We start from the raw sequence: 57,671 nt of genomic DNA, 5'->3' as shown, positions 1-57,671 counted from the left end.
TAGGCCGCGACGCCGTTGTTCTTGATGCCGCTGCGGCCGAAGGTGGCCTTGTAGAAGTCCCAGGTCTCCTGCGCGCCGTAGGCGGCGTCGACGGCCGCGGTCTGGTCGGTGCTGGAGCTGGAGGCGGCGCCGGTGCCCCAGGTGTCGTCGGCGTCCGTGAACAGGGTGCCCGCCGAGGAGCTGGTGCCGTGGGACTTGTTGTACGTCTTGTGGCCGCCGCGCGTGGTGTCGTACAGCTGGTACGTCGAGCCCGACTTGTAGGTGTTCAGGCTGACCGTGCCGGAGTACAGGCTCTTGCCGGTGCCGGTCTCGATGCCCTGGTACGCGTAGAGCTTCTTGCCGGTGGCCGCGTCGGTGATGACGTGCAGCTGGTTCGGGGTGCCGTCGTCCTGGAGGCCGCCGACGATGGTCTCGTAGGCGAGGACGGGCTTGCCGGAGCCGGCCCAGATCACCTTGCGGGCGCCGTCGGCGGAGGTCTTCGCGGAGCCCAGGGCCTTGGCGGCGGTCAGCGCCTGCTTCTCCGCCTTGGACGCGGCGATCTGCGGCTTGAGCGAGGCCACCTTGACGGCCGACTTGGTCGCTCTGGTGACGCCCTCGGTCCTGCCCGCCTTGGTGGTGTGGACGACCAGGTCGCCGCCGAGGACGGGCAGGCCGGCGTAGGTGCGCTCGTAGCGGGTGTGGACCGTGCCGTCGGCGTCCTTGACGACGTCCTTGACGACCAGCTTCTCCTTGCTGCCGAGGCCTATGTTCCGGGCGGTCTCGGTGGCGTCGGCCTGGGCCTTCTGGATCAGGGTGGTGCGGGCGGCGGCGGACAGCGGGGTCGGGGCGGCGGCCGGCGGCTTGGCGGCGGCGGACCCGGTCGGGGTCTGCGCGGACGCGCTGGTGGTCAGCCCGGTGGTGAGCAGTGCTCCGGCGGCGACAGCGGTGGCGATGGCCAGAGTGGTGCGCTTGTGACGCGCGTAGACGGGGCTCACTCAAGCTCCTTCTTCGTGGGGGAGTCCGGGCAGCGTGGGGTTACTGGCCGGAGTGTGTTGTGAAGTTGCTGTGCTGCTGCGGCGGGTGAAGGAAGGGTGGCACCGGGGGCGCGTACATGTCAGGACCCCGAAGTGATGTTGGCTGAAAATCGACCGCCCGGTAAACATTTCGGGAATGTGAACGGGCGCCGCCCCGGGGAGTCGAACCGCCGGGACGGCGCCCTCGCGCGGCGCCGTACGCTGCGGTTACGGGAACGTCAGCTTCCAGCTGTTGACCGTTCCGACGTCCTGCGCGGCCTGGTCCTGGACCTTCAACTTCCAGGCACCATTGGCCGATTCGGAGGAGGCGTTGACCGTGTACGTTTCGTTCACATTGTCCGCCGAGTCGGACGAGCTGAAGTTCTTCAGCCGGTAGGCCGTGCCCGAGGGACCGACCAGATCGATCACCAGGTCACCACGCCAGGTGTGCGTGATGTCGACGCTCACCTGAAGGTTGCTCGGCGCGTTTCCGCTCCTGCCCGAGACGGTGATCGCCGAGGTGACCGCGGGCCCGTTGTCCGGGATGGACACCGGTGCGGTGTTCTCGTACGAGGTACCGCCACCGCCGCCGCCACCCGAGCGCGAACCGACCGCGATGGCCGCCCAGGCGTCCTGCACCGCCTTGTACTCGGCGCTCGAGGTGCCGTACAGCTCACCCGCCGCCGCGAGCGTGCCGGTGCGGGCGCCCGCGTAGTTGGTGGTGGAGGTGAACTTGGTGGTCAGCGCGCGGTACCAGATCTGCAGCGCCTTGTCCCGGCCGATGCCGGTGACCGGAAGCCCGTCCGCCGTGGGCGAGTTGTAGCTGACGCCGTTGACGACCTTGGCGCCGCTGCCCTCGCTCAGCAGGTAGAAGAAGTGGTTCGCCGGGCCCGACGAGTAGTGGACGTCGACCCCGCCGATCCCCGAGTACCAGCTGTCCTTGGACGCGCCGTCCTTGCTGGGCTTGTCCATGTAGCGCAGCGGGGTGCCGTCGCCGTTGATGTCGATCCTCTCGCCGACGAGGTAGTCGCCGACGTCGGAGGAGTTGTTCGCGTAGAACTCCACACCGGCGGCGAAGATGTCGGAGGTCGCCTCGTTGAGACCGCCGGACTCGCCGCTGTAGTTCAGGTTGGCGGTGGCGGAGGTGACACCGTGGCTCATCTCGTGCCCGGCCACGTCGATGGACGTCAGCGGGTGGGTGTTGCCCGACCCGTCGCCGTAGGTCATGCAGAAGCAGCTGTCGTCCCAGAACGCGTTGACGTACGAGTTGCCGTAGTGGACCCGCGAGTACGCCCCCACGCCGTTGTTCTTGATGCCACTGCGGTTGAAGGCCGACTTGTAGAAGTCCCAGGTGAGCGCGGCGCCGTAGTGTGCGTCCGCACCCGCGGTGGCGGCGTTGGACGCGCTGCCGTTGCCCCAGGTGTCGCTGGTCTGCGAGAACAGCGTGCCGGTGCCGGAGCTGCCGTGGTTGAGGTTGTACGTCTTGTGGCCGCCGCGTGCCCCGTCGGTGAGGGTGTAGTTCGACCCCGACTGGGTGGTGGTCAGCGTGACCTGGCCGCTGTACTGGGTGTTGCCGGTGCCGGTCTCGATGCCCTGGTACTCGTAGAGCTTCTTGCCCGTGGTCGCGTCGGTGATGACGTGCAGCTGGTTCGGGGTGCCGTCGTCCTGGAGGCCGCCGACGACCGTCTCGTACGCCAGGACGGGCTTGCCGCTCGCCGCCCAGATCACCTTGCGCGGGGCGCCGGCGGCGGCCGGCTTGGTGGCGCCGAGGGCCTTGGCACGCCGGACGGCCTGCTGCTCGGCGCTCTTCGTGCTCACGGCCGGGGTGAGGCCGGCGACCTTGATCGGGGCGTTCGTCGCCTTGATGACGCGCTCGGTGGCACCCGACTTGGCGGTGTCGACGACCAGGTCACCGCCGAGCACGGGCAGGCCGGCGTAGGTGCGCTCGTAGCGGGTGTGCAGCGTGCCGTCGGCGTCCTTGACGACGTCCTTGACGGCCAGCTTCTCCTGGGCGCCGAGGCCTATCGCCTTGGCCGTGCCGGCCTTGGCGGCACCGGCGTCGCGGATCAGCTCGGCACGCTGCGAGGGGGTGAGCCGGACCGCCACGTGGGCCGGGTCGACCTTGCCCGAGGGGGTCTTGGCGGGGGCGGCGCCGGCGGCGCCGGACTGGACGGCCGCGGCGATCAGCGCGGTGACGCCGACCAGGGCGACGGCGGCGGCGCGGTGTGCGGTGGTGTGGGAGGGGGTGTGGGAGGTGCGTCTGCGCGAGGAATTGCTTCTCAACACGGACTCCTTCTGCGTGGCCGCGGGCGTGCGGCCAGGGGAGATCACAGCGGTGAAACTGTGGGGTTGCTGTGAAGCGACTGTGGGAAGGGTCGCAGCGGCGCGCGCATCTGTCAGGAGCGCGTCAGGAATTTGGCCGGAAACAGTTCGTTGACCGGATGTTCGCGTTCGATATACGGACGCTCTAGTCCTGGCCCCCATGCCACGTCCGCCACAGCGCCGCGTACGCTCCGTCGGCCGCCACCAGCTCCTCGTGCGTGCCGAGTTCGGTGAGGCGGCCGTCCTCCATCACCGCCACCCGGTCGGCGTCGTGCGCGGTGTGCAGGCGGTGGGCGATGGCGATGACGGTACGGCCCTCCAGCACGGCGGCCAGGGCGCGCTCGGTGTGCCGGGCGGTCGCCGGGTCCAGCAGGGCGGTCGCCTCGTCCAGGATCAGCGTGTGCGGGTCGGCCAGGACGACCCGGGCGAGCGCGAGTTGCTGCGCCTGCGAGCCGTCCGTGGCGCAGCCGCCCGTGCCCAGGCGGGTGTCCAGGCCGTCCGGCAGCTCGCGCACCCAGCCGTCGGCGCCGACCGCGGTGAGCGCGGCCCACAACGTCTCGTCGCCGGCGGACGGTTCGGCGATGAGCAGGTTCTCCCGGACCGTGCCGAGGAAGACATGGTGTTCCTGGGTGACCAGCACCACCTGGCGGCGCAGCCGCTCCGGCTCAAGACCGGCGATCGGCACCCCGCCCACCGTCACCGTGCCCGTCCCCGGCGCGTCGACGCCCGCGAGCAGCCTGCTCAGCGTCGTCTTGCCCGCACCGGACGGGCCGACCACCGCCAGCCGCTCCCCGGGCCGCACGGTCAGGTCGACCCCGCGCAGCACCTCGCCGCCGCGCTCGTAGGCGTACCGCACCCCGCGCACGTCGATCCGGTCGTCCGCCGGAGCCGGCGCACCGCTCTCCCCCTGGCCCCGCGGGGCCAGGGCGAGCCCCTCCACGCGGGCGAACGAGGCGCCGCTGCTCTGCAGTTGTTCCACCCGCATCAGGATCTGGTCCAGCGGATCGGTGAACTGCCGCAGGTACAGCGCGGCCGCCACCACCGCGCCCAGCCCCACCATCCCGTGCGCGTGCAGCACCCCGCCGATCAGCAGGATGCCCGCCACCGGGATGGTGTACGACACCTCGACCGCCGGGAAGAACACCGTCCGCAGGTACAGCGTGTACAGCCGGGTCCGCCGGGAGGTCTCCAGGGCGTCCCGGCTCGCCGCGATCCGCCGGTCCTGGAGCTGGAACGCCTCCACCGTCCGCGCCCCGGACGCGGTCGCCGCGAGGATCTCGGCGACCTCTGAGGTGGCCGCGCCCTCGGCGAGGTAGCCGTCCCGGGCCCGGCGCAGATACCAGCGCAGGGCCAGCCAGATCGGGGTCAGCCCGAGCACCCCGAACAGCCCCAGCAGCGGGTCGAGGACGAAGACCGCGCAGAGCGTGAACAGCGCCTGCACGGTGCAGACCAGCAGCTCCGGCCCGACGTCCCGCAGCGTGGTCCCGACCACGCCCACGTCGGCGGTGCCGCGCGCGGTCAGGTCACCGGTGCCGGCCCGCTCCACCACGGACGCGGGCAGCGCCAGCGCCCGGTCGACGAACTCCTCGCGGACCCGGGCCAGCGTGCGCTCGCCGAACCGGTGCCCGACGTACCGCGCCCAGCGCGCCAGCAGCAGCTGGGCCAGCGCACACACCAGGATCCCGAGCGCCAACCGGTCCACCGCCCCGGCCCCGCGCCCGGCCCGCACCTCGTCGACGATCCGGCCGAGCAGCCACGGCCCGGCGAGCCCGGCCCCGGCGGCCAGCGCGTTCAGCGCCAGCACGGCGGCGAAGGCCCGCCCGTCGGCCCGCACCAGCCGCACGGCGGACCGGCGGACCTCCGCCCGTTCCGCCACGGGCAGCTGACTCGCGGCCGGTGTCACCGTACGGCCTCCTCGACGTCCGTGTCCCGGGCCACCAGGGCCCGGTAGCCGGGCTCCTCCTCCAGGAGTCGGCGGTGGGCGCCGGTGGCGGAAACCTTGCCGTCGACCAGGTAGTGGACGGTGTCCGCACGGTCCAGGACCAGCGGGGAGGACGTCGTCACCACCGTCGTACGGCCCTCGCGTGCCACGCGCAGCCGGTGGGCGACCGTGGCCTCCGTATGGGCGTCCAGCGCCGACGTCGGCTCGATGGCGAGCAGCACCTCGGGATCGGCCAGCAGCGCCCGGACCAGCCGGACCCGCTGCCGCTGGCCGCCGGAGAGGCTGCGGCCCTGCGCCGCCACCGCCGAGTCCAGGCCGTCCGGCAGGCCCTGCACGATGTCGTCGGCCGCCGCCGCGCGCACCGCCCGTGCGATGACCGCCTCATCGCGTTCCAGGCGCCCGGAGACCACCTCCCGCAGCGGCCCGGCGAACAGGTCGGCCTCGTTGTCGGCGACCAGGATCCGCGCCCGCACCTCGGCCAGCGGCACGGCGTCCAGCCGTACCCCGCCCCAGGTGACGTCCGACGGGACGTACCGCCCCAGGCGGTCCATCACGGCGGCGGTCTCCGCGGGCCGCGCGCCGACCAACGCCGTCAGCCGCCCGGGCGGCACCCGCACCCCGGACTCCGAGTCGTGCAGCGCGGCCGGTTCGGCGGGCGGGGACAACGTGCCGTCGTCCGGCTCCGGCTCCAGCCGCAGCAGCCGTACGACCCGGCGAGCGGCCACCACGCCCCGGCTGAGGTCGTGGCCCATCTGGACGAAGAACGCCACCGGCCCCACCAGGACCGCCACATAGCCGTACACCGACACCAACTCGCCTACTGTGATGTCACCCTGAGCCGCCGTCCGGGCCCCGAGCCAGGTGACCACCGCCAGGAACAGCGTCGGCAGGCCCACCCCGAGCGCCTGCATCCAGCTGGCCACCGCGCCCACCCGGTAGCCCTGCTCCCGCAGCCGCCCCGAGTCCCGCCGGAAGGCATCCGCGAAGAGCTCCTTGCCGCCGAGTCCGTTGAGGACGCGCAGCCCTCCCGCGAGGTCGCCGATGCGCGCGGTCAGCACGCCCTGCCGCTCCCGGTACTCGGTCTCCGCACCCTGCAGCCGCACCGTCAGCGGCCCGACGAGCAGCACGAACAGCGGCACCCCGAGCAGCACCGCGGCCGCCAGCGGCACCGATATCGACAGCAGCAGCCCGGCCACCACCCCGTACACCACCACGGCACCCACCCCGGGCCCGACCACGGTCAGCGCCTGCGCGATGGTCTGCACGTCCCCCACGCCGATCGTGACGACCTCCCCGGCCCCCGCCCGGCGCGGCAGCGCGGCCCCCAGCCGGACCGCGTGCCCCACGACGACCTTGACCGTGCGGAAGTTGGCGTCCATCCGCACCCGCGTCATCGTGCGGTGCCGCACGATGCTCAGCCAGGAGTTGAACGCCCCCACGACGAACAGCGCCACCGTCCACCAGGACAGCGCGCCCAGGTCACCCGGCACCAGCCCGTCGTCGATCGCCCGGGACATCAGGTACGGCGCCGCGGCCATCAGCGTCATCCACACGCTGCCGAGCAGCGCACCGGCGAGCGACCGGCCCGGCTGGCACCTCACCAGCCACCACAGGTACCGCCAGCCGCCGCGGCAGTCGGGCGTCCCGGGATCCTCGTACGCGTCGATCATGTGTCCCCCGTCTCCGTCGGCCCCGTCATCGGCTTCCCGTCACGCCAGGCTGTCCCGCCACGCCCGGTGCAGGTCGGCGAACCTCCCCGTACCGGCGATCAGTCCGGCCGGTTCGCCGTCCTCGACGATCCGGCCGTGCTCCATCACCAGGACGCGGTCGGCGATCTCCACCGTGGACAGCCGGTGCGCGATCACCACCGCCGTACGGCCCCGCAGCACCGTCGACATGGCCCGCTGCACCGCCCGTTCGCCCGGGACGTCCAGGGAACTGGTCGCCTCGTCCAGGATCAGTACCGCCGGATCGGCGAGCAACGCGCGTGCGAAGGCGACCAGTTGGCGCTGCCCGGCCGAAATGCGGCCGCCCCGCTTGCGGACGTCCGTGTCGTACCCGTCGGGCAGCGCGCTGATGAACTCGTGCGCGCCGATCGCCTTCGCCGCCCGCTCGATCTCCTCCCGGCCGGCGTCCGGCCGCCCGATCGCGATGTTCTCGGCGACCGTGCCGGAGAAGAGGAACGCCTCCTGGGTCACCATGACGACCCCGCGCCGCAGTTCGGGCACGGCCAGCTCGCGCAGGTCCACGCCGTCCAGCAGGACCCGCCCGTCGGAGGGGTCGTAGAACCGGGCCAGCAGCTTGGCCAGCGTCGACTTGCCCGCGCCCGTGGAGCCCACGACCGCGACCGTCTGCCCGGCCGGGATGGTGAGGTCGAAGCGGGGCAGCACCTCACCGCCGGTGCGGTAGGCGAACCGGACCCCCTCGAAGACGACCTCACGGCCGGGATGTTCACCCGCCAGCGGCGGAAGTTCCCCCGGCTTCGACGGCTCCGGCACGGACGGCGTCTGCGCCAGCAGCCCGGCGATCTTCTCCAGGGAGGCGGCCGCCGACTGGTAGGAGTTGAGGAACATGCCCAGGCGGTCGATGGGGTCGTACAGCCGCCGCAGGTACAGCACCGCCGCCGCCAGCACGCCAAGTGCCAGCGAGCCGGACGCCACCCGGTAGGCGCCCCACAGCACGATCAGCGCGACGGCCGTGTTGGCCACCAGCCGGGAGCAGACCACATAGCGGGCCATCTCCAGCAGGGCGTCGCCGTTGGTCCGCTCGTGCCGCCGGTTCAGCACCCGGAAGCCGGCGTCGTTGACGGCCTCGCGGCGGAAGGCGCGCACCGGCCGGATGCCGTTCATCGTCTCCACGAACTTCACGATCACCGCCGCGATCGCCGTGGACCGGGCCCGGAACACCCGCCCCGCGCGCCGCTGGTACATCCGGATCAGCAGGTACAGCGGCACGAAGGAGGCCACCGCCACCGCGCCGAGTCCCAGGTCCAGCCAGAGCAGCATCGCCGCGATGTACACGAACGACAGGATCACCGTGACGAGTTCCTGCAGCCCCTCGCTGAGCAGCTCCCGCAGCGACTCGACGTCCGTCGTGGACCGGGAGATGAGCCGGCCCGAGGTGTACCGCTCGTGGAAGTCGATGCTCAGCGCCTGCGCGTGCCGGAAGATACGGCCGCGCAGGTCGAGGAGCACGTCCTGGTTGACCCGGGCGGAGGCCTCGATGAAGGTGTACTGCAGCGCGCCGGAGACCAACGCGCACAGCAGACAGCCCACGCCGACCGCGATCAGCGGCCCGTGGTCACCGTGCTCGCGCAGCGCCGGTACGGCCTTGTCGAGGGCGTACGCCACCAGCAGCGGGCCCGCCTGCACGGCCGCCTGCTGGAGCAGCAGCAGGAGCGTGGTGACCGCGACCCGGGCCCGCATCGGGGCGAGCAGCGACCGCAGCAGGGCGGCCGTGGCCCCGGGCGGGGTGGGCAGGACGTCCCGGTCGAAGGGGTCTGCGGCGGCGGGTGGGCGGGGGAGTTCCTCCTCCTCGCCGGTGGTGGGGACCGGCGTGGTGGGGGCCGCGGTCATCGTTCGTCCTCCTCTTTCCCGGACGCATTCCCGGACGCTTTCCCGGACGTCCTTGCGGACTCTTCCCCGGACATCAGGTGGGCGTACTCGGAGTTGCCGCGCAGGAGTTCCTGGTGGGTGCCGACGGCGGCGACCCGGCCGCCCGAGAGCAGGGCGACGCGGTCGGCGAGCAGCACGGTGGAGGGGCGGTGGGCCACGATGAGCGCGGTGGTGTCCGCGAGGACCCGGCGCAGAGCGGCCTCCACGGCGGCCTCGGTGTGCACGTCGAGCGCGGACAGCGGGTCGTCCAGGACGAGGAAGCGGGGTCTGCCGACCACGGCCCGGGCCAGCGCCAGCCGTTGCCGCTGGCCGCCGGACAGGCTCAGGCCCTGCTCGCCGACCCGGGTGTCCGTGCCCTGCGGCAGCGCGTGCGCGAACTCGGCCTGTGCGACGGCGAGCGCCCGCTCCAGCTCCGGAGTACCGGCGTCGTCGTCCGCTCCCATGAGGACGTTGTCGCCGACGCTCGCCGAGAAGAGGGTGGGTTCCTCGAAGGCGACGGCGACCTTCGAACGCAGCTGCGCGCGGGACATCGCGGTGATGTCCTCGCCGTCCAGCGTGATCCGGCCGGAGGTGACCTCGTGCAGGCGGGGGATCAGCGCGGTGAGGGTGGTCTTCCCGCTGCCGGTGGCTCCGACCAGGGCCATGGACTCGCCGGGGCGGATGTGGAGGTCGACGCGGTCGAGGACGGGCGGGGAGTCCGGCGGGGCGTCGGGGTAGCGGAAGCGGACGTTGTGGAACCGGATGCCCTTGTCCGCGCCGGCTTCCGCGGTGACGTCGGCCGCGTCGGACTCCGGCTCCTCGTCCATCACCTCGAAGTACCGCTCCGTGGCCGTCGCCGCCTCCTGACTCATCGCCAACAGGAACCCGATGGAGTCGACCGGCCACCGCAGAGCGAGTGCCGTACTCAGGAACGCCACCAGCGTCCCGGGCGACAGGTCACCGTCCGCCACCCGGACGGCCCCCCACACCAGCGCCACCCCGACCGCCACCTCCGGCAGCGTCACGACGACGGACCAGATCGTCGCCAGCAGCCGGGCCTTGCGCAGCTCCGTCCCCCGCAGCGTCCCCGACAGCTCCCTGAACGCCCGCGCCTGGCTGCGGTGCCGCCCGAAGCCCTTGATGATCCGGATCCCGAGGACGCTCTCCTCGACGACCGTCGTCAGGTCCCCGACCTGGTCCTGGGCGAGCCGCGCCACGTGGGCGTACCGCCGTTCGAAGACGAAGCACGTCACCATCACGGGCACGGCGGGCCCCAGGATGACCAGCCCCAGCACCCAGTCCTGCGTCAGCATGATGCCCACGCCGACGAGGATCGTCACCGCGTTGACCAGCAGGAAGGTCAGCGGAAACACCAGGAACTGGCGCAGCAGCATCAGGTCGGTCGTGGCCCGCGAGAGCAACTGGCCGGAGCCCCACCGGTCGTGGAAGGCCACCGGCAGGCGTTGCAGATGCCGGTAGAGGCCGGCCCGCATCTCCGCCTCGACGTGCGACAACGGCCGCGCCACCAGCCACCGCCGCAGCCCGAACAGCACCGCCTCCGCGATCCCGAGCAGCAGCAGGTACAGCGCGCCCAGCCACACCCCGCCCGGATCCCGGCCGGCCACCGGCCCGTCCACCATCCACTTCAGGACGAGCGGGATCACCAGCCCCGAACAGGAGGCGACGACCGCGACGAACCCGGCGGTGAACAGCCGTATCCGCACGGGCCGCACGTACGGCCACAGGCGCAGGAGGGTACGGACGGCGGAACGGTCCTCGGCGGTGGTTGCACGTGTCGTGGGCATCACCGCGAGCCTACGGACCGGCACTGACAACGCCCACCGAGTTTTGGCCGGACCGGGCTCGGTCGTCGGTCCTCCGACCAGCGTGTACCGGGCTCTGTCCAGGGCCGTACGGCCGCGTCAACCGATCGGCCGACGCCCCGTCCAGCGCGACGGCCGATGGGCCGAACCCCGGCAGGACCACCACCGTGGAGTGCGTCGAGGGACCGGGCGTCCCGGCGCCGGCCGGTTCACGGTGCCGACCGGGGGCCTGAGCAGACCGACGGGAGGGCGCTCAGCCCACCCTCAGCAACAGCACCGTCCGCCCCGGCACCGTGATCTCCGTCCCCGCCTCGTGCACCACCGCCGGCGCCTCCTCCTGCTCCTCCCGCGAGGTGTCGACGACGACCTCGTACCGCTCCGCCCACGGCGGGCCGGGCAGCACGAACCGGGCCGGGGCCTCGCCCGCGTGCAGGATCGCGAGGAAGCTGTCGTCGAGGATCGGGGCGCCCCGCTCGTCCCGGCCGGGTATGTCCCGACCCGAGAGGTACATGCCGAGGGTGGCGGCGGGCGCGTACCAGTCGCCCTCCGTCATCTCCGTGCCCCGGGAGGTGAACCAGGCCAGGTCCCGCAGGCCGTCCGCCGAGTGGGCGCGGCCGGAGAAGAAGGCGCGGCGGCGCAGCACCGGGTGGCGGTGGCGCAGGGCGATCAGCCGGGAGGTCAGGTCGCACAGGGGGCGCCAGTCCGGGTCGTCCAGGAGGCTCCAGTCCAGCCAGCCGATCTCGTTGTCCTGGCAGTAGGCGTTGTTGTTGCCGCGCTGGGTGCGGCCCAGTTCGTCGCCGGCCACGAACATGGGGACGCCCGTGGACAGCAGGAGGGTGGTGAGGAGGTTGCGCAGCTGGCGCCGGCGCAGGGCCCGTATGTTCTCGTCGTCCGTCTCGCCCTCCGCCCCGCAGTTCCAGGAGCGGTTGTCGTCCGAGCCGTCCCGGTTGTCCTCGCCGTTCGCCTCGTTGTGCTTGCGCTCGTAGGACACCAGGTCGCGCAGGGTGAAACCGTCGTGCGCGGTGACGAAGTTGACGGAGGCATAGGGGCGCCGGCCGCCCCAGGCGTACAGGTCGCTGGAGCCCGACAGGCGGTAGCCGAGGTCGCGTACGTCGGGCAGTGCGCCGCGCCAGAAGTCGCGTACGGCGCCCCGGTAGCGGTCGTTCCACTCCGTCCACAGAGGGGGGAAGGCGCCCACCTGGTAGCCCCCGGATCCGATGTCCCAGGGTTCGGCGATCAGCTTCACCCGGCGCAGCACCGGGTCCTGGGCGATCACCGCGAGGAACGGGGAGAGCATGTCGACGTCGTGCATCGAGCGGGCCAGCGCGGCGGCCAGGTCGAAGCGGAAGCCGTCCACGCCCATCTCCGTCACCCAGTAGCGCAGCGAGTCCGTGATGAGCCGCAGGACCTGCGGCTGGACCACGTGCAGTGTGTTGCCGCAGCCGGTGTAGTCGGCGTAGCGGCGGGCGTCGTCCTGCAGGCGGTAGTAGCCGCGGTTGTCTATGCCCTTCAGGGAGAGGGTGGGCCCCAGCTCGCCCGCCTCCGCCGTGTGGTTGTAGACCACGTCGAGGATGACCTCGATGCCGGCCGCATGCAGCGCGCGGACCATGCGCTTGAACTCGCCGACCTGCTCACCCGTCGTCCCGGAGGCCGCGTAGGCCGCGTGCGGGGCGAAGTAGCCGATGGAGTTGTAGCCCCAGTAGTTCTTCAGGCCGCGGCGCAGCAGGTGGTCCTCGTGCGCGAACTGGTGGACGGGCAGCAGCTCGACGGCCGTGACGCCCAGTTTCACCAGGTGCTCGATGGCGGCGGGGTGCGCGAGACCGGCGTATGTGCCGCGCAGTTCCTCCGGGATGCCCGGGTGCAGCTGGGTGAAGCCCCGGACGTGCAGCTCGTAGATGACCGAGTCCGCCCAGGGTGTCTTGGGGCGGCGGTCGTCGGCCCAGTCGTCGTCATCGTGGACCACGACGCCCTTGGGCACGTGCGGCGCCGAGTCCCGGTCGTCGCGCACGGTGTCCGCGACGTGCTGGTCCGGCCAGTCCCGGACGTGCCCGTACACCTCGGGCGGCAGACCGAACGCGCCGTCCACCGCACGCGCGTACGGGTCGAGGAGCAGCTTCGCCGGGTTCCAGCGGGCGCCGGTCCACGGGTCCCAGCGGCCGTCCACCCGGTAGCCGTACCGCTGGCCGGGCATCACACCGGGCACGAAGCCGTGCCAGATCTCGTGCGTCAGTTCGGTCAGCCGCACCCGCGTCTCCCGGCCGCCCTCGTCGAACAGACACAGCTGGACCGCCTCCGCGCCGGCCGCCCACAGCGCGAAGTTGGTGCCCGCCACGCCGTCCGGGCCGACCCGGAAGCGCGCGCCCAGCGGGGTGGGCGCGCCCGGCCAGGCCGGCACGGTGGGCGGCGCGGCGTGCCGGGTGCCGTTCACCACTGCGGCGCGCTGTTCCGCCACTACCTGCTGCTCGGCCGAGCTGGTCACGTGGTCAGCCTCCCGCGGCTCGTGGAACGGCGTGGAACCGGGCACGCGGGGTCCCGCCGTGTGCCCCGTCGCGTCGTCCTCCCCACTGTTCTGCCCAGCCCTGGCGTCGCACTCACGTTTCCCCAGGGCGGGGCGGTCGTTGAGTCCCTCGTGAGGCATGCACAAGGGCGCGCACGGCGCGCGGGCGTCGCGCTGGCCGCGGTACTGACATGGGCGGGACTGCTGGCCGGGGCCACCGGCTGCGGTCCGGACGTCACGGACGACATCGGCATCGACCGGGTCCTGGGCAAACCCCCGGCCCCCGAGGACACCATCCGCGTCTGGCCGGACGACGGCAGCAAGGACGTACGGCCGGACGGGCGGCTGCGGGTACGGGTGTCCAGCGGGCGCCTGGAGTCGGTGACCGTGGTCCGGTCCCAGGACGCCCAGGACACCCCGGTGCCCGGTCACCTCACCGAGGACGGCACGACCTGGGAGCCCGACGGGCGCAGGCTGGCGCTGGCCGCCAAGTACACCGTGAACGCGGTGGCGCGGGACGGCGACGGGCATCGCTCGGCGCGGCACACCACCTTCACGACGTACGTCCCCGAGGAGCGGTTCATCGGATACGTCACCCCCGAGAACCGCGCCACCGTCGGCACCGGGATGATCGTCTCCCTGGACTTCAGCCGGGAGATCGAGAACCGGGCCGCCGTCGAGCGGGCCGTCCGCGTCACCGCGCAGCCCCCCGTGGAGATCCGCCCGCACTGGTTCGGCAAGAGCCGCCTGGACTTCCGCCCCGAGCACTACTGGAAGCCCGGCACCCAGGTCACCGTCGACCTGCGGCTGCGCGACGTCGAGGCGGCGCCCGGCGTCTACGGGCTGCAGTACAAGACGTTCGCCTTCACCGTCGGCCGCAGCCAGGTCTCGCTGGTGGACGCGGCCGAGCACACCATGGAGGTGCGCCGGGACGGCGAACTGCTCGCCACCGTGCCCATCACCGCGGGCGCCCCCAAGACCACCACCTACAACGGGAAGATGGTGGTGATGGACATGCTCGAGGTCACCCGCATGAACAGCCAGACGGTCGGCTTCGGCGGCGAGTACGACATCCCCGACGTCCCGCACGCCATGAAGCTCACCAGCTCCGGCACCTTCCTGCACGGCAACTACTGGGCCCCGGACGCCCCCGGGCACGTCAACGTCAGCCACGGCTGCGTGGGCCTCAGGGACGTCAAGGGCGGCAGTTCGGACACGCCCGCGGGCTGGTTCTTCGACCGCAGCCTCGTCGGGGACGTCATCGAGGTCGTGCACAGCAATGACAAAAAGGTCGCTCCCGACAATGGCCTCGGCGGGTGGAACATGGGGTGGAAGGAGTGGAAGGCGGGCAGCGCGGTCAAGTGACCCGGCGGACGGCGCCGGTGGCAGTGGTTGATGTTGCGACGGAACGGTGACCATTGCCTGACACGATCCCCAAAACCTTGCGGTTAATATGCGCCGATGCGTGCGTGGGGCGCGCCGGGGCGCGGGTCTGACCAGGCCCGCGGAGGGGAGAAGTCTTGAACGTGCGGCCGATATCGGGGGCGTCGGGTGGGGGCCGGCGGCGGGGCCGGAAGGGCTGGCCGGTGCTCATAGCCGGCGCGCTGCTGATGGCCGTCACCGCGTGCGGTGGGGGCGACTCGGACTCGGGGTCCGGTTCCGGCGACGGGAAGGGCGAGGACGCGCGGAGCAAGCAGTCCGACGCCGTGGTCACCATCTCGCCGAAGTCGGGCGCCACCGAGGTCGACACCAGCGGCGCCCTCAAGGTCACCGCCGGCAAGGGCAAGCTGACCGAGGTCGAGGTCAAGGACGACAAGGGCACCACGATCACCGGCACGATCACCGGCGGGGGCGCCGGCTGGACGCCCTCGACCCATCTGGCCGCCGCCACCAAGTACACCGTGCACGCGGTCGCCGAGGACTCCGAGGGCCGTAAGACGGCCCAGGACTCCAGCTTCACCACGCTGACCCCGAAGAACACCTTCGCCGGCTACTTCACCCCCGAGGACGGTTCCACGGTCGGCGTCGGCATGCCGTTCTCCATCCGCTTCACCCGGGGCATCACGCATCCGCAGGACGTGGAGAAGGCCGTCCAGATCAAGACCGAGCCGGCCGTCGACGTCGAGGGCCACTGGTTCGGCAACGACCGCCTCGACTTCCGGCCCGAGAAGTACTGGAAGTCCGGCACCAAGGTCACCGTGATGCTGAACCTCGACGGCGTCGAGGGCCGCGACGGCGTCTACGGCAAGCAGGCCAAGACGGTGAAGTTCACCATCGGCCGCAACCAGGTCTCCGTCGTGGACGCCAAGAAGCACACGATGAAGGTCACCCAGGACGGCAAGACCATCAAGACCATCCCCGTCACCACCGGCAAGCCCGGCTACGACACCTGGAACGGCCAGATGGTCATGAGCGAGAAGCTCACCGAGACCCGCATGAACGGTGAGACCGTCGGCTACGGCGGCGAGTACGACATCAAGGACGTCCCGCACGCCATCCGCCTGACCACCTCCGGCACCTTCATCCACGGCAACTACTGGGGCGGCGGCGCCTTCGGCAACTACAACGCCAGCCACGGCTGCGTGGGCCTGCGCGACGTCAAGGGCGGTTACGACAGCGGGGTGCCGGCGGCCTGGTTCTTCAACCACTCCATGATCGGTGACGTGGTGGTCGTCAAGAACTCCCACGACCGGACCGTGGACCCGGACAACGGGCTCAACGGCTGGAACATGCCGTGGGACAAGTGGAAGGCGTGAGCCCGCGCTGACGCACGGGCCCGGTGCTGTGACGGACGGCACCGGGCCCACTGCCGTTAATGGCCGTTAACCTGCTGCCCATGACCGTGAATCTCGAAGTCGCCGAAGGCGTCGGCACCCTCCGCCTCGACCGCCCCCCGATGAACGCCCTGGACGTCGCCACGCAGGACCGGCTCAAGGAACTCGCCGAGGAGGCCACGCGCCGCGACGACGTGCGCGCCGTGGTGATCTACGGCGGCGAGAAGGTGTTCGCGGCGGGCGCGGACATCAAGGAGATGCAGGCCATGGACCACACCGCGATGGTCCTGCGCGCCCGCGCCCTGCAGGACTCCTTCACCGCCGTGGCCCGCATCCCCAAGCCGGTGGTCGCCGCCGTCACGGGGTACGCGCTGGGCGGCGGCTGCGAACTGGCCCTGTGTGCCGACTACCGCATCGCCGCCGACAACGCCAAGCTCGGCCAGCCGGAGATCCTGCTCGGCCTGATCCCGGGCGCGGGCGGCACCCAGCGGCTGCCCCGGCTGGTCGGCCCCTCCAAGGCCAAGGACCTCATCTTCACCGGCCGCATGGTGAAGGCCGAGGAGGCGCTGGCGATCGGCCTGGTGGACCGGGTGGTCCCGGCCGCCGAGGTGTACGCCGAGGCGCACGCCTGGGCCGCCAGGCTCGCGCAGGGACCGGCGATCGCGCTGCGCGCGGCGAAGGAGTCCGTCGACACCGGTGTGGAGACCGACCTGGAGACCGGGCTCGCGGTCGAACGGAACTGGTTCGCGGGGCTGTTCGCCACCGAGGACCGGGAGCGCGGCATGCGCAGCTTCGTGGAGGAGGGGCCCGGCAAGGCCAAGTTCCTCTGAACCTCCCGCCGAATACCGGCAATTGACGCGGCGTCCGGTCGGGTCCCTCGTTGGGGCGGTTTATGGCAGCCTTATGACAGCCTTAACCCTGCCTTGTCGCAGGTGCCCGTCGCTTGCCCGGGAGCGAGCCGTCACCGCAGGCCGGACGGGGTGCCGATGCCTCCAAAGTGCCATCGGCATATGCCGGAGAGGGCTTGCGAAACGGTAGCGTCCGGGGGGCGTATTCCTCGGGAACGGCCCCCGGGGGGTGCTCCGGGCGGCCATGATGGGGGCATGGCGGGGCTGGAGGGCATCGAACAGCCGCGGGGACACGGCCGTGCGACCGCGGCGCGCTGGTCGCCTGCGGTCGAGGACGAACGGGCGCTCAAGGCGCTCGAGTTGTTCGGCAATCCGACGGAGGCCGAGGTTCCGCTGCCGTCCCGCCCGGAGTCGGCCGCCACCGCCCGCAGGCTCGCCCAGGTCGTCGTCCTGCGTCAGTGGGAGCTCACCCCGAAGATGACGGAGGACGTCGTCCTGCTCGTCTCCGAACTCGTCGGCAACGCCGTACGGCACACCGGCGCCCGCGTCTTCGGCCTCCGTATGCGCCGCCGCCGCGGCTGGCTGCGCGTCGAGGTCCGCGACCCCTCCCGCGGGCTGCCCTGCCTGATGCCGGTTCAGGAGACGGACATCAGCGGCCGGGGCCTGTTCCTGGTGGACAAGCTGTCCGACCGCTGGGGCGTGGACCTGCTGCCGCGCGGCAAGACGACCTGGTTCGAGATGCGGGTCGCCGACCGCTAGGTCCTGGGGCGGGCCGATTCCGGGTGCGACCGCGTGAGGGGTGTCTCGTCCCCGGACGCCGGGCAGGCCGAGTGTGCGCACCGCGACCCGAAATCGTCCCCTGGTCGGGCTAATGGGGGGTTTTCTTGCCTGGCGCCCCTTAAATGGTGCGGGTGACCACGACCAACCGACGCGGAGTGCTCCGCGCGGGCGCCGGGCTCGCCGCCGGGGGCGCGCTCGCCGCCGGATGCGCGGAGACCGGCGCTTCCGTGCGCCCCGCCGCGTCCGCAGCGCAGGCCCCCGTATCCGGCCGCCCGGCGGCCACACCCCGGACGGCCCCCGCGCCCCGCACCTTCCCCCGGCACCCCGTCCAGATCACCCACGGCCCGCGCACCCGCCTCCGCGTCGCCCTCACCTTCCACGGCCAGGGCGATCCCGCACTCGCCCGCCACCTGCTCGGCGAGGCCGAGAAACATGGGGCCCGGATCACCGTGCTCGCCGTCGGCGGCTGGCTCGACGAGCACCCCGGCCTGGCCCGCCGGATCCTGGACGGCGGTCACGACCTGGGCAACCACACCCAGCGCCACCTCGCGATCAACGCCATGTCCGAGACCGACGCCCGCGCCGAGATCACCGCCTGCGCGGACCGCCTCAAGCGGCTCACCGGCTCGATCGGCACCTGGTTCCGGCCCTCCCGCGCCCCGACCGCCTCCTCGCTGGTCACCCGGCTGGCCCGGGAGGCGGGTTACCCGCACGTGCTGTCGTACGACGTCGACTCGCTCGACTACACCCGGCCCGGCGCCCCCGCCATCACCCGCACGGTCCTGGACCGGGCGCGCGCCGGATCCGTGGTGAGCCTGCACTTCGGTTACCCGGACACGGTCGCCGCCCTCCCCGCCGTACTCCACGAACTCGGCCGCCGCGGACTGCGCGCGGTCACCACCACGGAGCTGCTGAGCTGATGCATCCCACCCACGCCCGCGCCCTGGTCGCCGGTGCCGCCCTCGCCGCCCTGACGCTGCTGTCCGCGTGCGGCGGCGGTACCCGGCACGTCAAGGACGAGGCCCTCGTCAGCAAGCCGCCCGTTCCGCCCCGGGTGAAGAAGGCGCGGGTCGACGGGTTGCCCGGGATGCCTCCCGTGCTCGACCCGAGCGACGTGTACGCCGCGGACCGCCCCAACCGCCTCTCCCCGGTGGTGAAGGACTTCCCGTCCCGGGTCTACGTCCCCAACACCGACTCCGACACGGTCTCCGTGATCGACCCGAAGACGTACGAGGTCATCGACACGATCCCGGTGGGCCGGCAGCCCCAGCACGTGGTGCCCTCCTGGGACCTGAAGACCCTCTGGGTCAACGACGACAAGGGCAACACCCTCACACCCATCGACCCGAGGACGGGAAAGGCCGGCCGGCAGGTCGACGTCCACGACCCCTACAACCTGTACTTCACGCCGCACGGCAGGTACGCCGTCGTGATGGCCTCCCTCGACCGCGAACTCGTCTTCCGTGACGCGCACACCATGAAGACGGTCAAGACCGTCCCGGTCAGCTGCGCCGGCGTCAACCACGCCGACTTCTCCCTCGACGGCCGGTACTTCATCGTCTCCTGCGAGTTCAGCGGCGAACTCCTCAAGGTCGACACCGAGCAGATGAAGGTGATCGACCAGCAGAAGCTGCCCCTCGACGGCGCCATGCCGCAGGACGTCAAGGTCTCGCCCGACGGCAGGCGGTTCTACGTCGCCGACATGATGGCGAACGGCCTGTGGATCCTCAACGGCGACACCTTCGACAGGCCCAGGTTCCTGTACACCGGCGCGGGTGCCCACGGGTTGTACATCAGCCGGGACTCGCGCGAGATGTACATCTCCAACCGGGGCGAGGGCAGCATCTCCGTCTTCGACTTCAGCCAGCGCGGGCTGACCAAGAAGTGGCACCTGCCCGACGGCGGCAGCCCCGACATGGGCGGGGTCTCGGCGGACGGCAAGGTGCTGTGGCTGTCCGGCCGTTACGACTCCGAGGTGTACGCCATCGACACCCGCACCGGTGCCCAGCTGGCCCGCATCCCGGTCGGCAGCGGCCCGCACGGCCTGGCCGTCTACCCCCAGCCGGGCCGCTACTCGCTCGGCCACACGGGCATCTTCCGCTAGAGGGCCTGTCGTGAGCCGCCACCGGGCTCCTTGAGTCTCCACCCACTGGAAGGTCCGCACTCGCCGGTGTGAACGCAGACGGCACCCCCCTCTTCACCATCGGCGAGCCGGCCCGGGCCACCGGACTGACCGTGCGGACCATCCACTACTGGTCCGACGAGGGCACCCTTCCCCCGGTGGCCCGCTCCTCGGGCGGACACCGGCTGTACGACGCCGGGTCCGTCGCCCGCCCGGAACTGATCCGCACCCTGCGCGAGCTCGGTCTCGGCCTGGCTCACGTGCGCGGGTGCCGGCCGGTGAGACGACGGTCGCGGAGGTGGCGGCCGCGCACCGTGACCGCCCTCGACGCGCAGATCCGCTCCCTGGAAGTGGACCCGGGCGGTGCCGTCCACGGTGGCGCGACGCGGTTCGAGTGCGGAGGAGACGGCGCTGACGAACAGACTGGCACGGCCGCCGGCCGCCGAGCACAGGCGGATCCCGGAGGAGTTCGTGGAGGAGATGCCCGACGGACTCGGCACCTTCGACCCTGAGATCCGGCAGCGGATGTGGCGTCCGGCCGTGGGCCTGCCGGACGACCCGACGCACGACCAGGTCGACGCCTGGGTGGAGCTGGCCGAGATGATCCAGGATCCCGGGTGCCGGGCGCGGATGCGCAGGTCGACCGAGTTCAACGCGGCCGACCGCGGGCCGGACGTGCCCGCCGGTGCCTCACTCCGGTTCGCCAAGCGCCTCGTCGAGCTGGCGGGGGACGCGCGCGAGTGGGGGATCACCGAGCGCCTGAGCCCCTGCCGGCGCACCGGGAGGAGTTCGCCTGGGTGGTCGCCGCACTGGACGCGCACGGGGCCGGTTAATCTGACCAGCGGCAGTGAGCCAGCAAGACCAGAGAAACGCGACAAAGAGGGGCGGATCGGTGGCGGACATCGAGGAAGCACGCAAGCAGTTCCAGCGGATCGATGCGGACGGTGACGGTTTCATCACCGCCGCCGAGCTCAAGTCCGCCCTGGCCCAGGGGGGCGACTGGAACGTCACCGACTCGGTGGCCGAAGCCGTCATCAGGACCCGCGACCTCAACGGCGACAAGGTCCTGACGTTCGACGAGTTCTGGGCGTACCTGAGCAAGTGACGCGAGGGCCCGAGGACAAGGGGGGCGTCCGGAAGGGCGCCCCCCTTCCTCATGCGCCACCGCCTGATGGAGTCGAACCGGCACACCGGCAAGACCGCCGTACGGGTCCGAAGTCCGGGCGAGCCGGAATAGCGCGCCCTGTCCCGTGGTTGGTGGTGACCTGTACAGGCAGGCCAAGGCTGTTCACCGACCCCCCGGAAGGGCGAGACGAGTCATGAAGATCGGCATCATCGGCGCGGGCAACATCGGCGGCAACCTCACCCGGCGGCTCACTGCCCTCGGTCACGACGTCTCCGTCGCCAACTCGCGCGGTCCGCACACGCTCACCGAACTGGCCGAGGAGACGGGCGCGACCCCCGTCCCGGTGGAGCAGGCGGCACGCGGCGCGGAGGTCGTCGTGGTCACCGTCCCCCTGAAGGCGGTCCCGGACCTGCCGTCCGGCCTGCTGGACGGTGCGGCGGAAGGGGTCGCCGTGATCGACACCGGCAACTACTACCCCCAGCAGCGGGACGGCCGTATCGCGGCAATCGAGGACGATGGCCTCACCGAGAGCCGCTGGACCGAACGCCAGATCGGCCACCCCGTGATCAAGGCCTTCAACGGCACCTACGCCCAGGACATCCTGGAGCGCCCGCGCCCGGCCGGCGCCCCCGACCGCATGGCCCTGCCGGTGGCCGGCGACGACGAGGCCGCCAAGCGCGTGGTCCGCGGCCTGGTCGACGAACTCGGCTTCGACACGGTCGACGCGGGCGGCATCGACGACTCCTGGCGCCAGCAGCCCGGCACCCCGGTGTACGGCCTGCGGGCAGGAGTGGAGGCCGTGCAGAAGGCCTTGGCGGAGGCGTCCCCGGAGCGCCCGGCGGACTTCAGGGGGTAGCCACCGGGCCCGCCCGGCCTACTGACCCACCACCCGCGCCACGAACGCGTCCAGCACCCCGGTCCCCACCTCCACCGCCAGGGTCCGGCCCTTCCAGTCCACGGTCGTGTGGGAGCGGGCGGCCGTCCGCAGGGACCGCACCCGGGACCTGGACCCCTTGCCGTCGCGTACGTCGAGCGCGGCCAGGGCGGCCCGGGCCCAGTCCCTGGCGCACGCCAGCCACGGGGCGGCCGAGCCGCGCAGTGATGCCGGTACCGCGTCCGGGGCCGACGCGAGGACGGTGAGCCGCTCGCGCAGGGCGGTCCCGGCCTTCGCGTCACCCCGCCAGTACGCCGCCGTGAGCGCCGCCAGTCGCGGCGCCTGCACGGTGTCGAGGCGCGAGGCCCGGTTGACGTCGGCGAAGGCGCGCAGCGCGGTCAGGGCGGGCTCGTCGCCGTCGGCCAGCACCGCCAGGCCCGCGTCGAGCGCCTCGGCGGGCCGGTATGCCGTGGGGTTCCAGGCGTACGCGGCCATCGAGAACAGCGCCGGATCGGAGGCGGCGGCCTGGGGCATCGGGTTGGCCAGGACGCCCGCCACGGCTCCGGGCAGGCCCTCGTCACGACCGGTGTACGGGCCCAGCAGCAGGTGCCGCGCGGTGTAGTCGTTGACCGGGTAGTTGTCCCACAGCAGCACCGGATGCCCGTACCGCTCCGCCGCCGCGCGGGCCTGGCCGGCGCGGATGCCGGGCGAGACGATCTGCGGGCCGGTCCACATCACGGTGACGTCCCGGTCCAGCCCGGCCGCCAGCGCGCTCTTGTACGCGCTCGCGGTCGACCCGTCGTACTCGGTGGGCACGGTGAGCAGCGGGGCGGCGCCGGGGCGTGCGTCGAGGAACTCGTGCCGCACCTTGTTCAGCAGGGCCGCCTGGGCCCGTCCGACGGCGCCCCGCCCGCTGCCGTACACGGCCGCGTCGCGCGCGCAGTTCCAGCGGTCGATGTCGATGTCGTCCAGGGGGACGGCGAAGGCCCGTACGCCGGCGTCGTCCCACAGCTGCCGGAACTTGGCGATCAGCGCGGCGGTGTCCGTGGCGGAGGAGTAGCAGATCGACGGGCCGGGGGAGAGGGCGTACACGAAGGAGACGTGGTCGGCGTCCGCCCGCCGGGCCACGGTGCGCAGCTCGCCGAGCTGTGCCTCGGGGTAGGGCTCGCGCCAGCGGGAGCGCAGGTACGGGTCGTCCTTGGGGCTGTAGAGGTAGGTGTCGAGCTTGAAGCGGGCGGCGAAGTCCAACTGGTCCAGGCGCTCCTGCCGGGTCCAGGGCTTTCCGTAGAAGCCCTCGACGATCCCGCGGGCCGCGGTGGCGGGCCAGTCGCGGACGCGCACGGCGGGCAGCTCGGTGCGGGCCGCCGTCGAGCCGACCGGGCGGACCAGCTGGGCGAAGGTCTGGGCGGCGTGGAAGGCGCCGGCCGCGTCCGCGCCGGCGAGGACCGCGCGGGGCCGGCCGTGGTCCCTGCCGACGGCGAGCACGTATCCGCCGGCGGCGAGGGCGGTGGGCCCCTGCACCCGCAGCGCCGACAACTCGGCCGGCATACCGCCCGAGGCCACCGTGACCAGCAGCTCGCCGGACCTGGGCGCGTCCCCGAGGCGGACCTCCCGCGCACCGCCCGCGCGCAGCGCACGGGTGACGGCGTCCAGCGTGGCCGCGTCGGTCCCGGCGTCGGAGCGCACCGCCACACTGCGGCCGATCCGCACCGAACCGGCGTCACGGCGCACGCTCCGCGGCGCGGGCCACAGCGCGGGCAGGCCCGAAGGGGCGCCGCCCGCGCGTGTCACCGGCGATCCGCCGCCGGCCGAAGGAGCCGAAGCCGCCGCCGGGCTGCCTCCCGGGCCGGCCTCGCCGCCGCAGGAGCGGGCGAACACCACGACCACCAGGCCGAGCAGGAACCCCAGCAGCAATTGCGGCGGGACGCGGAACTGGCGCACCCGGGCCCCCTCCACCGTCTTTCTGCGCTTTGCCATTGACAGCGAACTACCATCCAGGACACGGATTATGACGGAACGACAGTTTCCGTTCGGGGGGTTTCATGAACGCCGATGAGGCATCGTACGCGTACGTGTGACGTTGTGCCGGAAAGCTCGGCGAACACGTTGGCAAGAGGGCATTGTGCGCCAGATGGCGTAGACACTGCCGACAGCAGGTCCTATCCAGAGATGCGCGGGGCGCACGCGCGCCCTGCTCCGGCACGGGAGGTCGCACATGCTGGTTCCGGACGATCCGCTCAGCCACTGGATCGTGCTCCTCGACATCGAGGACTTCAGTCTGCGCCCGGAGACCACGCAGGCGACACTTCACCAGAGCATGCACCAGGTCGTCGCGTTCGCGCTGCGGCGCGCGGGGCTCGACCTGGACCAGTGCCCCTGGCAGGACCGCGGGGACGGAATGCTGCTGCTGATCCCGATCGGCACCAGCCCCACCAGGCTGCTGCGCGAGCTGGTGCGCGGCCTGGAGGACGCCCTGGTCGCACACCGGGGGCAGTACAACCACGACCACCGGATGCGGCTGCGGGTCGGGCTCAACCAGGGGCTGGTCATCCAGCAGGGCCAGTTATGGACCGGCAACGCCATCAACGACCTGGCCCGGCTGGTGGACGCGGGCCCCGTCAAGCAGGTGCTCGCCCGGGCCGGCCGGGCCCATCTGGTGGTGGTCGTCTCCGAGGACATCCACCGGAAGGTGGTGCTGGGCGGCTACCCGGGCATCGATCCGGCGGCCTACCTGCCCGCCGACTTCGTCACCAAGCACGGCGAGCCGCGCCGGGGCTGGGTCACCGTACCCGGCTACCCGGCGCCGCCCGGACTTCCCGCGGACTCGGGGGAGCCGCCACGTGACAGCAGACCCGGGGGCAGCCCCGGCACGGGCGGCCACGCGGGAGCGGCAGGCGGCGGGACCGGACCGGGGAGCACGGTCCCGCCGCCCGCGTCGTACATCAGCGGTGTGACGAACAGCCAGATCGCCGTCGGGGACGGCGCGGTGGCCGTCAACGGTCCGTACGTCCAGGGTGACTACGTGAACGGCAACAAGACCGAGTACCACTACGGGCACCCGGTCCCGCCCCACCGCACCACCCCCGCGGACGGCTCATGAGCACCCCCGCCGCCCCGCAGCCCACCACCGCACAGCCCACGACGGCCGCACCCGCCGCGAGCCCCGGGGCCCCGCAGGGACAGCCCGGAAGCGCGCCTCCACCGGGTGCCGGCGGCCAGGGCGGCGGCGCATCCCCGTCCGGCCCGGGCGCCGGCGGCGACGGCGGCGCCCCCCAGCAGGGCGGCGGTGGTCAGCAGGGCGACGCCCAGCAGCCCGCACCCCCCGACAGCACCGTCGGTACGAACGACACCGCCCGCCAGGCCACCGCCCGCGCCGGTCAGGGCAGCCTGCGCGCCGGGCTGCTGCGCACCGCCTGGACGCACATCGGCGGCGACCGGGTCGAGGGCGACAAGATCGTCATCCATGCCGGCGGGGAACGCGGCGTCGTCCTGCGCGCCCTGGCCGCCGGCATCGTGGACACCGTCCGGCACACCTTCCAGGCGCCGCCCCGCTGGGACGACGTCGTCGCCGACGCCTGGCAGCGCCGCTCGGTCGTGCTGCGCGGCCCCGGCGGCGCGGGCAAGACCGCCGCGGCCGTACGGCTGCTGATCTCCGCGCACGCCACGTCCTTCTACCTGCTGGACTCGGTCGCCGAACTGACCCGGCTGACCGAGCTCAAGCAGCTCGGCAGCGGCGCGGGCCTGCTGCTGGACCGGCCCGCCGACCTCGGCGAGCTGCGCGGCCCCCAGCTGGCCGGCCTGGAGGACCTGCTGCTGCAGGCCGAGGCCCGCCTGGTGCTGATCGCCGGCCCGGAGGCCGAACTCGGCCGCGGCGTCGGTGAGTACGTCCAGCGCATCGCCCGCCCCGACGTCCTGCACGACGTCCTCCTGGCCCACCTCGCGCACCGGCTCGGCGAGGAGGACGCCGAACGCGCACTCGCTGCGGCGGGCGTGAGGGACCTGTGCGAGGAACTGCTCGACCTGGGCGCCGCCTGCCGCGACGCCGCCCGCCTCGCCGAGGTCATCGGGCACGAGCACGGTACCGGCACCGTCGACCCGGAGCGGGTCCGGGCCCGGATGGACCAGACCGGCGGCGAGGGCCCCGAGGAATGGTTCGAGTGCCTCGGTGACACCGGCCTGCGCACCCACGCCGTCGCCCTCGCCGTCCTCGGCGGCCTGCCTCAGGAGTACGTCGCCATGGCCGCGAGCACCCTCCTGGACCGCTTCCGCAGCGACCGGGGCGTGCTGACCGCCAGCGTCGAGCACGGTCCCGTACCGCTGCGCCAGGACCCCTTCAGCCAGTCCCGCCGGATGCTCGACGAGAAGCTGCGCGCCCGCACCGTCACCGCGGTCACCCGGGGCGACAACGGCTGGCTGCCCTGCACCGTCGCCGAGTACCGCAACCCCGACTACCCGGCGCGGATCATCCGGCACGCCTGGTCGCAGTACACCATCCAGGGTGAACTCCTCGACTGGCTCGCCGAGTTGGTCGACAAGCCCTCGCAGCAGGTGCGCAGCTTCGCCGGGACCGCACTCGGCCTGGTCGCCACCGAGTCCTTCGACGCCATCAGCACCCTCGTCTTCCCCGAGTGGATCCGCGACAAGGACACCGGCTACTGGCGCCGCGAGGCCATCGCCTACGCCCTGCGCGTCTGCGCCCGCGACCCCGCGCTGCGGCCCGGCGTGCGCACCCTCGTCGAGGGCTGGTACCTCGGCGGGCCCTGGCAGTTCCAGGCCGCCGCCGCCCGCGCCTACGGCCTGTGCCTGGGCGGCGCCGACCTGCCCACCGCCGTCCAGGCCCTCACCCGGCTCGGCACCGTCGACCACATCCAGGTCGCCATCGAGATCGGCGACGCGGTCGCCGACCTGATGGAGGACGACGTCCGGGCGAACGCCCCGGCGGTGCTGCGCGCCCTCGCCGAGATGGCGCACGAACCGGCAAGCCGCCCCACCGGGCACCTGGCCTTCCTGATCCTCGCCAACGCCCTGATCACCGACGAACCCCCGGCCGGCGGCCTGCCCGGCCGCAGCCGCCCCACCCTGCTCAGCCTGGCCGCCGACAGCCCGCCCGGCGGTGAACTGCGCCGGCTGATCGGCTACCTGTGGGCCGAGGCGATCAGCGGCGAGGTCTTCTCCGACCAGGCCGGGACCGTGCTGGAGGCCTGGGCCACCCAGGCCGAGGCCGACCCCCAGCTCCTGGACGACCTCGTCCGCATCCTCGTCGACGACGTCGCCGCCCGCAGCCCCCGGGCCGGCCTGCTCCTGCGGCGCTACGCCGCCCACTGGACCGACCGCGACCGCTTCCGTCCCCTGCCCCGCTCGTCGGCCGTCCTCGGCGCCGCCCTGCGGACCGCACAGCCCGCTCGCCCCACTCAGCCAGGAGGTGGCCGGTGAACGACCCGGTCTCGCTGATAGCCAACCGGACGCCGGTACCCCGCATGGCGCTGGGCCCCACCAAGGCGACCGAACCACATCTGGCGGTCGTCTACGCCACCGCGTCCGGCGAGGTGGAGTGCTTCGACGGCCGCCCCATGACGCCCTCGCAGCAGGTCTTCTCCAAGTACCGCATGCGCTACGAGGTCGATCTGCGCCCCCGGCAGCGCAGTGCCGTCCTCGGCCGCAACCCGCTGGTCTCCCGGGACGGCGTGCACGCCTTCGAGGTCAAGGTCGACTTCGCCTTCCGTGTCGACGGCTGGGAGGGCGCCAAGGCCGTGGTGCGCTCCGGCATCGACAACCCGCTGCCCCTGGTGCACAACTACCTGACCAGCCTCTTCCACGGCGCCGGACAGCGTTTCGCCATCGAGGACTCCTTCGGCCTCCAGCACTACCTGAACCAGAAGTGCGCCCAGCAGGTCACCCTCGCCGAGGGCCTGATCGTGTACGGCTGCCAGGTGACCGTACGGCCCGACGACAAGTCCAGGGCCTACCTGGAGTCCCTGATCGACGCCGGGCGGCGCGAGACCCTCGGCCAGGCCGAGCACGTGCCCAACATGGGCGACGTCCTGCGCCAGGGCCAGCTCGACTCCAAGAAGCAGGAGCTGGAGATAGAGGCCACGGCCCGACAGGCGGCGGCGCTGAAGGACACCCTCACCACCAGCGAGGGCCTGATCCGGCACTACCTGATCACCCATCCGGAGGACGCCGCCGGCGCCTTCGAGATGATGCGCAAACTGGAGGAAGCCCGCTTCGCCACCGCCGAGCTGCAGAACCAGCGCGCCCTCGGCCTGTTCCAGGCGATGGCGGAGAAGAACCTGGTGCAGGCCGGCGACCTGGAGGTGATGCGGTCGCTGCTGACCGACGCGGTCGGCCGCGCCACCGGCGGCGAGGCACAGCTCCCGGCCGCCGGCACCCCGCAGCTGACCGGCGCCCGCCCCTGGGACGCCCCGCCGGCCCAGCTCGCGACGGCGCCCGCCGCCGCGTCCACCGCCGGACCGGCCCAGGCGCCGCCCTCGTACACTCCGACGCAGACCCAGCCCGCCTACACCCCACCCCGGGCCGGCGACCACACCGGCCCCTACGGCCCCGGCACCACCGTCGTCGGCGACCCCGTCCCGCCCTACACCGGCCGCCCCACCACCCCCGCCTACACCGCCCTGATCTACCTGGTGCTCGACGAGTCCCTCGGCCGCGACTGCCTCGAGGAACTCAACCGGGGCCTGAACGACCTGCACTCCGCGCTCTCCTCCACCCCCGAGCTCTCCTCGGCGCTGCGGCTGTCCGTCCTCGGCATGGCCGCCACCACGGAACCCCGGCTCCAGCTGGAGACGGTCACGCCCGGCACGCGCACGCCCATCCTCACCGGGCGGCCGGGGCTGTCGTACGGGCACGCCTTCCAGCTGCTGAAGACCGTCGTCGGGCAGGACGTCGGCGTGGTCAAGGGCGAGGGGGCGCAGGTGCTGCGGCCGATCGTGCACTTCCTCACCGGCGGCGCGCCCGAGGAGGGCAACGGCTGGCGGGACGCCCACCGCCTGCTGACCGACACCGCCGGCAACCCGGCCGCGCCGCACCTCATCGCGCTGGGCCTGGACCGGGCCGACACGTTCGCGATCCGCGGTGTGGCCACCCGGCCGGAGTTCGCCTTCATGGCGCCGCCCAACCAGGACGCCGTGTCGGCCGCGCACAGCTGCGCCGCCTTCCTGCGCGACAGCGTCGTCGGCTACGCCCGCCGGATCGCCTCCGGCGACCCCCAGTTCGCGGTCAGCCCGCCCGACGGCTTCCGGAGGGCCGAGGACGCGTTCTGACATGCCCGCATGCCCACACCACCCACGCAGTCACCACCACGCAAGAACGGAAAGACGATGATGGAAAGCAACCGGGGGCACTTGCTCCCCATCTACGTCCTCGCCGACGAGTCGGGCTCGATGGCCGAGCACATAGACGACCTCAACGACGGCCTGCGCTCGCTGCACCAGGCGCTGCTCGGCGAGCCGATGGCCGCCGCCAAGGTGCGCTTCTCGGTGCTGGGCTTCTCGGACGACGTGGTCGAGCGGGTCCACCTGGTCGACCTGCGCGGCGCCAACGAGTTCCCGCGGTTGCGCACCCGCGGCATGACCAGCTACCTCGCCGCCTTCGAGGACCTGATGGTGCGCATCCCGAACGACGTGAACGCCCTCAAGCGCGAGGGCTACCAGGTGCACCGGCCCGCCGTGTTCTTCCTCAGCGACGGACTGCCCAACCACGGCGAGGACTGGCAGGACGCGCACCGCCGCCTCACCGACCGCAACACCACCCTCGGCGCACCGAACATCATCGCGTGCGGGATCGTGGACGCGGACGCGCTCACCATCAACCAGGTCGCCACCCAGCCGCAGTTCGGCTTCATCGTCAACAAGGGCGTCGACGTCGGCAGCGCCATCGCCAAGTTCTGCACGGCCCTCACCCAGAGCGTGATCCGCTCCGGGCGGTCACTGGGCTCGCCGTCCCCGGAACTGGTGGTGGACAAGCCGGAAGGCTTCACCGTCGCGATCGATGTGATCTGACGTGGCCCTGTTCCCGCACCGACGATCCGACGACGACCGGGGTGAGCGGCGGCGTGTTCCGCCGCCGGGCCCCGCCCCGGACCTGTACCCGAAGGAACCGGCCGAACCCGGTCCCGCCCCGGAGCCCGGCGGGGCCTACCCGGCCCCGGGCGAGCCCTACGTCCACCAGCAGGGCACGCAGAACTGGCCGCCCGGCGTGCTGTCGGTCCGCACACAGGCGCCCGCGCCCCCGCGGGGAGAGCTCGCCGACGCCTGGCGGCCCATCTCCGTGGACGGCGCCGTCCCCGACTTCGACCCGCGACCGCCGACCGGCGGGCTGTCGTACCGCCCCGACACCATCTGCGACGGCTGGTCGACCAGCGCGCTCGACCTGCGGCTGGCCTCGGTGCGCGGCTATGCCCACCGGGCCGAGGGCCGCCCGCGCGAGGACGACGCGGCGGCGGCCTGGGACGAGCTCACCGGCACCGTCGTGTTCGCCGTCGCCGACGGTGTGTCCGACGCGCGCGAGCCGCACATCGGCTCCCAGCTCGCCTGCCGCAGCGCGGTCGACGAACTGCTCTCCCAGGTGCGCGCGGGCGGCGGCTTCGTCACCGACTGGCACAAACTGCTGAGCACGGTCCACTGGCAGCTGGTCGAGCAGGCCCGCCGGATCCTGCGCGTGCAGGACACCCCGAGCGTGGACGACACGGCCGCCCTGCTGGCCACCACCCTGGTCGCCGGGGCGGCCACCCCCACCTCGCAGGGCGTGCACGTCGCCCTCGTGTCGGTGGGCGACTCCGGGGTCTGGGCGATCAAGAACCATGAGGTCTATCCGCTCAAGGGCGGAAAGTCGTTCGGCGCCGACGGGCTGCTCTCCCCGGCCGTCCGGCCCATGCCCTACGTGCCCGCCGACATCGCCCCCTTCGAGTACGTCCCCGATCCGGACAGCGTCCTGCTGGTCGGCACGGACGGCTTCGGCGATCCCGTCGGTGACGGGCGGGGTGCCGTGGCCCGGCTGTGCGCCCAGGAACTCGCCCGTCCGCTGCCGCCGTTGGCCTTCGCCTACACGCTCGACTTCTACCGCGAGACCTTCGACGACGACCGCACCCTGCTGGCCCTGTGGCCGCGCCGAGGAGCGCCGGGAGCGGCGCGATGAGTGACGTGAGGGTGCCCTGGACGTCGGCCTCGGAACTGGGTGACTACCCGGCGCACCGCCTGGGCGGCGGCGGCCAGGGCATCGTGTACGGGGTGCCGGACCCCCTCGGGAAGTTCCCCGGCCGGTCGCTGGTCTACAAGGAGTACCTGCCCGACGTCCCGTACGACGCCGATGTCCTGTACGACATGGTCTGCTTCCGCCAGCTGCTCGACCCGGTCGGCCGCGCCTTCCTGGACGACCGGCTGGTCTGGCCGACGGTGCTGGTGTACCGGGGGGAGACACCCACGCACCCGCGGCCGTCGCGGAACCCGCGGACCACGGTGACCGGCTTTCTCATGCGGCGCGTGGGCCCGGAACACGAACTGCGCAGCCCGGTCCTGAACGGGGTCAAGCTGCAGGCCACGGAGTACCTGCTCAACGAGGACTCCTACGGGGCCCACATCGGTCTGCCCGTCGACGACGCGCAGCGCCTGGAGCTGCTGCTCGACCTGGCCCGTACCGTCGACTGGCTGCACGGGCACGGCGTGGCGGTGGGCGACCTGTCACCGAAGAACGTCCTGTTCACCTTGCGGGGGCAGACCCGCTGCCTGCTCATCGACTGCGACTCCATGCGGTACCGGGGCAAGGACGTGCTGGCGCAGGTGGACACCCCCGACTACGAGGTGCCCGCGCCGGAGAAGGCCACGGCCACGGTCGCCACGGACTCCTACAAGTTCGGGCTGCTGGCCGCGCGGTTCTTCAACCGCAGCCAGGACAGCAGGGAGCTCGGCCCGCTCAGGGCCGTCTCCACCCAGCTGGCGAATCTGGCGTCGCGCGCCCAGAACCAGGACCAGCAGCGGCGGCCCGGACTCGCCGAGTGGATACCCGTGCTGGAACTGGAACACAGCCGCGTGAAGCGCGCCGTGCCGCCCACCACCGCCCCGGACCCGGACCCGGGCGGCCTCCCGTGGGAGCCCCCGATCCAGCCGGACCCGTACGGTTCGCCCCGGCAGACCACCTCGACGGGCAGCCGCTGGTTCGGCTGGCTGCTCGCCGCGGCGCTGGTCGGCGTGGTCGGCGGCTACGCGGCGACCCACATGGACGACTCGGCCGGCTCCCCGTCCCCGCCGACGTCCGTGACGCCCACCGTGGACACGTTCGCCGACGACGGCTCGGGTACCGACCAGGCCTCCCCGGACCCCACCGACGAGACCACCTCGTCCGGCGAGGTGGTGACCTCCGGCGCCACCGTCGACTACTCCCAGGTCGCCGACGACCCCGACGCCGAGGACGTCGCCCGCACGTTCGCCGAGTTCTTCGGCGCGATCAACGAACACCGCTACGACACGGCGCTGAAGTACTACGACCCGAGCACCGAGGTGATCAACCTCGGCTCCGAGTCCAGCCGCAGCAAGTGGAAGGAGGTCATGTCCACCACCAAGGACAGCGACTTCGTCCTCGGCGACCTGACCTCCGACGGCGACTACACCCTGGCCACCCTCAACTTCACCAGCCACCAGGACCCGGGTTACGGCCCCGCCGGCAGCCCCGACGACACCTGCGACCAGTGGACGGTGACGTACCAGCTGACGGACTCGGACGGCTACCGGATCTACAAGGCGCCGAAGGACGGGGTGAGTTACACGACCTGCTGAGGGGGCCGGTGCTCAGCGCACCGGTTCACCCCCCGAACGCCTGCCGTTTCAACTGGTCCACCGACCGCACCAGCAGCGCCTGCCGCCCCGTCATGACCCACCCGCGGGCCCGCCACTGCTCCAGTACGCGGCTCACCGTGCGCCGGGAGGTCAGCAGCAGGCCGGCCAGGTCGTCCTGGGAGAGGGCCAGGCCGATGCGGTGGCCAGTGCCGTCGGGGTCCGGGTGGCCGCAGCGTTCCACCAGGTCCAGCAGGAGGACGGCGAGCCGGGCGGGCACCGGCTCGGTGATGCCGGCGCGCTGCAGGTCGGCCTCGCGCAGGCGCTGCGAGAGGGTCTGTTCCAGGGCCGCGGCGACGCCCGGGCGGGCCCGGGCGAGCACCTGGAAGCGGGTGGCGGGCAGGTTCAGCAGGTCGGCCGTGGTGGCCGTGAGCAGGGAGGCCGAGCGGCGCCGGCGCTCCACCGCGGCCTGCTCGCCGAGGAGTTCACCGGGGCCGCGCAGCGCGAGCAGGGCGCGGTAGCCGGCGTGCGACTGGGCGACCACCTTGACCCAGCCGTGCAGCAGGACCACCAGGTGGTCGGAGTCCTCGCCCTGGGTCAGGAACTGCCGGTCCGCGGGCAGCGACATCCGGGTCGCCGCCCGCAGCAGCGCGGCCCGGTCCCCGGGGTCGAGGGCCTCCCAGAAGGGAGCGGGACGGATCGTCACCGCGCTTTGCCTCCCGTCGCGGTCAGTCGTTCTTGGCCCATGCCCGCAGGGCGGTCTTGTTGGCGAAGGCGGCCACGTCCTTGTCATGGGGTTCGCTGCTGTACTGGTGGAAGCGCCACTTCGCCTTGATACGGGGCTTGCCCGCGCTGACGTAGTCGGCGATCCAGAGTCCGTCGCCGGCGTACGAGGTGACGTCCACGTTCAGCCAGTAGTGCCGGTTCGCGTACAGCACGACCCGGTGGTGCGGCCGCAGTTCCTTCAGCTTCCGTATGAACAGGTCCTTCTCCGCGTTGCTGGCGTGCGTCCCGGCGCTGGTCGTCTCCCAGTCGACGGCGAGGATGTCGCCGGCCTTCTCGGGGGTGTGCCTGAGGAAGAACTCGGCCTGTGCGGTGAGGTTGCCGGGCCACAGGAAGTGGTAGAAGCCGACGACCAGGCCGGCGTCCCGAGCGGTCTTGGTCTGGGCGGAGAGTCTGGGGTTGACGTACGAACGGCCCTCCGTCGCCTTGATGAAGACGAAGGAGAGACCGTCGGTGTCGTACGACGAGGACTGGTACGCGCTCACGTCGATGCCGTGCAGCATGGGGGACCCCCTACGCGTCAGTGGGGTGACAGGAGTTGAGTGGTGTATGCCCCACCTTGGCACGCGTGATCCGCCGCCGCCCCCGGAACCTCAGCTTCTGCTCGTGACCGATCCGAGCACGGACGCCGGCTCCGCCGACCAGTCCGAGGTGATGATGCCGGCGTGGTCCGCGCCCAGCAGCGACAGCCGGGCCGCGACCTCCGCGACCTCCGCGTCCGTCGGGTCGGTCGAGGAGATCGCCGGGGACACGTTGTGGGCGTCCGTCATGATCAGGATGTAGTGGTTCGCGGAGTAGAAGGAGGGCCCGCCGCGCCCAGCACCGCCGGGAAGGCCGGAGCCGCCGACATGCCGCCGGCCGCGTACAGGTCCCGCAGGTGGTCGCCGTACTCCTCGTCACAGCGCGGCGCACGGGATAGACCGAGGTGGCAGCGAGCACGATGGGAAGATGCGGGCCACCCCCAATCCCACCCACCTGCACTTTCACCCACCCACCCCCGGCCCCAATCCTCCAATTACTCGGCGACCGTGACGCCCCACCCACCGACCGCAAGCCGCCGGCCTCACCCGGCGTGCCCCTACCCACCCAGCGCGCACCCCGCCCCCACCGACCGCAAGCCGCCGGCCCCACCCGGCGTGCCCCTACCCACCCAGCGCGCACCCCGCCCCCACCGACCGCAAGCCGCCGGCCCCACCCGGCGTGCCCCCACCCACCCAGCGCGCACCCCACCCCCGCCCCCACCCCCCACCCACCGCAAGCCGCCAAGCCCACCCGGCGTGCGGGCGAGGCGCGACCGCGCCCCGAAGCCCCGCCCGCAACGCAGCCCACGCAAGGGAAAACCCGCCCAGACCCCCGCTCTCCCCGGCCGCCCGCTCGCTTCTCCCCCGTGCTGGAGCGAGCCGAGTCAAGGGTCGGCCGCAGGCCGATCGCCGAAGGCGACGCGAAGCGCCCTTTACTCGGCTCGCGGAAGCACGACGATCGACGAGAAGCGGGCGGCCCCCACGGCAACCGCCCAACTCGCCTTCCTCAGCACTCGATGATGTTCACCGCGAGCCCGCCCCGGGCCGTCTCCTTGTACTTCACCGACATGTCGGCCCCGGTGTCCTTCATGGTCTTGATGACCTTGTCCAGGGACACCTTGTGCGAGCCGTCGCCGCGCATCGCCATGCGGGCGGCCGTGACCGCCTTCACCGCGGCCATGCCGTTGCGCTCGATGCACGGGATCTGGACCAGGCCGCCGACGGGGTCGCAGGTCAGACCGAGGTTGTGCTCCATGCCGATCTCGGCCGCGTTCTCCACCTGCTCCGGGCTGCCGCCCAGCACCTCGGCCAGCGCACCCGCCGCCATGGAGCAGGCGGAGCCGACCTCGCCCTGGCAGCCGACCTCGGCGCCGGAGATGGAGGCGTTCTCCTTGAAGAGCATGCCGATGGCGCCGGCGGCCAGCAGGAAGCGGACCACTCCCTCCTCGTCGGCGCCCGGGACGAAGTTGATGTAGTAGTGCAGGACGGCCGGGATGATGCCCGCCGCGCCGTTCGTGGGGGCCGTCACCACCCGGCCGCCGGCCGCGTTCTCCTCGTTCACCGCCATCGCGTAGAGCGTGATCCACTCCATCGCGTGCGCCAACGGGTCACCCTCCGCACGCAGTTGGCGGGCGGAGACGGCCGCACGGCGGCGGACCTTCAGACCGCCGGGCAGGATACCCTCGCGGGACATGCCGCGCGCCACGCACGCCTGCATCACGCGCCAGATCTCCAGCAGGCCCGCGCGGATCTCCTCCTCGGAGCGCCAGGCCCGCTCGTTCTCCAGCATGAGGGAGGAGATGGACAGGCCCGTCTCCTTCGTCAGGCGCAGCAGTTCGTCGCCGGTACGGAAGGGGTACTTCAGGACTGTGTCGTCGAGCTTGATGCGGTCCGCGCCCACCGCGTCCTCGTCCACGACGAAGCCGCCGCCGACCGAGTAGTACGTCTTCGCCAGCACTTCGGCGCCCTGCGCGTCGTACGCCCACAGCGTCATGCCGTTGGCGTGGTAGGGGAGGGCCTTGCGGCGGTGCAGGACGAGGTCGTCGTCGAAGGAGAAGGCGATGTCGTGCTCGCCGAGAAGGTTCAGGCGGCCCGACCGCTTGATGCCCTCCACCCGCTCGTCGGCCGTCTCCACGTCCACCGTGCGCGGCGAGGCGCCCTCCAGGCCCAGCAGCACCGCCTTGGGCGTGCCGTGGCCGTGGCCGGTGGCGCCGAGCGAGCCGTACAGCTCGGTCCGTACCGACGTGACGGAGGGCAGCAGGTCCTCGTTGCGCAGCCTGCGGGCGAACATGCGCGCCGCGCGCATCGGGCCGACCGTGTGGGAGCTGGACGGGCCGATTCCGATCGAGAACAGGTCGAAGACCGAGATGGCCACGGGGACTCCTCAATACGGGGGGTGGTGCGGGTGGTACAGGGTGTGGGGTGCCCCGCTCACCTACCAGTGTGCGGGGCACCCCACATAAAGGAACTACTTGTTCAGAGCGGGGTACAGCGGGTGCTTCTCCGCCAGGGCCTTCACCCGGGCCTTCAGGGCCTCCGCGTCGTACGACGGCTTCAGCGCCTCGGCGATCACGTCCGCGACCTCGGTGAAGTCCTCGGCCTGGAAGCCGCGGGTCGCCAGGGCGGGTGTACCGATGCGCAGGCCGGAGGTGACCATGGGCGGGCGCGGGTCGTTCGGGATCGCGTTCCGGTTGACCGTGATGCCGACCTCGTGCAGACGGTCCTCGGCCTGCTGCCCGTCCAGCTCGGAGTCGCGCAGGTCGACCAGGACCAGGTGCACGTCGGTGCCGCCGGACAGGACGCTCACCCCGGCCTCGCGGACGTCCGCCGCGCTGAGCCGCTCGGCGAGCAGCCGGGCGCCCTCGACCGTACGGCGCTGGCGCTCCTTGAAGTCCTCGGAGGCGGCGATCTTGAAGGAGACCGCCTTGGCCGCGATCACGTGCTCCAGGGGGCCGCCCTGGAAGCCCGGGAAGACGGAGGAGTTCAGCTTCTTGGCGAAGTTCTGCTTGGCGAGGATGATGCCGCCGCGGGGGCCGCCCAGCGTCTTGTGGGTGGTGGAGGTGACGACGTCCGCGTACTCGACCGGGTTGGGGTGCAGGCCGGCCGCGACCAGACCCGCGAAGTGCGCCATGTCGACCCACAGGTACGCCTCGACCTCGTCCGCGATCCGGCGGAACTCGGCGAAGTCCAGCTGCCGCGGGTACGCCGACCAGCCCGCGATGATCACCTTCGGGCGGTGCTCCTTGGCGAGGCGCTCGACCTCGGCCATGTCGACCAGACCGGTCTCGGAGTCCACGTGGTAGGCGACCACGTTGAACTGCTTGCCGGAGAAGTTCAGCCGCATGCCGTGGGTCAGGTGGCCGCCGTGCGCCAGGTCCAGGCCGAGGACGGTGTCGCCGGGCTGGGCCAGCGCGAACAGGGCGGCCTGGTTGGCGGAGGCTCCCGAGTGGGGCTGCACGTTGGCGTACTCGGCGCCGAACAGCTCCTTGACCCGGTCGATGGCGATCTGCTCGGCGACGTCGACGTGCTCGCAGCCGCCGTAGTAGCGGCGGCCCGGGTAGCCCTCGGCGTACTTGTTGGTCAGGACCGAGCCCTGCGCCTCCATGACCGCGAGCGGAGCGAAGTTCTCCGAGGCGATCATCTCGAGGGTGGACTGCTGGCGGTCGAGCTCCGCGTCGACCGCGGCGGCGATCTCCGGGTCCAGCTCGTGCAGGGACGTGTTCAGGACAGTCATACGGCTACGACTCCTCAGCCGGCGGTGTGGGCGACGTACTCGTCGGCGGAGAGCAGGTCGGCCGGCTCCTCCGTGACGCGGACCTTGAACAGCCAGCCGCCCTCGAAGGGGGCGGAGTTCACCAGCGACGGGTCGTTGACCACGTCCTCGTTGATCTCGGTGACCTCACCGCTGACCGGCGAGTACAGGTCGGACACCGACTTGGTCGACTCCAGCTCTCCGCAGGTCTCACCCGCGGTCACCGTGGAGCCGACCTCGGGGAGCTGGGCGTAGACGACGTCGCCGAGCGCGTTCGCCGCGAACTCGGTGATGCCGACCGTCGCCACGCCGTCCTCGGCGGCCGACAGCCACTCGTGCTCCTTGCTGTAGCGCAGCTGCTGGGGGTTGCTCATGGCCTGAATTCTCCTGTACGCGGGGGAGTGCTGGTGAATGGGGGACTGCTGCAAACACATGTGAGCAGCCGAAATGTGCGCAGGGTCACGCTCGGAGGCCGGGTACCCGCGCCCAGTGTCTACTTCTGGCGCTTGTAGAACGGCAGAGCCACGACTTCGTAGGGTTCGTGGCTGCCCCGGATGTCCACGCCGACGCCCGGCGTGCCCGGCGCCGAGTGCGCCGCGTCGACGTAGGCCATGGCGATGGGCTTGCCCAGCGTGGGGGAGGGCGCGCCGGAGGTGACCTCGCCGATCACCTCGCCGCCGGCGACGACCGCGTACCCGGCGCGCGGGACCCGGCGGCCCTCGGCGACCAGGCCGACCAGGACGCGCGGCGGGTTCTGCCCGGCACGCTCGGCGGCCTGCACAAGAGCCGCACGCCCGACGAAGTCGCCCTCCTTGTCGAACTTGACCACGCGGCCGAGCCCGGCGTCGAAGGGGGTCAGGGAGGTGTTCAGCTCGTGCCCGTACAGCGGCATGCCCGCCTCCAGGCGCAGCGTGTCCCGGCAGGACAGGCCGCAGGGCACCAGGCCGTCGCCCTCGCCCGCCTTGCTCAGCGCCTGCCACAGTTCGACGGCGTGCTCGGGCCTGACGAAGAGTTCGAAGCCGTCCTCGCCGGTGTAGCCGGTGCGTGCGATGAGCGCCGGGACGCCGGCGACGGTGCCGGGCAGCCCGGCGTAGTACTTCAGGCCGTCGAGGTCGGCGTCGGTGAGGGACTTCAGGATGCCGGGGGACCGAGGACCCTGGACGGCGATCAGCGCGTAGGCGTCCCGGTCGTCGCGCACCTCGGCGTCGAAGCCGGACGACCGCTCGGTCAGCGCGTCCAGCACCACCTGGGCGTTGGAGGCGTTGGCCACGACCATGTAGTGAGAAGACCCGGCCTCGGTCTCGGCCAGCCGGTAGACGATCAGGTCGTCCAGGATGCCGCCGTCGGCCTGGCAGATCATGGTGTAGCGGGCGCGACCCACCTTGAGGCTCCCCAGGTTCCCGACCAGGGCGTGGTCGAGCAGGGCGGCCGCCTGCGGGCCGGTCACGGTGATCTCGCCCATGTGGGAGAGGTCGAAGAGCCCGGCCCTGGTGCGCACGGCCAGGTGCTCGTCGCGCTCGGAGCCGTAGCGCAGCGGCATGTCCCAGCCGGCGAAGTCGGTCATCGTCGCCCCCAGCGCGCGATGCAGGGCATCCAGCGCGGTGCGACGCTTCTCAAAGGGTTCGGTACTGCTCATCGGACGGTCGTCTCCCAAGGCATGACGGGCGAGGTCGTTCCTCCCCATCTGTCATCGGAACCTGAGAGGTTCGCCGTGATCCGCCCGGAGGGGGCCACGGCTTGCACCTTGGGTGGAGCCGCTGTCGCAGCGGCCCGCTTTTCAGATGTGCCTCGCCCGCGCGGTAACGGGGCCTGAGAGATTCAAGGGAGGGACTTGCTCCTTCGGCGCCCCGGCGAAGTTGCTGCCTGGGGACTCTCCCGCGCGGATTCAAACGGCCGGTATGCAGTTGCGGGCACATCATTGCATGCCCGGTCCACGCTCAACAGGGCGAGCGAGTTGTAACCGGGCTGTGGCACTACGCGCACGGAATCGGGAGACACCTGCATTACCTTCTCTTTACATTCGGTGGGGAGAACCTTTCCTGACCACAGGGAGGACGATCACGGTGAACAGGACCACGGCCTGTGCGACGACCACGGGCCTCGCGCTGCCCGAGCAGCCCGCGGCCCCGGCCCGCGAGCACGGCGCGGAACGCCCGGCACCGGTCGTCCGCGACCTGCGCGAGCGCGCGGGCCGCAGCCCGCGCGGCCTGCTCTTCGGCCCCCGGGACCTGGTCGTGGTCACCGGCCTGCCCGGCAGCGGCAAGTCGACCCTGATGCACCGCGCGGCCAAGGGCACCCGCATCGACTCCCAGGACGCCCGCGACCGCTGGGAGCGCCGCATGCCCCGCTTCCTGCCCTACGCGGTGTACCGCCCGCTGGTCCGCCTCGCCCACTACGCCGGACTGCGTCACGCCCTGCGCACCGGTGAGGGCGTCGTCGTGCACGACTGCGGTACGCAGGCCTGGGTGCGCGGCTGGCTGGCCCGCGAGGCCCGCCGCCGGGGCGGCACCCTCCACCTGCTGCTGCTCGACGTCCCGCCCGCCACGGCCCGCGAGGGCCAGCGCGAGCGCGGCCGGGGCGTCTCCCGGTACGCCTTCCTGCGCCACCGAAGGGCGGCCGCCAGGCTGCTCGGTGAGGTGGAGCGGGGCGAGCTGCCCCAGGGCTGCGGCTCGGCGGTGCTGCTGGACCGGGACGCGGCCGACGCGCTGCGCCGGATCGGCTTCGCGGGCTGAGCGGCCCGGAGCCACCGGATCCGGGCACGCACAGGCACCCGCTAGCCTTTCAGCCACAACATTTGGTCCCAGCAGGCGGTAGGCAGATGGACTTCCCGGCGGACTTTTCCGCGGACTTCCCGGCACAGGCGCACCCCCACCCGCACGGCGGATGGCCCGGCAACGAACTGGAGGAGGTGCTGTCGGCGTCGCTCGGCATCCCCTCGGCCGGCGGCCGGATCATCGAGGTGCTGGGCCGAAGCTTCCTGTGGATCCCGCTGCCCAACGGCGGCGGCCCGCACAGCGGCCCGCTCGACCTGCCGACGATGGAGATCGACGGTCAGGCGTTCGTCCCGGTGTTCAGCTCCGAGGAGCAGTTCCGCCAGGTCGTCGGCTCCCACATGTCGTACGCCATCGCCCCCGCCGTGGAGTTCGCCCGCGGCCTGCCCCCGCAGGTCGGCATCGCCGTCAACCCGGACGGCGTGGTCGGCATCCCGCTCCCGCCGGGAGCGGTGGCCGAGCTGTGCCGCGCGGGCCGCACCCCGCTGGACGGTCCCGCGCGGGGCGGTCGCGTCCGCCTCTTCGAACCCGACTGGCAGGACGACCCGGTCGACTTCCTCGCCGCCGCCTCCGCCGAGTTCGCGGAGATCGGCGTCGTCCTCACCGCCCGCCGCTGCCTCGCCGCCGTCGAGACCGCCGACCCGGTCATGTTCATAGGCGTCGAACTCTCCCAGTGGGAGGGCGACCTCCGGGCCCTGCCCCTGCAGGCCCTGGGCAAGGCCCTGGCCGAGGTCCCCGTGAAGTGGCCGGTCAACCTGGTCCTGCTGGACGTGGCGGAGGACCCGGTGGGCGACTGGATGAAGACGAGCGTCCGCCCCTTCTACCAGTACGGCCACTGAAAGCGCCTGCACGCGGCGGCGGACAAGCGGCCCCGGGCTCCCAGGCGCTCAAGAGCCCCGAACCGCACGGGACTCTCGCGACGCCTGGCACGCACTCCCCCACGCTCGGTTCCGCTCGAGCGGGGGCGCCCCCATCGCCGCCGCGAGCTGATCGGACTCCCATTTGGTTCGGGGCTCTAAGCTGATTCCATACGCGGGGCAACTTCTCGAAGGCGGGGTAAAAGGTGAGCGCGAGCGGCACCGCTGCGACCGGACAGGTCGAGCACATGCTGCGCCAAGTAACGCCCGGGCGTTACGACGCCTACGAGGCACTGCTGCGCGCACTCGCAACCCCCGCCTCCGGCCAGATCTGGATGCTCCTCTGGCACGGCCAGTCCGGCTCCCCGGACGCCCAGTACGGCAACATGGAGGTCGGCGGCTACGGCTACGCGCCCTGCGTCACCTCCGCCCAGGAGCTGTCGGCCAGCGGCTGGAACCGGTCGTACGAGGTGGTCGACGCGGTCGACGTGGCCCGCACCCTCTATCCGGACCACTACGGTCTCTGGCTCAACCCGCACGCCCCGGGCGGCGGCGTCGGCATCCCCTGGCTCGACCTGCGCCGGATCGCCACCGGTCTGGACCGCCAGCCCGCAGGACCCCTGCTGCTGTCGGAACCCGGCATCGAGGTACCGCAGTTCTACGCCCTGCTGGCGCAGAACGCCCACCGCACCCCGGCCGTCCGCTCGCTGCGCCGAGCCTGGGTGCAACCGGCCCTCGGGGCGCCGTACCTCGCCATCGGCCTGGACGTGTACGACACCTCGCCGTCCGCCGTGGACTCGGTGCGCGCGATGATGCAGCAGTCCATCGGCGCGGTCCCGGACGGGCTGCCGGTGTCGACCGTCGCGATGTCCGACGAGTACGACCCGGTGGTGATGTGGATGCGGGCCAACGCCCGCCCCTTCTACGACCGTGAGGCGCACGCCCCCGCCCAGCCCCCGGTCCCGGCCGCCGGATACGGATACCCGCCGACACCCGGCGGTTACTGAGCAAATCGGGCTCTGTTGCCCGCCCACAGCCTTCACGCGGCCGACACACTTCTCCGCGCGTAGATAACCAGCGATGGTCCCGAATTGCCCTGAATGGCACCTATGTCCAACTGGCCCGCGTCCGGGGGTCGTTACCCACTGTTCGGATAACGGAATCCTCCGCACAGCATCACGGTTGCGCATACTTTCTCCGTCAGCTCTGGCGGGTGATCGCGACGACGCTGAAGACTCGCGACTCAGACACGAGGTCGAGACCTCGTGATCGAGTGCAAGTCGACAAAGCCGCAATCCGCGGCAGGCGCAGGCCGGTCACCACCGGCGAGAGGGGTCGCTCACCGTGACCGCACCGATCGAGACCACCGGGGCGGCAGCCGAGGTACAGCCCGAGGCTGTGCTGGAGGGTGCCGGAAAGGGGCAGATCGAGGGTCGTTCCTTGGGCCAGATCGCCTGGTCCCGGTTCAAGAGGGACAGAGTCGCCGTCGCCGGCGGCGTCGTCGTGATCCTGCTGATCGTCGTCGCGATCCTCTCGCGCCCTCTCCAGGCCATGCTCGGCCTGGACCCCAACGCCTTCCACCAGGACCTGATCGTGCCCGACACCTCGCTGCCCAAGGGCGGTTGGGGCGGCATGAGCGTGGACCACCCACTGGGCGTGGACCCGAAGTTCGGCCGTGACATCGCCACCCGCGTTCTGGAGGGCTCCTGGGTGTCGCTGGTGGTCGCCTTCGGAGCGACGATCCTGTCCAACGTGATCGGCGCGGTCATGGGAGTCGTCGCGGGCTACTACGGCGGCCGGGTCGACTCGATCATCAGCCGGCTGATGGACATCTTCCTCGCCTTCCCCCTCCTGCTCTTCGCCATCGCCATCTCCGCGACCCTGCAGGGCGGCGCCTTCGGGCTCAACGGACTGCCGCTCCACCTGAGCGTGCTCATCTTCGTCATCGGCTTCTTCAACTGGCCCTATCTGGGCCGGATCGTCCGGGGCCAGACCCTCGCCCTGCGCGAGCGCGAGTTCATCGACGCCTCCCGCGGCATGGGCGCCAAGGCCCCGTACATCCTGTTCCGGGAGCTGATGCCCAACCTGGTCGGCCCGATCATCGTCTACTCGACGCTGCTCATCCCGACCAACATCCTCTTCGAGGCGTCCCTGAGCTTCCTCGGCGTCGGCATCCAGCCGCCGCAGGCGTCCTGGGGCGGCATGCTCCGGGAAGCGGTCACCTACTACCAGGTCGATCCCCAGTACATGATCGTGCCCGGGCTCGCCATCTTCGTCACCGTCCTGGCGTTCAATCTGCTCGGCGACGGTCTCCGCGACGCTCTCGACCCCCGCGGCCGCTAGGCAGCTCCGAGAGCCCATCAAGTTTCCGATTATGGAGGGGAAGCAGACCATCATGCGAAGGTCAGCGCTGGCCGCGGTCGCGGCCATCGGCTCCGTCAGCCTGCTGCTTGCAGGCTGTAGCAAGGCCGATGAGAACAAGGACGGCAACAACCCGAAGGCGGCCGGTGCCAACGCGGCGACCAAGGGTGTCGTCAACGCGTCCACCAAGAAGGGGGGCACGGTCGTCTACGAGATGTCCGACGTGCCGGACTCCTTCGACCCGGGCAACACGTACTACGCGTACATGTACAACTTCAGCCGGCTGTACGCCCGCCCGCTGATGACGTTCCAGCCCGCCCCCGGTGAGGAGGGCAACACCCTCGTCCCGGACCTCGCCGCGAGCAAGGGTGTCTCGAGCGACGGCGGCAAGACCTGGACGTACAAGCTGCGTTCGGGCCTGAAGTACCAGGACGGCACGCCGATCACCTCGAAGGACGTCAAGTACGCCGTCGAGCGGTCCAACTTCGCGCGTGACGTGCTCTCGCTCGGCCCGAACTACTTCCAGCAGTTCCTCAAGGACGGCGACAAGTACAAGGGTCCGTACAAGGACAAGAGCGCCAAGGGCCTGTCCTCGATCGAGACGCCGGACGAGACCACGGTCGTCTTCCACCTGAAACGCGCCTTCCAGGAGTTCGACTACCTGGTCGCGGCGCCGCAGACGGCTCCGGTGCCGCAGTCCAAGGACGATGGCGTCGACTACGTCAAGCACATCGTGTCCTCCGGCTCCTACCAGTTCCAGAGCTACGAGGAGGGCAAGCAGGCCGTCCTCGTCCGCAACAAGAACTGGGACCCGAAGACGGACCCGCTGCGCAAGCAGTACCCGGACAAGATCGTCGTCAACCTCAAGGTCAACGCCGAGACGATCGACAAGGACCTGCAGTCCGGCGACGCCACGGTCGACCTCGCGGGCACCGGCGTCCAGGCCTCGACCCAGGCCCAGCTGATCAACTCCGCGGACGGCAAGGCCAACACGGACAACACCTACGGTGGCCGCCTCGTCTACGCGGCGCTGAACACCAAGGTCAAGCCGTTCGACAACATCGAGTGCCGCAAGGCCGTCGAGTACGCCATCGACAAGGTCTCCGTGCAGACCGCCGAGGGCGGCCCGATCCGCGGTGACATCGCCTCCACCGTCCTGCCGCCGGACATCACCGGTTACCAGAAGGCCGACGCCTACGCGACCGCGGGCAACAAGGGTGACGTGGCCAAGGCCAAGCAGCACCTGAAGGCCTGCGGCAAGACGTCGATCACGACCAACATCTCGGCCCGCTCCGACCGCCCGCAGGAGGTCGACGCGGCCACGGCGATCATCAGCTCGCTGAAAAAGGTCGGTATCAACGCCACTCTGAAGCAGTACCCGCAGGGCAAGTACTTCACCGACTACGCGGGTGTGCCGAAGTTCACCGAGAAGCAGAACATCGGCATCATGATGATGCAGTGGGGCGCCGACTGGCCGTCCGGCTACGGCTTCCTGCAGCAGATTCTGAACAGCAAGGCCATCAGCCAGTCCGGTAACACGAACCTGTCGCAGTTCGAGAACAAGGACGTCGACGCCAAGCTGGCCAAGGCGATCGCCTCCCCGGACGTCGCCACGCGCAACAAGCTGTACGCCGAGATCGACAAGACCACCATGGACCAGGCGGTCATCGTCCCGCTGACCTACTTCAAGGTCCTGCTGTACCGCTCGCCGTACGCCACCAACGTGGTCTCCACGTCCGCCTTCAGCGGGCAGTACGACTACCTCAACCTCGGCACCACGAAGAAGTAGCAGCCCCGGAAGGCAGGTGAAGGCATTGGTGCCCGCGGGCTCAGCCGCCCGCGGGCACCAGCGCCGGCCCCCGTGATCTCGTACATCCTCCGCCGGACGTTCGCGGCAGTGATCCTGCTGCTGGTCGTCTCCGCGGTCACCTTCGCCATCTTCTTCCTGCTGCCGCGACTCGCCGGCCAGACGGCGGACCAGCTGGCGCAGCAGTACATCGGCAAGAGCCCGTCGAAGGCGGACATCGCCGCGGTCAAGCACAACCTCGGTCTGGATCAGCCCGTTTACATCCAGTACTGGCATTTCATCAAGGGGATCGTGGCCGGTGCCACCTACGACCTCGGCCCCACCACGGTGCACTGCAACGCACCCTGCTTCGGCTACTCGTTCAAGACGCACGAGGCGGTCTGGCCGCAGCTCACCTCACGCCTTCCGGTGACCATCTCGCTGGCCCTGGGCGCCGCCGTGCTGTGGCTGCTCTCCGGCGTCACGGTCGGTGTGATCTCCGCGCTCAAGCCGCGCTCGTTCTTCGACCGCACCTTCATGGGCGTCGCACTCGCCGGTGTCTCGCTGCCCATGTTCTTCACGGGCAACCTGGCGATCCTGCTCTTCACCTACAAGTGGCCGATCTTCGGCCGCACCTACGTCCCGTTCACCGAGAACCCCGCGCAGTGGGCCAACACCCTCATTCCCGCATGGTGTTCGCTCGCCCTGCTGTACTCCGCGATCTACGCCCGGCTCACCCGCTCGGGCATGCTGGAGACGATGAACGAGGACTTCATCCGCACGGCCCGCGCCAAGGGCCTGCACGAGCGCAAGGTCGTGGTCCGGCACGGACTGCGCGCCGCGCTGACCCCGATCATCACGGTCTTCGGCATGGACCTCGGCCTGCTGCTCGGCGGTGCCGTGATCACCGAGACCGTGTTCTCGCTGCACGGCATCGGCCAGTACGCGGTGCAGGCCATCGACGACAACGACCTGCCCCCCATCCTCGGCGTCACCCTGCTCGCCGCCATCTTCGTCGTCATCGCAAATCTCCTGGTGGACCTGCTGTACGCGGCCGCCGACCCGCGGGTGAGGCTCTCGTGACCGAACTCTCCAAGACCGGCGCCGCCGTGGGCGAGCCCGCCGAGTCCAAGACGCCCGACGCGTTCCTCGAGGTCCGCGACCTCAAGGTGCACTTCCCGACCGACGACGGCCTGGTCAAGTCCGTCGACGGGCTCAGCTTCAAGCTGGAGAAGGGCAAGACCCTCTCCATCGTCGGCGAGTCCGGTTCCGGCAAGTCGGTGACCTCGCTGGCCATCATGGGCCTGCACCGGCTCGGCGCACGCGGCAAGAACGTCCGGATGTCCGGCGAGATCTGGCTGGACGGCAAGGAACTGGTCTCCGCCGCCCCGGACGAGGTGCGCAGGCTGCGCGGCCGCGAGATGGCGATGATCTTCCAGGACCCGCTGTCCGCGATGCACCCGTACTACAAGATCGGCGACCAGATCGTCGAGGCGTACCGGGTCCACCACGACGTCAGCAAGAAGGTGGCCCGCACGCGTGCCATCGAGATGCTCGACCGGGTCGGGATCCCCGAGCCCGCCAAGCGCGTCGACGGCTACCCGCACGAGTTCTCCGGCGGTATGCGCCAGCGCGCCATGATCGCCATGGCACTGGTCAACAACCCCGAGCTGCTCATCGCGGACGAGCCGACCACCGCCCTCGACGTGACCGTCCAGGCGCAGATCCTCGACCTGATCCGGGACCTGCAGAAGGAGTTCGGCTCCGCGGTCGTCCTGATCACCCACGACCTGGGTGTGGTCGCCGAGATCGCCGACGACGTCCTGGTGATGTACGGCGGCCGGTGCGTGGAGCGCGGTCCGGTGAACGAGATCTTCGAGCAGCCGCAGCACCCGTACACCTGGGGCCTGCTCGGCTCGATGCCCCGCGTCGACCGCGAGACCTCCGACCGGCTCATCCCGGTCAAGGGCCAGCCGCCGAGCCTCATCAACGTCCCCTCGGGCTGCGCCTTCCACCCGCGCTGCCCGTACGCGGACATCCCCAAGGGGAACGTCACCCGCACGGTGCGTCCGGAGCTGGAGCTGGTGAGCAGCGGGCACTGGACCGCCTGCCACCTCTCGGCGGAGGACCGTACGCGGATCTGGACCGAAGAGATTGCGCCGAAGCTGTGAGTGAGACGAAGAAGACCGGGTCCGCGGACGAGTCCGTGAGCGGCTCCGCGAGCGAGTCCGTGGGCGGCTCCGCCGACGGCGAGGTGCTGCTCAAGGTCGAGGGCCTGACCAAGCACTTCCCCATCAAGAAGGGGATCCTGCAGCGGCAGGTCGCCGCGGTGAAGGCCGTCGACGGCATCGACTTCGAGGTGCGCAAGGGCGAGACCCTGGGCGTCGTCGGCGAGTCCGGCTGCGGCAAGTCGACGATGGGCCGGGTCATCACCCGGCTGCAGGACCCGACGGGCGGATCGATCCACTTCGAGGGCCGGGACATCACGCGGCTGAGCACCGGGCGGATGCGTCCGCTGCGCCGCGACATCCAGATGATCTTCCAGGACCCGTACGGCTCCCTGAACCCCCGTCACACCATCGGCTCGATCGTCTCGGCGCCCTTCCGGCTGCAGGGCGTGGAGCCGGAGGGCGGCGTGAAGAAGGAGGTCCAGCGCCTCCTGGAGCTGGTGGGCCTCAGCCCCGAGCACTACAACCGCTATCCGCACGAGTTCTCCGGCGGTCAGCGCCAGCGCATCGGCATCGCCCGCGCGCTCGCCCTGAAGCCGAAGCTGGTGGTGGCCGACGAGCCGGTGTCCGCGCTGGACGTGTCGATCCAGGCGCAGGTCGTGAACCTGATGGACGACCTCCAGGAGGAGCTCGGCCTCACATACGTGATCATCGCGCACGACCTCTCGGTCGTCCGGCACGTCTCGGACCGCATCGCGGTGATGTACCTCGGCAAGATCGTCGAACTCGCCGACCGCACCTCACTGTACGAGGCGCCGATGCACCCGTACACCAAGGCGCTGATGTCGGCGGTGCCGGTGCCGGACCCGAGGCGGCGGGGTGCGAAGAGCGAGCGGATCCTGCTCCGCGGCGACGTCCCGTCGCCCATCGCCCCGCCTTCCGGCTGCCGCTTCCACACCCGCTGCTGGAAGGCGACGCAGATCTGCAAGACGACCGAGCCGCAGCTCGTGGAGCTGAAGCCCGGCCAGCGTGTCGCCTGCCACCACCCGGAGGACTTCGCCGACCAGGCCCCGCAGGACACGGTCCTGCTGTCGGCGGCGAAGCAGGCTTCCGAGCTGGTCCCGGACGCGCTGATCTCCGGTGGTTCGGCGGCGAAGACGCAGGCCGAGGCCGATACCGAGGCCCCCGAGGCGACCGAGGAGGCCGCCCCCGGGAAGGTCGTTGCCGATGTGCCGGTGACGACGGAGAAGACCGGGCCCGGCGCGAAGACGGGGCCCGAGGCGCCAGCGGCTGCCGCCGAGGAGAAGGCCGCCACTGCCGCGGAGTCGTCGGAATCTGCCCAGGAGTCAACCGACAAGTAACACATGACAACTGGGCAAAGTCATGTACATGCCCGAGTGGGAGAGCGCAGAGTCGTCCGTGTCCGTCTACTGACCGGCACATGCTCGAAGGGACGACCATGGCACTCTCCCGTTCGGCACGCTTAGGGGCTGTCGCAACAGCGGCGGCCTCCTTCCTCGTCATCGCGGCCTCCTCCGCCCCCACCCCGGGCGCCGGCGGCATCGGCGACACGTACTTCCCGCAGCTCGGCAATGGCGGCTTCGACGCCCGCCACTACGACCTGTCCGTGGCGTACGACCCGGGCACCGACCGCCTCGACGGCCGTACGACGCTCACCGCCCGCGCCACCCAGAACCTCTCCTCCTTCGACCTGGACCTGCAGAAGCTGGAGGTCACGCGGGTCGAAGTGAACGGCAGACGCGCCCGGTTCACGCGTGACGGCGACGAGCTGACCATCACCCCGCGCAGCCCCCTCCGCAAGGACCGGACCTTCACCGCCACCGTCACCTACGGCGGCGTACCCGAGCCCCTCGGCGGCCCCATCATCTTCGGCTCGGACTACGGCTGGATGAAGACCGACGACGGCGTCTTCGTCGCCTGCGAACCCAACGCCGCCTCCACCTGGTTCCCGTCCAGCGACCATCCCGCCGACAAGGCCACGTACGACATCCGCATCAAGGCGCCCAAGGGCCTGACCGGCGTCTCCAACGGGCGGCTGGTCTCGACGTACGACAAGGGCGGCTCGACGTACGCCCACTGGCGCGAGAACAGGCCCATGGCGACGTACCTCGCGACCGCCACCATCGGGAAGTTCGACGTGAGGACCGGGAAGACGCCCTCGGGCATCCCCGTCTACGTCGCCGTCGACCCGGTGCTGCAGAACGGCAACAGCGTCGACGTCTACGCCGTCACCGTCGCCGCCACCGACTACTGGTCGCAGGTCTTCGGGCCGTATCCCTTCGAGGAGACCGGCGCGATCGTCGACGACATGCCGGAGGCCGGGTTCTCGCTGGAGGTGCAGAGCAAGCCCGCCTACTCGGCCGTGCGCAACGAGACGACGATCGTGCACGAACTGGCCCACCAGTGGTTCGGCGACTCGGTCAGCGTGGCCCGGTGGAAGGACATCTGGCTGAACGAGGGCTTCGCCGTCTACGCCCAGTGGCTGTGGGCGGAGCACCAGGGCACCCGCTCGGCGCACGACTCCTTCCTGGCCGGCTACCACGCCCGCCCCGCCGACTCCGCCTTCTGGCAGACCAAGGTCGCCGACCCGCAGCGCGACACGATGTTCGCCTCCGCCGTCTACCAGCGCGGCGCCATGACGCTCCAGGCGCTGCGGGAGCGGATCGGCGACCCGGCCTTCTTCAAGCTGCTGCCCACCTGGACAGGACTGCACCGGTACGGCAACGCCGAGACGGCGGACTTCATCCGCCTCGCCGAGAAGGTCAGCGGGCAGCAGCTCGACGATCTCTTCCAGACCTGGCTGTTCACAACAGGGAAACCCGCGCTCTGAGCCTGCCTTTGTAAGGTTCACGGGCCGGAGCAGGTAAGAATGTAAGGGTGCTCCAGCAACTCTTCAGCCCCTCCGTCCAGCACACCCTCGATGTCGTCGGCATCTTCGTCTTCGCGATCTCCGGCGCGCTGCTGGCCGTCCGCAAGAACTTCGACGTCTTCGGCATCGCCGTCCTCGCCGAGGTCACCGCGCTGGGCGGAGGACTGTTCCGGGACCTGATGATCGGGGCGGTACCCCCGGCCGCGTTCACCGACCTGGGGTACTTCCTCACACCGCTGCTCGCCGCCCTGCTGGTCTTCTTCCTGCACCCGCAGGTGGAGCGCATCCAGGTCGCGGTCAACGTCTTCGACGCGGCCGGCCTCGGCCTGTTCTGCGTCGCCGGCACGACCAAGGCGTACGACTACGGCCTCAATCTCACCGCGTCGGCGACCCTGGGCCTGGCCACCGCCGTCGGCGGCGGTGTGCTCAGGGACGTGCTCGCCAACGAGGTGCCGTCGCTGCTGCGCTGGGACCGCGACCTGTACGCGGTCCCGGCGATCGTCGGCGCCACCATGGTGGTGCTGTGCATCCACTACGACGTGCTGAACCCCTTCACCAGCGGGCTCGCCGTCGTCACCGCCTTCGTCCTGCGCCTGCTCGCGATGCGGTTCCACTGGCGAGCGCCGCGTGCGTGGAACCGCCGCTCGACGGTGACCGAGGAGTAGGGCCGGTGGCCGCCGTCTGCGGCCGGTTCTTGCCCATCTGCAGGGTCGGCCAGCGGAAGGACGGCACCACCTGCGGCCGCCACAGCGCCATGGTGTGGCCACCGGCACTGCGCGGCAGGAACACCACGTGCACGGTCGTCGGCGCCTTGGCGATCGACTCCAGGGCCACGCCCGCCTGGTAGCCGTCCCCGGACTCGCCGGAGACGTAGAGCGCGAACCGGGGCGGCACGGCCGCCTTCCTGAGAAGCAGGTAAGGATTGTTCCGGGCGCGCAGGGCGGGGTTCTGCGCGGCGAGCGAGGTGCGTTCGCCGATCGGGTCGTTGTACCCGGACAGGCTCACGGCCGCCCGGTAGCGGTCGGGGTGCGCGACGGCCAGTTTGACCGCGCAGTGCGCGCCCGCCGAGTACCCGGCGACCGCCCAGCCGGACGGGGCGGGTTCCGCGCGGAAGTTGTCCATGACCATCTTCGGCACGTCGATGCTCAGCCAGCTGTCGGCGCTGACCGTGCCCGGGATGTTGGCGCAGCCCGTGTCCACGCCGGCCAGCAGGTTGGTGCGCGGCGCCACCAGGATGAACGGCGCCACCTGGCCGTCCTCCATCAGCGGCAGCAGTTGCTCGTGCGCCTTGAGCGTTCCGAACCAGGCCTTCGCCGACCCGGGGTAGCCGGGCAGCAGCTCCACGACCGGGAACTTGCGGTGCCGGTAGGCGGGTTCCTCGTACTGCGGGGGCAGCCAGAGGTAGACCTCGGCGTTCACGCCCGACACCCGGCCCTTGAGCTGGGTGACGCGGCCGCCGGCCGCGTGCATGCCGGGTCCGTCGGCGGTGCTGAAGGTCTGCTTCACCTTGGGCAGGCGCTTGAACGCTATGCCGCCGGTGCCGTCCCGGCCGAGATCGGCCGCCTGCTGGACGTGGTTGCCGGTGCCGAGCAGGTCGGCCCAGTCGTCGTAGAGGTTGTTGGAGTTGTTGACGAGGACGACCACGAGGGTGACGGCCGTGCCCTGGGCGAACAGCAGCATCAGGACCCGGGCCGCGACGCGCAGCGCTTTGGGCCCGCGCATCCTCGACCACAGGACGAGCGGCAGCACGAGGGCGACGACGGACAGCACCATGGTCGTGCGGAGAAACGCAGTCCCGGTGAGGCTCATGTTTCCTCATAGAGGGGGATCACGGGCTCGGGGTTACGGACGTGTCCGGACACTTACCGAGAAATTGCCGGAACCTCACCCGGGCAGGCGGGACCCTGTCCTCCCGTTCTCTCCGCGCGAAGACCAAAAGCTACCGCTTAGTAATTTCGTGTTGTACGGTTCACCCATGCCAGAAGCAGCTTCCGTTCCGTCCCCTGCTCTCGGCCTCACTGGAGCGGGGGGACCGCCATCGCGGGCCGTGATCGGCGACAGCGAGTTCGACCGCGACACCGCGGTCACCCGGCGCGAGCCCGGCGTCTACGACATCGACCTCTCCGCCGGCTGGACCATCATCAACGCCGTCAACGGCGGCTATCTGCTGGCCGTGCTGGGCCGGGCCCTCGCGGACGCGCTCCCGCATCCGGACCCGTTCACGATCTCGGCGCACTACCTGACCGCCTCCCAGCCCGGACCGGCGGTCGTCCGCACCGAGACCGTCCGCACCGGCCGCACCCTCTCCACCGGCCAGGCCTCCCTCTTCCAGTACGACGACCAGGGCGACGAGGTCGAGCGGATCCGCGTCCTCGCCTCCTACGGCGACCTCGGCTCCCTCCCCGCCGACGTCCGTACGACCGCGAGGCCGCCCGCCATCCCGCCCATGGACCAGTGCTTCGGCCCCGAGGACGGGCCGGCCCCGGTCGACGGCAGCTCCGCCATCGCCGACCGCCTGATGCTCAAGCTGGACCCGGCCACCCTGGGCTGGGCCCTCGGCGCCCCCTCCGGCAAGGGAGAGATGCGCTCCTGGTTCGGGCTGGCCGACGGCCGGGACGCCGACCCCTTCGCATTGCTGCTCGCGGTGGACGCCCTTCCGCCCACCGCCTTCGAACTCGGCATCTCCGGCTGGGTCCCGACCGTCGAACTGACCGTCCACGTACGCCACCGCCCGGCCCCGGGCCCGCTGCGGGTGGCCATCACCACCCGCAACCTGGCCGGCGGCTTCCTCGAGGAGGACGCCGAGGTCTGGGACACCGAGGACCGTCTGGTCGCCCAGTCCCGCCAGCTGGCCCGGGTCAGGCTCGGCTGAGCGGCCGGCGGCCGAGCCAGGCGGCCAGCCTCGCGTAGGCGTCGGCGTCATCGGGGGCCTCGACGACGTCGGCGAACGGGGTGTCCGCGTCGCGCCGGGGGTCCGGCAGAACGCGTTGGGCCGTGGCGAGTGCGAACTCGGCCAGTTCCGGGTCGAGTTCGTGCGGGTGGCCGAGCGCCTCGGACAGGTCCCAGGTGTGGGTCACCAGCTCCATGACATATCCGGAGAGGGCCGCCCGGCCGGGGACCTCGCCCCACGGCACGCGGACCGGAGCCGCCAGCCGCTCGTCGCTCTGCCAGGCCTTCAGGACCCGGGTGCGCACCTCGTCGTAGGCCGCCGCCCAGTCGTCCCCGACGCCCTCGGCGAACGGGTGGACCGCGAGCCCGTCGCCGCCCTCGCCGACGACCGCGATCCGCCGGGTGCCGCCGACGATGTGGCTGAGCAGGGTGCGTACGGCGAACTCGGCACACGGCGTGGGGCCGGCCAGCTGCTCGGGCCGTACGGTCTTGATGAGCGCGGCCGCCTGCTCGGTGGCGCGGGCGTAGAGGGGGCGGGGGTCGGTGGTGGTCATGACGTGCCTCTCCGTGAGTCGTTGGACTGAGCATCGCCGGATAACCTGACAGTTTCCGTCAGCATTTGCGGCGAGGCACCGCGCGCCGGGATTCTGTTCGGGTGAAGTCCGACCGCCTGCTGTCGATCCTGCTGCTCCTGCAGACCCGGGGCCGGGTCCCGGCGCATGAACTCGCCGAGCGGCTCGAGGTGTCGGTGCGCACCATCTACCGCGACATCGAGGCCCTGTCCGCATCCGGCGTCCCCGTCTATGCCGAGCGCGGCCGGCACGGCGGCATCGAGCTCCTCGCCGGGTTCCGTACGGACGTCACCGGCCTCACCGCCGACGAGTCCCGCGCCCTGTTCATCCTGGCCGCCCAGGGCGCGCACGCCGCGCTGGGCCTGGACGCTGCCCTCGGCTCGGCGCTGCGCAAGGTGATGGCGGCCCTGCCGGCGCCGTACCGGCCCGCCGCCGAGGTGACCAGCCGCCGGATCCTGGTCGACGCCACCCGCTGGAAGGGCGGACCGCAAAGGGCCGTCGACCTGGAGGTGCTGCAGGACGCCGTGTTCGCCGACCGGCGCCTGAAACTGCGCTACCGGCACAGCGGGGAGCGCGAGCCGAACACGTACACCGTGGACCCGTACGGCCTGGTCGCCAAGGCGGGCGTCTGGTACCTGGTCGCCGACCGGCGGGGCGGGCCGCGGCTCTTTCGCGCCGACCGGATCCAGTCCGCCCGGATGCTGGACGACCCCGTGCGGCGCCGTCCCGGCGTGGAACTCGCCGACGTCTGGGAGGTGTTGCGCCGCCAGATCGAGGAGTCACCGGGCGGCCTGGAGGTGACCGTACGGGTCCGCAGGGAGCGCCTGGACATGTTCCTGCGCATCACGGCCTCGTCGCTGGCCGAACTCCCCGACGACGGCGAGGGCGAGTGGGTGACCGCCCGGCTGTCGTACCCGTTCGTCCGCGCGACCCGCCAACTCCTCGCGTTCTCCGACGGGGTGGAGGTCCTCTCACCGCCCGAGGTACGCGCCGAACTGCTGGCCGCGGCCCGTTCTGTCACGGACCTGTACCGGTGAGTAGGCGGAGCTGTCAGCGGCCCTCCGGCAAGCCGAGCTGGGGTGCGTCCGGGCAGGGAGAGCAGGCTCAGCAGGGCTGACGGAAGGAGCCGGCGGAAGGAGCCGGCAGCGGGATTCGTACGCCAGGGCGGCGCGCTCGGGCCGGCAGGCGCGCGCCGCTCTCGTGTGCCCGGGCTCAGTCCAGCCAGTGGTGGCGGCCGATGCTGATCAGCCGCATCTGGCGGGTCGCGACCTGGGTGACGTGCTCCCGCGCCTCCTCGGAGGCGTCCGGTGTCTCCATGGCCTCCAGGAAGAGGGAGGCCGTGATGAGCATCTGGTCGACGTAGAGGTGGGCGAGCATCAGCAGGTCGTCGTCGTTCCACCCCTCCGACTCCGGATCCGTGGCCAGTTCGGCCTTCACCTCCTCCGCGAACCGGGTCAGCTGGGCGCGGATCGCCTCCCGCACCGGCTGGACCCCGCCATGCCGCTCACGGGCGATGAAACGGACGTGGGCGGGGTAGGCGTCGACATGGTGGGCGATCAATCGGATGGCCCGCGCGATGCGTTCGTCGCTGTCGCCCGCCGAGGACACCGTCGTCCGCACCATCGGGTGCAGGCTGCCCAGCGCCTCGTCGACCAGGGCCACGCCGAGGTCCGCCGTGGAGCGGAAGTGCCGGTAGAAGGCGGTCGGGGCGACGCCGACGGCGCGGGTGACCTCGCGCAGGCCCAGGCTGCTCAGGCTTTGCTGCTCCAGCAGCCCCAACGCCGCGTCCAGGAGCGCCTGCCGGGTCTTCTGCTTCTGGGCCTGCCGGATCCCGAGGGTGTGACTCATGTCATCCAGTTAACAACTGTTCTCTGGAATTGAAAAGCCGTAAGGAGCGCTAGACTTGGAAGTCAGTGAACAAGTGTAACTTCAACCGTTTACCGAAAGTTCACGCGAGCACCCCGGAGGGGGATCCATCCCATGCTGTTCATCGTCGCCGCTCTCCTGCTGCTCGGCGTCGTCCTGGGCACCGTGGCCCACGCGTCGCTGACCTTCACGGTCATCGCCGCCGCGGTCATCGCCACCTGGCTCGGCATCTTCGCGCTGCGCGAGCGCCACGGCCGCCGGCGCGGCACGTCCACCAACTGACGGCGCACCCACCCACCCATCCGTTCCGTCGGGAGCTGACCCTCATGCAACTCACCGCACCGGCGACCCGCCGTACCGGTACCCGTGACGCCGACGGCATGGCCGTCGCGTCCTTCATCCTGGGCCTCCTCGGCCTGCTCGTCCTGAACCTGTTCCTCGGCCCCATCGCCATCGCCCTGGCCGGCGCGGCCCTTTGGCGCGGCACCGCCCGCCGCGGCCGGGCCCTGCTCGGCATGACCCTGGGCGTCGCCGACCTGCTGGTCCTGGTGGCGTTCATGCAGGCCGACAACACCGTCTCCTGGAGCTTCTAGGGGCCCGGCGAGCCGTGGCACACGTGGGAAGCGGCCGGGACGAGCCGCGACCACGTACATCGGGCCCCGTAGAATCGGGCTCACCATGGCTTACCTCGACCACGCCGCGACCACCCCGATGCTCCCGGAGGCGGCAGAGGCACTGACCGCCCAGCTGAGCATCACCGGCAACGCGTCCTCCCTGCACGCCTCCGGCCGCCAGGCCCGGCGGACGGTCGAGGAATCCCGCGAGACCCTCGCGGACGCGCTGGGCGCCCGCCCCAGCGAGGTGGTCTTCACCTCCGGCGGCACCGAGGCCGACAACCTCGCCGTCAAGGGCCTGTACTGGGCCCGCCGCGACGCCGACCCGGCCCGCACCCGCGTCCTGGCCAGCCCCGTCGAACACCACGCCGTCCTGGACGCCGTCCACTGGCTCGGCGAACACGAGGGCGCCACCGTCGAGTACCTCCCGGTCGACTCCTACGGCCGCGTCCACCCCGAGGCCCTGCGCGAGGCCATCGCCCGCGACCCCGACGACGTGGCCCTGGCCACCGTCATGTGGGCGAACAACGAGATCGGCACGGTCCTCCCGGTCCGTGAACTGGCAGACGCCGCAGGCGAGTTCGGGATTCCCCTGCACGCCGACGCCGTCCAGGCCTTCGGACAGGTCCCCGTCGACTTCGCCGCCTCCGGACTCGCCGCCATGACCGTCTCCGGCCACAAGATCGGCGGCCCGTACGGCATCGGCGCCCTGATCCTCGGCCGCGAGTACACCCCCGTACCCGTCCTGCACGGCGGCGGCCAGGAGCGCCACGTCCGCTCCGGCACCCTCGACGTCCCGGCCGTCGCCTCCTTCGCGGTGGCCGGCCGGCTCGCCGCCGAGCAGCGCGAGTGGTTCGCCCGCGAGATCGGCGCCCTGCGCGACGCCCTGATCACGGCGGTCCGTACGGCGGTCCCGGACGCGATCCTCGGCGGCGACCCGGTGAACCGCCTCCCGGCCAACGCGCACTTCACCTTCCCCGGCTGCGAGGGCGACTCCCTTCTCCTCCTCCTGGACGCCCAGGGCATCGAGTGCTCCACCGGCTCCGCCTGCACCGCCGGCGTCGCCCAGCCCAGCCACGTCCTCCTCGCCATCGGCACCGACCCCGACCTGGCCCGCGGCACCCTCCGCTTCTCCCTCGGCCACACCTCCACCGAGGCGGACGTCGAGGCGGTCGCGAAGGCGATCGGCCCCGCGGTGGAACGGGCGCGGGCCGCGGGCCTGACCTGACCGACGGCCGGCTTGAGGGCGTGATCTACGTCATATGTGCTGCCGTACGAGCCCCAGGTACCGGTCCCAGTCCCAGTACCGCCCCGGATCCGTGTGATCCGTCCCCGGCACCTCCACGTGCCCGATGACGTGCTCCC

Annotated in this window: 48 protein-coding genes, 1 pseudogene and 1 riboswitch (2 of these 50 cut by a window edge); of the genes and pseudogenes, 30 read left to right on the top strand and 19 right to left on the bottom strand. The window is 71.5% G+C overall.

What is annotated here, in order from left to right; all coding sequences use genetic code 11:
• The 7 genes from ACIBBH_RS15010 to glgX form a co-directional block, all read right to left on the bottom strand.
• Positions 1-974 carry the 5' portion of a M4 family metallopeptidase gene (locus ACIBBH_RS15010; RefSeq protein WP_399404654.1) on the bottom strand. It extends 685 nt beyond the left edge of the window, so 974 of the gene's 1,659 nt are visible here — the first part of the coding sequence; the start codon lies at positions 972-974; its stop codon lies off the left edge, out of view.
• Positions 975-1,220: 246 nt separating this feature from the next.
• Positions 1,221-3,275, bottom strand: a complete 2,055-nt coding sequence (locus ACIBBH_RS15005) for a M4 family metallopeptidase (protein ID WP_399404653.1) — start codon at positions 3,273-3,275, stop codon at positions 1,221-1,223.
• A 184-nt stretch (positions 3,276-3,459) separates the two neighbouring features.
• A complete protein-coding gene (locus tag ACIBBH_RS15000) occupies positions 3,460-5,217 on the bottom strand; it encodes an ABC transporter ATP-binding protein (RefSeq protein ID WP_399404652.1) in 1,758 nt (585 codons plus the stop codon).
• Positions 5,214-6,926, bottom strand: a complete 1,713-nt coding sequence (locus tag ACIBBH_RS14995; RefSeq protein ID WP_399404651.1) for an ABC transporter transmembrane domain-containing protein — start codon at positions 6,924-6,926, stop codon at positions 5,214-5,216. The genes ACIBBH_RS15000 and ACIBBH_RS14995 overlap by 4 nt, the downstream gene beginning before the upstream one ends.
• A gap of 39 nt (positions 6,927-6,965) precedes the next feature.
• Complete coding sequence (locus tag ACIBBH_RS14990; protein WP_399404650.1) at positions 6,966-8,831, bottom strand: ABC transporter ATP-binding protein; 1,866 nt, start codon at positions 8,829-8,831, stop codon at positions 6,966-6,968.
• Complete coding sequence (locus ACIBBH_RS14985) at positions 8,828-10,654, bottom strand: ABC transporter ATP-binding protein (protein ID WP_399404649.1); 1,827 nt, start codon at positions 10,652-10,654, stop codon at positions 8,828-8,830. The genes ACIBBH_RS14990 and ACIBBH_RS14985 overlap by 4 nt, the downstream gene beginning before the upstream one ends.
• A gap of 271 nt (positions 10,655-10,925) precedes the next feature.
• Positions 10,926-13,151, bottom strand: coding sequence for a glycogen debranching protein GlgX (glgX, locus tag ACIBBH_RS14980; RefSeq protein ID WP_399404648.1), 2,226 nt, complete (start codon positions 13,149-13,151; stop codon positions 10,926-10,928).
• A gap of 150 nt (positions 13,152-13,301) precedes the next feature.
• Here glgX and ACIBBH_RS14975 point away from each other — a divergent pair, with 150 nt between their 5' ends.
• The 9 genes and pseudogenes from ACIBBH_RS14975 (at position 13,302) to ACIBBH_RS14935 (ending at position 21,675) form a co-directional block, all read left to right on the top strand.
• Positions 13,302-14,534, top strand: a complete 1,233-nt coding sequence (locus tag ACIBBH_RS14975; RefSeq protein ID WP_399404647.1) for an Ig-like domain-containing protein — start codon at positions 13,302-13,304, stop codon at positions 14,532-14,534.
• A 155-nt stretch (positions 14,535-14,689) separates the two neighbouring features.
• Positions 14,690-15,925: an Ig-like domain-containing protein gene (locus ACIBBH_RS14970; RefSeq protein WP_399404646.1), complete on the top strand. Its 1,236-nt coding sequence runs from the start codon at positions 14,690-14,692 to the stop codon at positions 15,923-15,925.
• Positions 15,926-16,005: 80 nt separating this feature from the next.
• On the top strand, positions 16,006-16,773 hold the full coding sequence (locus tag ACIBBH_RS14965) for an enoyl-CoA hydratase/isomerase family protein (protein ID WP_399404645.1): 768 nt from the start codon (positions 16,006-16,008) through the stop codon (positions 16,771-16,773).
• 273 nt (positions 16,774-17,046) lie between these two features.
• A complete protein-coding gene (locus ACIBBH_RS14960; RefSeq protein ID WP_399404644.1) occupies positions 17,047-17,550 on the top strand; it encodes an ATP-binding protein in 504 nt (167 codons plus the stop codon).
• Between the two features lie 152 nt (positions 17,551-17,702).
• On the top strand, positions 17,703-18,491 hold the full coding sequence (locus tag ACIBBH_RS14955) for a polysaccharide deacetylase family protein (RefSeq protein ID WP_399404643.1): 789 nt from the start codon (positions 17,703-17,705) through the stop codon (positions 18,489-18,491).
• Positions 18,491-19,675, top strand: coding sequence for a hypothetical protein (locus tag ACIBBH_RS14950; protein WP_399404642.1), 1,185 nt, complete (start codon positions 18,491-18,493; stop codon positions 19,673-19,675). The genes ACIBBH_RS14955 and ACIBBH_RS14950 overlap by 1 nt, the downstream gene beginning before the upstream one ends.
• A 68-nt stretch (positions 19,676-19,743) precedes the next feature.
• Positions 19,744-20,443 (top strand): annotated as a pseudogene (locus tag ACIBBH_RS14945) (MerR family transcriptional regulator); the annotation flags it as partial.
• 142 nt (positions 20,444-20,585) lie between these two features.
• Positions 20,586-20,798 (top strand): EF-hand domain-containing protein, encoded by a 213-nt coding sequence (locus tag ACIBBH_RS14940; protein WP_399404641.1) that lies wholly within the window; start codon positions 20,586-20,588, stop codon positions 20,796-20,798.
• A gap of 160 nt (positions 20,799-20,958) precedes the next feature.
• Complete coding sequence (locus ACIBBH_RS14935; protein ID WP_399404668.1) at positions 20,959-21,675, top strand: NADPH-dependent F420 reductase; 717 nt, start codon at positions 20,959-20,961, stop codon at positions 21,673-21,675.
• 18 nt (positions 21,676-21,693) lie between these two features.
• Here ACIBBH_RS14935 and ACIBBH_RS14930 read toward each other — a convergent pair whose 3' ends face one another.
• Positions 21,694-23,670 (bottom strand): beta-N-acetylglucosaminidase domain-containing protein, encoded by a 1,977-nt coding sequence (locus ACIBBH_RS14930; protein ID WP_399404640.1) that lies wholly within the window; start codon positions 23,668-23,670, stop codon positions 21,694-21,696.
• A 238-nt stretch (positions 23,671-23,908) separates the two neighbouring features.
• Here ACIBBH_RS14930 and ACIBBH_RS14925 point away from each other — a divergent pair, with 238 nt between their 5' ends.
• From ACIBBH_RS14925 to ACIBBH_RS14900, 6 genes are read left to right on the top strand one after another with little or no spacing between them, the layout of a single operon-like run.
• The gene (locus ACIBBH_RS14925; protein WP_399404639.1) at positions 23,909-24,793 is read left to right on the top strand and encodes a hypothetical protein; all 885 of its coding nucleotides are present in this window, start codon (positions 23,909-23,911) and stop codon (positions 24,791-24,793) included.
• Positions 24,790-27,126, top strand: a complete 2,337-nt coding sequence (locus ACIBBH_RS14920; RefSeq protein ID WP_399404638.1) for a hypothetical protein — start codon at positions 24,790-24,792, stop codon at positions 27,124-27,126. The genes ACIBBH_RS14925 and ACIBBH_RS14920 overlap by 4 nt, the downstream gene beginning before the upstream one ends.
• Positions 27,123-28,973, top strand: a complete 1,851-nt coding sequence (locus ACIBBH_RS14915) for a hypothetical protein (protein ID WP_399404637.1) — start codon at positions 27,123-27,125, stop codon at positions 28,971-28,973. Before ACIBBH_RS14920 ends, ACIBBH_RS14915 begins: the two co-directional genes overlap by 4 nt.
• Before the next feature lie 57 nt (positions 28,974-29,030).
• Positions 29,031-29,711, top strand: a complete 681-nt coding sequence (locus tag ACIBBH_RS14910; RefSeq protein ID WP_399404636.1) for a hypothetical protein — start codon at positions 29,031-29,033, stop codon at positions 29,709-29,711.
• A 1-nt stretch (position 29,712) separates the two neighbouring features.
• Positions 29,713-30,846: a protein phosphatase 2C domain-containing protein gene (locus tag ACIBBH_RS14905; protein ID WP_399404635.1), complete on the top strand. Its 1,134-nt coding sequence runs from the start codon at positions 29,713-29,715 to the stop codon at positions 30,844-30,846.
• On the top strand, positions 30,843-32,480 hold the full coding sequence (locus ACIBBH_RS14900) for a hypothetical protein (protein WP_399404634.1): 1,638 nt from the start codon (positions 30,843-30,845) through the stop codon (positions 32,478-32,480). The genes ACIBBH_RS14905 and ACIBBH_RS14900 overlap by 4 nt, the downstream gene beginning before the upstream one ends.
• Before the next feature lie 25 nt (positions 32,481-32,505).
• Here the strand turns inward: ACIBBH_RS14900 and ACIBBH_RS14895 are convergent, their stop codons facing one another.
• From ACIBBH_RS14895 to gcvT, 7 genes are all read right to left on the bottom strand, one after another.
• Positions 32,506-33,183, bottom strand: coding sequence for a Crp/Fnr family transcriptional regulator (locus ACIBBH_RS14895; RefSeq protein ID WP_399404633.1), 678 nt, complete (start codon positions 33,181-33,183; stop codon positions 32,506-32,508).
• Between the two features lie 22 nt (positions 33,184-33,205).
• Positions 33,206-33,763, bottom strand: a complete 558-nt coding sequence (locus ACIBBH_RS14890; RefSeq protein ID WP_399404632.1) for a GH25 family lysozyme — start codon at positions 33,761-33,763, stop codon at positions 33,206-33,208.
• A gap of 90 nt (positions 33,764-33,853) precedes the next feature.
• Positions 33,854-34,030 (bottom strand): hypothetical protein, encoded by a 177-nt coding sequence (locus ACIBBH_RS14885; protein ID WP_399404631.1) that lies wholly within the window; start codon positions 34,028-34,030, stop codon positions 33,854-33,856.
• 757 nt (positions 34,031-34,787) lie between these two features.
• Positions 34,788-36,155: an L-serine ammonia-lyase gene (locus ACIBBH_RS14880; RefSeq protein ID WP_399404630.1), complete on the bottom strand. Its 1,368-nt coding sequence runs from the start codon at positions 36,153-36,155 to the stop codon at positions 34,788-34,790.
• Between the two features lie 93 nt (positions 36,156-36,248).
• Positions 36,249-37,514 carry a serine hydroxymethyltransferase gene (glyA, locus tag ACIBBH_RS14875; protein WP_399404629.1) on the bottom strand — a complete coding sequence of 422 codons (1,266 nt, stop codon included), beginning with the start codon at positions 37,512-37,514 and terminating at the stop codon, positions 36,249-36,251.
• A 14-nt stretch (positions 37,515-37,528) separates the two neighbouring features.
• On the bottom strand, positions 37,529-37,906 hold the full coding sequence (gene gcvH / locus ACIBBH_RS14870) for a glycine cleavage system protein GcvH (protein WP_399404628.1): 378 nt from the start codon (positions 37,904-37,906) through the stop codon (positions 37,529-37,531).
• Between the two features lie 119 nt (positions 37,907-38,025).
• Positions 38,026-39,168, bottom strand: a complete 1,143-nt coding sequence (gene gcvT, locus ACIBBH_RS14865) for a glycine cleavage system aminomethyltransferase GcvT (protein ID WP_399404627.1) — start codon at positions 39,166-39,168, stop codon at positions 38,026-38,028.
• A 151-nt stretch (positions 39,169-39,319) separates the two neighbouring features.
• Positions 39,320-39,420, bottom strand: a riboswitch (glycine riboswitch).
• Positions 39,421-39,589: 169 nt separating this feature from the next.
• Here gcvT and ACIBBH_RS14860 point away from each other — a divergent pair.
• From ACIBBH_RS14860 to ACIBBH_RS14815, 10 genes are all read left to right on the top strand, one after another.
• Positions 39,590-40,264: an AAA family ATPase gene (locus ACIBBH_RS14860; RefSeq protein WP_399404667.1), complete on the top strand. Its 675-nt coding sequence runs from the start codon at positions 39,590-39,592 to the stop codon at positions 40,262-40,264.
• 86 nt (positions 40,265-40,350) lie between these two features.
• The gene (locus ACIBBH_RS14855; RefSeq protein ID WP_399404626.1) at positions 40,351-41,142 is read left to right on the top strand and encodes an enhanced serine sensitivity protein SseB; all 792 of its coding nucleotides are present in this window, start codon (positions 40,351-40,353) and stop codon (positions 41,140-41,142) included.
• A 224-nt stretch (positions 41,143-41,366) separates the two neighbouring features.
• The gene (locus ACIBBH_RS14850) at positions 41,367-42,167 is read left to right on the top strand and encodes an enhanced serine sensitivity protein SseB C-terminal domain-containing protein (RefSeq protein WP_399404625.1); all 801 of its coding nucleotides are present in this window, start codon (positions 41,367-41,369) and stop codon (positions 42,165-42,167) included.
• Positions 42,168-42,504: 337 nt separating this feature from the next.
• Positions 42,505-43,503 carry an ABC transporter permease gene (locus ACIBBH_RS14845; RefSeq protein ID WP_399404624.1) on the top strand — a complete coding sequence of 333 codons (999 nt, stop codon included), beginning with the start codon at positions 42,505-42,507 and terminating at the stop codon, positions 43,501-43,503.
• Positions 43,504-43,534: 31 nt separating this feature from the next.
• Complete coding sequence (locus tag ACIBBH_RS14840) at positions 43,535-45,310, top strand: ABC transporter substrate-binding protein (protein ID WP_399404623.1); 1,776 nt, start codon at positions 43,535-43,537, stop codon at positions 45,308-45,310.
• Positions 45,311-45,382: 72 nt separating this feature from the next.
• Complete coding sequence (locus ACIBBH_RS14835; protein WP_399404622.1) at positions 45,383-46,390, top strand: ABC transporter permease; 1,008 nt, start codon at positions 45,383-45,385, stop codon at positions 46,388-46,390.
• The gene (locus tag ACIBBH_RS14830; protein ID WP_399404621.1) at positions 46,387-47,478 is read left to right on the top strand and encodes an ABC transporter ATP-binding protein; all 1,092 of its coding nucleotides are present in this window, start codon (positions 46,387-46,389) and stop codon (positions 47,476-47,478) included. The genes ACIBBH_RS14835 and ACIBBH_RS14830 overlap by 4 nt, the downstream gene beginning before the upstream one ends.
• Positions 47,475-48,836, top strand: a complete 1,362-nt coding sequence (locus ACIBBH_RS14825; protein ID WP_399404620.1) for an ABC transporter ATP-binding protein — start codon at positions 47,475-47,477, stop codon at positions 48,834-48,836. The genes ACIBBH_RS14830 and ACIBBH_RS14825 overlap by 4 nt, the downstream gene beginning before the upstream one ends.
• A 98-nt stretch (positions 48,837-48,934) precedes the next feature.
• The gene (locus ACIBBH_RS14820) at positions 48,935-50,326 is read left to right on the top strand and encodes a M1 family metallopeptidase (protein ID WP_399404619.1); all 1,392 of its coding nucleotides are present in this window, start codon (positions 48,935-48,937) and stop codon (positions 50,324-50,326) included.
• A 47-nt stretch (positions 50,327-50,373) separates the two neighbouring features.
• Positions 50,374-51,030 (top strand): trimeric intracellular cation channel family protein, encoded by a 657-nt coding sequence (locus ACIBBH_RS14815; RefSeq protein ID WP_399404618.1) that lies wholly within the window; start codon positions 50,374-50,376, stop codon positions 51,028-51,030.
• On the opposite strand, the gene ACIBBH_RS14810 is transcribed toward ACIBBH_RS14815, so the two are convergent.
• Positions 50,939-52,174, bottom strand: a complete 1,236-nt coding sequence (locus tag ACIBBH_RS14810) for an alpha/beta hydrolase (RefSeq protein WP_399404617.1) — start codon at positions 52,172-52,174, stop codon at positions 50,939-50,941. The genes ACIBBH_RS14815 and ACIBBH_RS14810 overlap by 92 nt on opposite strands.
• A gap of 166 nt (positions 52,175-52,340) precedes the next feature.
• Between ACIBBH_RS14810 and ACIBBH_RS14805 the strand changes: the two genes are divergently transcribed.
• Entirely contained in the window at positions 52,341-53,237 is an 897-nt protein-coding gene (locus tag ACIBBH_RS14805; RefSeq protein ID WP_399404616.1) for a thioesterase family protein, read from the top strand.
• Here the strand turns inward: ACIBBH_RS14805 and ACIBBH_RS14800 are convergent.
• A complete protein-coding gene (locus tag ACIBBH_RS14800) occupies positions 53,224-53,808 on the bottom strand; it encodes a TIGR03086 family metal-binding protein (protein ID WP_399404615.1) in 585 nt (194 codons plus the stop codon). The genes ACIBBH_RS14805 and ACIBBH_RS14800 overlap by 14 nt on opposite strands.
• Positions 53,809-53,909: 101 nt before the next feature.
• On the opposite strand from ACIBBH_RS14800, the gene ACIBBH_RS14795 reads away from it, so the two are divergent.
• On the top strand, positions 53,910-54,863 hold the full coding sequence (locus tag ACIBBH_RS14795; protein WP_399404614.1) for a helix-turn-helix transcriptional regulator: 954 nt from the start codon (positions 53,910-53,912) through the stop codon (positions 54,861-54,863).
• A 175-nt stretch (positions 54,864-55,038) separates the two neighbouring features.
• Here ACIBBH_RS14795 and ACIBBH_RS14790 read toward each other — a convergent pair whose 3' ends face one another.
• Entirely contained in the window at positions 55,039-55,674 is a 636-nt protein-coding gene (locus ACIBBH_RS14790; RefSeq protein ID WP_399404613.1) for a TetR family transcriptional regulator, read from the bottom strand.
• A gap of 132 nt (positions 55,675-55,806) precedes the next feature.
• On the opposite strand from ACIBBH_RS14790, the gene ACIBBH_RS14785 reads away from it, so the two are divergent.
• The 3 genes from ACIBBH_RS14785 (at position 55,807) to ACIBBH_RS14775 (ending at position 57,534) form a co-directional block, all read left to right on the top strand.
• Positions 55,807-55,974 carry a hypothetical protein gene (locus tag ACIBBH_RS14785; protein ID WP_399404612.1) on the top strand — a complete coding sequence of 56 codons (168 nt, stop codon included), beginning with the start codon at positions 55,807-55,809 and terminating at the stop codon, positions 55,972-55,974.
• 44 nt (positions 55,975-56,018) lie between these two features.
• A complete protein-coding gene (locus ACIBBH_RS14780) occupies positions 56,019-56,285 on the top strand; it encodes a DUF4190 domain-containing protein (RefSeq protein ID WP_399404611.1) in 267 nt (88 codons plus the stop codon).
• An 85-nt stretch (positions 56,286-56,370) separates the two neighbouring features.
• Positions 56,371-57,534, top strand: coding sequence for a cysteine desulfurase family protein (locus tag ACIBBH_RS14775; RefSeq protein WP_399404610.1), 1,164 nt, complete (start codon positions 56,371-56,373; stop codon positions 57,532-57,534).
• Positions 57,535-57,564: 30 nt separating this feature from the next.
• Here the strand turns inward: ACIBBH_RS14775 and ACIBBH_RS14770 are convergent, their stop codons facing one another.
• Positions 57,565-57,671, bottom strand: the final stretch of a protein-coding gene (locus ACIBBH_RS14770; RefSeq protein ID WP_399404609.1) for an N-acetylmuramoyl-L-alanine amidase. The gene runs 556 nt beyond the window's last position; 107 of the gene's 663 nt are visible here — the last part of the coding sequence; the start codon falls outside the window, past its right edge — the gene reads right to left on this strand; its stop codon occupies positions 57,565-57,567.

The sequence above is a fragment of the Streptomyces sp. NPDC051636 genome (assembly GCF_044453765.1).
Classification (GTDB): Bacteria; Actinomycetota; Actinomycetes; order Streptomycetales; family Streptomycetaceae; genus Streptomyces.
The sequence above is the reverse complement of the archived record's forward strand: the minus strand, read 5'-3'. Positions and strand labels throughout refer to the sequence as shown.

Coding starts and splice junctions, on each gene's coding strand:
- ACIBBH_RS14930 (WP_399404640.1), bottom strand. CDS start 23,670: ATGGCAAAGCGCAGAAAGACGGTGGAGGGGGCCCGGGTGCGCCAGTTC.
- ACIBBH_RS14985 (WP_399404649.1), bottom strand. CDS start 10,654: ATGCCCACGACACGTGCAACCACCGCCGAGGACCGTTCCGCCGTCCGT.
- ACIBBH_RS14920 (WP_399404638.1), top strand. CDS start 24,790: ATGAGCACCCCCGCCGCCCCGCAGCCCACCACCGCACAGCCCACGACG.
- ACIBBH_RS14775 (WP_399404610.1), top strand. CDS start 56,371: ATGGCTTACCTCGACCACGCCGCGACCACCCCGATGCTCCCGGAGGCG.
- ACIBBH_RS14855 (WP_399404626.1), top strand. CDS start 40,351: ATGGACTTCCCGGCGGACTTTTCCGCGGACTTCCCGGCACAGGCGCAC.
- ACIBBH_RS14995 (WP_399404651.1), bottom strand. CDS start 6,926: ATGATCGACGCGTACGAGGATCCCGGGACGCCCGACTGCCGCGGCGGC.
- ACIBBH_RS14965 (WP_399404645.1), top strand. CDS start 16,006: ATGACCGTGAATCTCGAAGTCGCCGAAGGCGTCGGCACCCTCCGCCTC.
- gcvT (WP_399404627.1), bottom strand. CDS start 39,168: ATGAGCAGTACCGAACCCTTTGAGAAGCGTCGCACCGCGCTGGATGCC.
- ACIBBH_RS14900 (WP_399404634.1), top strand. CDS start 30,843: ATGAGTGACGTGAGGGTGCCCTGGACGTCGGCCTCGGAACTGGGTGAC.
- ACIBBH_RS14840 (WP_399404623.1), top strand. CDS start 43,535: ATGGAGGGGAAGCAGACCATCATGCGAAGGTCAGCGCTGGCCGCGGTC.
- ACIBBH_RS14810 (WP_399404617.1), bottom strand. CDS start 52,174: ATGAGCCTCACCGGGACTGCGTTTCTCCGCACGACCATGGTGCTGTCC.
- ACIBBH_RS14890 (WP_399404632.1), bottom strand. CDS start 33,763: ATGCTGCACGGCATCGACGTGAGCGCGTACCAGTCCTCGTCGTACGAC.
- ACIBBH_RS14910 (WP_399404636.1), top strand. CDS start 29,031: ATGATGGAAAGCAACCGGGGGCACTTGCTCCCCATCTACGTCCTCGCC.
- ACIBBH_RS14780 (WP_399404611.1), top strand. CDS start 56,019: ATGCAACTCACCGCACCGGCGACCCGCCGTACCGGTACCCGTGACGCC.
- ACIBBH_RS14805 (WP_399404616.1), top strand. CDS start 52,341: ATGCCAGAAGCAGCTTCCGTTCCGTCCCCTGCTCTCGGCCTCACTGGA.
- ACIBBH_RS14885 (WP_399404631.1), bottom strand. CDS start 34,030: ATGACGGACGCCCACAACGTGTCCCCGGCGATCTCCTCGACCGACCCG.
- ACIBBH_RS14990 (WP_399404650.1), bottom strand. CDS start 8,831: ATGACCGCGGCCCCCACCACGCCGGTCCCCACCACCGGCGAGGAGGAG.
- ACIBBH_RS14785 (WP_399404612.1), top strand. CDS start 55,807: ATGCTGTTCATCGTCGCCGCTCTCCTGCTGCTCGGCGTCGTCCTGGGC.
- ACIBBH_RS14950 (WP_399404642.1), top strand. CDS start 18,491: ATGCATCCCACCCACGCCCGCGCCCTGGTCGCCGGTGCCGCCCTCGCC.
- gcvH (WP_399404628.1), bottom strand. CDS start 37,906: ATGAGCAACCCCCAGCAGCTGCGCTACAGCAAGGAGCACGAGTGGCTG.
- glyA (WP_399404629.1), bottom strand. CDS start 37,514: ATGACTGTCCTGAACACGTCCCTGCACGAGCTGGACCCGGAGATCGCC.
- ACIBBH_RS14925 (WP_399404639.1), top strand. CDS start 23,909: ATGCTGGTTCCGGACGATCCGCTCAGCCACTGGATCGTGCTCCTCGAC.
- ACIBBH_RS14790 (WP_399404613.1), bottom strand. CDS start 55,674: ATGAGTCACACCCTCGGGATCCGGCAGGCCCAGAAGCAGAAGACCCGG.
- ACIBBH_RS14800 (WP_399404615.1), bottom strand. CDS start 53,808: ATGACCACCACCGACCCCCGCCCCCTCTACGCCCGCGCCACCGAGCAG.
- ACIBBH_RS14820 (WP_399404619.1), top strand. CDS start 48,935: ATGGCACTCTCCCGTTCGGCACGCTTAGGGGCTGTCGCAACAGCGGCG.
- ACIBBH_RS14960 (WP_399404644.1), top strand. CDS start 17,047: ATGGCGGGGCTGGAGGGCATCGAACAGCCGCGGGGACACGGCCGTGCG.